This is a genomic window from Citrobacter sp. CK189 (assembly GCF_030333505.1).
Classification (GTDB): Bacteria; Pseudomonadota; Gammaproteobacteria; order Enterobacterales; family Enterobacteriaceae; genus Citrobacter_B; species Citrobacter_B koseri.
Genome location: NZ_JAOWFV010000038.1, coordinates 1,076,751 through 1,134,421, shown reverse-complemented (window position 1 = coordinate 1,134,421; position 57,671 = coordinate 1,076,751). Strand labels below are relative to the sequence as shown.

General features: G+C 55.0%; 51 protein-coding genes and 1 riboswitch (2 of these 52 cut by a window edge). Of the genes, 15 read left to right on the top strand and 36 right to left on the bottom strand.

Going from position 1 to position 57,671, the window contains the following annotated elements:
- Positions 1–1,476, bottom strand: the 5' portion of a protein-coding gene (locus tag OGV83_RS15250) for an ABC transporter substrate-binding protein (protein WP_024130321.1). It extends 123 nt beyond the left edge of the window; 1,476 of the gene's 1,599 nt are visible here — the first part of the coding sequence; its start codon is at positions 1,474–1,476; its stop codon lies off the left edge, out of view.
- Between the two features lie 282 nt (positions 1,477–1,758).
- Between OGV83_RS15250 and OGV83_RS15245 the strand changes: the two genes are divergently transcribed.
- The 3 genes from OGV83_RS15245 to OGV83_RS15235 are packed head-to-tail and all read left to right on the top strand — an operon-like array spanning position 1,759 to position 8,235.
- Positions 1,759–3,090: an SrfA family protein gene (locus OGV83_RS15245; protein ID WP_230032104.1), complete on the top strand. Its 1,332-nt coding sequence runs from the start codon at positions 1,759–1,761 to the stop codon at positions 3,088–3,090.
- A gap of 4 nt (positions 3,091–3,094) precedes the next feature.
- Positions 3,095–6,076: a virulence factor SrfB gene (locus OGV83_RS15240; protein WP_286463945.1), complete on the top strand. Its 2,982-nt coding sequence runs from the start codon at positions 3,095–3,097 to the stop codon at positions 6,074–6,076.
- A complete protein-coding gene (locus OGV83_RS15235; protein ID WP_286463944.1) occupies positions 6,073–8,235 on the top strand; it encodes a virulence factor SrfC family protein in 2,163 nt (720 codons plus the stop codon). Before OGV83_RS15240 ends, OGV83_RS15235 begins: the two co-directional genes overlap by 4 nt.
- A gap of 65 nt (positions 8,236–8,300) precedes the next feature.
- Here OGV83_RS15235 and OGV83_RS15230 read toward each other — a convergent pair whose 3' ends face one another.
- The gene (locus OGV83_RS15230; protein ID WP_047464087.1) at positions 8,301–8,474 is read right to left on the bottom strand and encodes a GhoT/OrtT family toxin; all 174 of its coding nucleotides are present in this window, start codon (positions 8,472–8,474) and stop codon (positions 8,301–8,303) included.
- Positions 8,475–8,665: 191 nt separating this feature from the next.
- On the opposite strand from OGV83_RS15230, the gene yncL reads away from it, so the two are divergent.
- Positions 8,666–8,761: a stress response membrane protein YncL gene (gene yncL / locus OGV83_RS15225; RefSeq protein WP_071818853.1), complete on the top strand. Its 96-nt coding sequence runs from the start codon at positions 8,666–8,668 to the stop codon at positions 8,759–8,761.
- Positions 8,762–8,859: 98 nt separating this feature from the next.
- On the opposite strand, the gene patD is transcribed toward yncL, so the two are convergent.
- The 6 genes from patD to OGV83_RS15195 form a co-directional block, all read right to left on the bottom strand.
- Positions 8,860–10,284, bottom strand: coding sequence for an aminobutyraldehyde dehydrogenase (gene patD, locus OGV83_RS15220; RefSeq protein ID WP_115181620.1), 1,425 nt, complete (start codon positions 10,282–10,284; stop codon positions 8,860–8,862).
- A 319-nt stretch (positions 10,285–10,603) separates the two neighbouring features.
- Entirely contained in the window at positions 10,604–12,013 is a 1,410-nt protein-coding gene (locus OGV83_RS15215) for an aminotransferase-like domain-containing protein (protein WP_110494249.1), read from the bottom strand.
- Positions 12,014–12,063: 50 nt separating this feature from the next.
- A complete protein-coding gene (locus tag OGV83_RS15210) occupies positions 12,064–12,480 on the bottom strand; it encodes a type II toxin-antitoxin system HicB family antitoxin (protein WP_125337124.1) in 417 nt (138 codons plus the stop codon).
- Between the two features lie 46 nt (positions 12,481–12,526).
- Positions 12,527–12,703: a type II toxin-antitoxin system HicA family toxin gene (locus OGV83_RS15205; RefSeq protein WP_071818852.1), complete on the bottom strand. Its 177-nt coding sequence runs from the start codon at positions 12,701–12,703 to the stop codon at positions 12,527–12,529.
- 221 nt (positions 12,704–12,924) lie between these two features.
- Entirely contained in the window at positions 12,925–14,886 is a 1,962-nt protein-coding gene (locus OGV83_RS15200) for a peptidase U32 family protein (RefSeq protein ID WP_286463943.1), read from the bottom strand.
- Positions 14,887–14,964: 78 nt separating this feature from the next.
- Positions 14,965–15,501, bottom strand: a complete 537-nt coding sequence (locus OGV83_RS15195; protein WP_058669186.1) for a helix-turn-helix domain-containing protein — start codon at positions 15,499–15,501, stop codon at positions 14,965–14,967.
- Positions 15,502–15,593: 92 nt separating this feature from the next.
- On the opposite strand from OGV83_RS15195, the gene OGV83_RS15190 reads away from it, so the two are divergent.
- On the top strand, positions 15,594–16,760 hold the full coding sequence (locus tag OGV83_RS15190) for a benzoate/H(+) symporter BenE family transporter (protein WP_071258348.1): 1,167 nt from the start codon (positions 15,594–15,596) through the stop codon (positions 16,758–16,760).
- On the opposite strand, the gene OGV83_RS15185 is transcribed toward OGV83_RS15190, so the two are convergent.
- Positions 16,737–17,612: an AraC family transcriptional regulator gene (locus OGV83_RS15185; RefSeq protein ID WP_012132344.1), complete on the bottom strand. Its 876-nt coding sequence runs from the start codon at positions 17,610–17,612 to the stop codon at positions 16,737–16,739. The genes OGV83_RS15190 and OGV83_RS15185 overlap by 24 nt on opposite strands.
- Before the next feature lie 193 nt (positions 17,613–17,805).
- Here OGV83_RS15185 and OGV83_RS15180 point away from each other — a divergent pair, with 193 nt between their 5' ends.
- On the top strand, positions 17,806–18,714 hold the full coding sequence (locus tag OGV83_RS15180) for a DMT family transporter (protein ID WP_012132343.1): 909 nt from the start codon (positions 17,806–17,808) through the stop codon (positions 18,712–18,714).
- Between the two features lie 32 nt (positions 18,715–18,746).
- On the opposite strand, the gene OGV83_RS15175 is transcribed toward OGV83_RS15180, so the two are convergent.
- The 3 genes from OGV83_RS15175 to tehA all read right to left on the bottom strand — a co-directional run bounded on the left by OGV83_RS15175 (position 18,747) and on the right by tehA (position 21,164).
- Complete coding sequence (locus tag OGV83_RS15175; protein WP_047463635.1) at positions 18,747–19,415, bottom strand: DUF3313 domain-containing protein; 669 nt, start codon at positions 19,413–19,415, stop codon at positions 18,747–18,749.
- Between the two features lie 151 nt (positions 19,416–19,566).
- Positions 19,567–20,163 (bottom strand): tellurite resistance methyltransferase TehB, encoded by a 597-nt coding sequence (gene tehB / locus OGV83_RS15170; RefSeq protein ID WP_012132341.1) that lies wholly within the window; start codon positions 20,161–20,163, stop codon positions 19,567–19,569.
- Positions 20,163–21,164, bottom strand: coding sequence for a dicarboxylate transporter/tellurite-resistance protein TehA (gene tehA, locus OGV83_RS15165; RefSeq protein ID WP_058669188.1), 1,002 nt, complete (start codon positions 21,162–21,164; stop codon positions 20,163–20,165). Before tehA ends, tehB begins: the two co-directional genes overlap by 1 nt.
- A 112-nt stretch (positions 21,165–21,276) precedes the next feature.
- On the opposite strand from tehA, the gene ydcK reads away from it, so the two are divergent.
- Positions 21,277–22,257 (top strand): YdcK family protein, encoded by a 981-nt coding sequence (gene ydcK, locus OGV83_RS15160; protein WP_286463941.1) that lies wholly within the window; start codon positions 21,277–21,279, stop codon positions 22,255–22,257.
- Here the strand turns inward: ydcK and rimL are convergent.
- The 6 genes from rimL to OGV83_RS15130 form a co-directional block, all read right to left on the bottom strand.
- Positions 22,249–22,794 carry a 50S ribosomal protein L7/L12-serine acetyltransferase gene (gene rimL / locus OGV83_RS15155; protein WP_130028583.1) on the bottom strand — a complete coding sequence of 182 codons (546 nt, stop codon included), beginning with the start codon at positions 22,792–22,794 and terminating at the stop codon, positions 22,249–22,251. The genes ydcK and rimL overlap by 9 nt on opposite strands.
- A gap of 141 nt (positions 22,795–22,935) precedes the next feature.
- Positions 22,936–23,160, bottom strand: coding sequence for an HP1242/YdcH family protein (locus OGV83_RS15150; RefSeq protein ID WP_012132337.1), 225 nt, complete (start codon positions 23,158–23,160; stop codon positions 22,936–22,938).
- A gap of 178 nt (positions 23,161–23,338) precedes the next feature.
- Positions 23,339–24,994: a glucan biosynthesis protein D gene (locus OGV83_RS15145; protein ID WP_024130319.1), complete on the bottom strand. Its 1,656-nt coding sequence runs from the start codon at positions 24,992–24,994 to the stop codon at positions 23,339–23,341.
- A gap of 244 nt (positions 24,995–25,238) precedes the next feature.
- Positions 25,239–26,747, bottom strand: a complete 1,509-nt coding sequence (locus tag OGV83_RS15140; RefSeq protein ID WP_286463939.1) for a carboxylesterase/lipase family protein — start codon at positions 26,745–26,747, stop codon at positions 25,239–25,241.
- Positions 26,748–26,788: 41 nt separating this feature from the next.
- Positions 26,789–28,132 carry a 2-oxoadipate dioxygenase/decarboxylase HglS gene (hglS, locus tag OGV83_RS15135; protein ID WP_049011627.1) on the bottom strand — a complete coding sequence of 448 codons (1,344 nt, stop codon included), beginning with the start codon at positions 28,130–28,132 and terminating at the stop codon, positions 26,789–26,791.
- A gap of 81 nt (positions 28,133–28,213) precedes the next feature.
- Entirely contained in the window at positions 28,214–29,116 is a 903-nt protein-coding gene (locus OGV83_RS15130; protein WP_012132332.1) for a DHHA2 domain-containing protein, read from the bottom strand.
- A gap of 75 nt (positions 29,117–29,191) precedes the next feature.
- Positions 29,192–29,264: riboswitch (Fluoride riboswitch) on the bottom strand.
- A 230-nt stretch (positions 29,265–29,494) separates the two neighbouring features.
- Between OGV83_RS15130 and OGV83_RS15125 the strand changes: the two genes are divergently transcribed.
- Positions 29,495–30,418, top strand: coding sequence for a LysR substrate-binding domain-containing protein (locus OGV83_RS15125; protein WP_012132331.1), 924 nt, complete (start codon positions 29,495–29,497; stop codon positions 30,416–30,418).
- A gap of 62 nt (positions 30,419–30,480) precedes the next feature.
- On the opposite strand, the gene OGV83_RS15120 is transcribed toward OGV83_RS15125, so the two are convergent.
- From OGV83_RS15120 to cybB, 4 genes are all read right to left on the bottom strand, one after another.
- Positions 30,481–32,169: a methyl-accepting chemotaxis protein gene (locus OGV83_RS15120; RefSeq protein WP_012132330.1), complete on the bottom strand. Its 1,689-nt coding sequence runs from the start codon at positions 32,167–32,169 to the stop codon at positions 30,481–30,483.
- Between the two features lie 169 nt (positions 32,170–32,338).
- Positions 32,339–33,457 (bottom strand): S-(hydroxymethyl)glutathione dehydrogenase/class III alcohol dehydrogenase, encoded by a 1,119-nt coding sequence (locus OGV83_RS15115; protein WP_012132329.1) that lies wholly within the window; start codon positions 33,455–33,457, stop codon positions 32,339–32,341.
- 32 nt (positions 33,458–33,489) lie between these two features.
- Complete coding sequence (locus tag OGV83_RS15110; protein WP_012132328.1) at positions 33,490–33,765, bottom strand: metal/formaldehyde-sensitive transcriptional repressor; 276 nt, start codon at positions 33,763–33,765, stop codon at positions 33,490–33,492.
- A gap of 203 nt (positions 33,766–33,968) precedes the next feature.
- Positions 33,969–34,499 (bottom strand): cytochrome b561, encoded by a 531-nt coding sequence (gene cybB / locus OGV83_RS15105; RefSeq protein ID WP_012132327.1) that lies wholly within the window; start codon positions 34,497–34,499, stop codon positions 33,969–33,971.
- A 190-nt stretch (positions 34,500–34,689) separates the two neighbouring features.
- Between cybB and gap the strand changes: the two genes are divergently transcribed.
- Positions 34,690–35,691: a type I glyceraldehyde-3-phosphate dehydrogenase gene (gene gap, locus OGV83_RS15100; protein WP_058669192.1), complete on the top strand. Its 1,002-nt coding sequence runs from the start codon at positions 34,690–34,692 to the stop codon at positions 35,689–35,691.
- Positions 35,692–35,823: 132 nt separating this feature from the next.
- Entirely contained in the window at positions 35,824–36,750 is a 927-nt protein-coding gene (locus tag OGV83_RS15095; protein WP_286463938.1) for an alpha/beta hydrolase, read from the top strand.
- A gap of 39 nt (positions 36,751–36,789) precedes the next feature.
- Here the strand turns inward: OGV83_RS15095 and aldA are convergent, their stop codons facing one another.
- Positions 36,790–38,229, bottom strand: coding sequence for an aldehyde dehydrogenase (aldA, locus tag OGV83_RS15090; protein ID WP_286463936.1), 1,440 nt, complete (start codon positions 38,227–38,229; stop codon positions 36,790–36,792).
- 204 nt (positions 38,230–38,433) lie between these two features.
- Positions 38,434–39,234 (bottom strand): YdcF family protein, encoded by an 801-nt coding sequence (locus OGV83_RS15085; RefSeq protein ID WP_115614768.1) that lies wholly within the window; start codon positions 39,232–39,234, stop codon positions 38,434–38,436.
- A 270-nt stretch (positions 39,235–39,504) separates the two neighbouring features.
- Here OGV83_RS15085 and OGV83_RS15080 point away from each other — a divergent pair, with 270 nt between their 5' ends.
- Genes OGV83_RS15080 through OGV83_RS15070 form a run of 3 tightly spaced genes read left to right on the top strand, consistent with a single transcriptional unit; the run spans position 39,505 to position 43,654 of the window.
- Positions 39,505–41,157 carry an MFS transporter gene (locus tag OGV83_RS15080; protein ID WP_049011895.1) on the top strand — a complete coding sequence of 551 codons (1,653 nt, stop codon included), beginning with the start codon at positions 39,505–39,507 and terminating at the stop codon, positions 41,155–41,157.
- A 41-nt stretch (positions 41,158–41,198) separates the two neighbouring features.
- On the top strand, positions 41,199–42,281 hold the full coding sequence (locus OGV83_RS15075; RefSeq protein ID WP_047463610.1) for an HlyD family secretion protein: 1,083 nt from the start codon (positions 41,199–41,201) through the stop codon (positions 42,279–42,281).
- A complete protein-coding gene (locus OGV83_RS15070) occupies positions 42,278–43,654 on the top strand; it encodes an efflux transporter outer membrane subunit (RefSeq protein ID WP_286463935.1) in 1,377 nt (458 codons plus the stop codon). Before OGV83_RS15075 ends, OGV83_RS15070 begins: the two co-directional genes overlap by 4 nt.
- A gap of 2 nt (positions 43,655–43,656) precedes the next feature.
- On the opposite strand, the gene OGV83_RS15065 is transcribed toward OGV83_RS15070, so the two are convergent.
- Positions 43,657–44,292 (bottom strand): LysE family translocator, encoded by a 636-nt coding sequence (locus tag OGV83_RS15065; protein ID WP_286464021.1) that lies wholly within the window; start codon positions 44,290–44,292, stop codon positions 43,657–43,659.
- 128 nt (positions 44,293–44,420) lie between these two features.
- Between OGV83_RS15065 and OGV83_RS15060 the strand changes: the two genes are divergently transcribed.
- Positions 44,421–45,326 (top strand): LysR family transcriptional regulator, encoded by a 906-nt coding sequence (locus OGV83_RS15060; protein ID WP_286463933.1) that lies wholly within the window; start codon positions 44,421–44,423, stop codon positions 45,324–45,326.
- 8 nt (positions 45,327–45,334) lie between these two features.
- Here OGV83_RS15060 and hrpA read toward each other — a convergent pair whose 3' ends face one another.
- Positions 45,335–49,237, bottom strand: a complete 3,903-nt coding sequence (gene hrpA, locus OGV83_RS15055) for an ATP-dependent RNA helicase HrpA (RefSeq protein ID WP_275155300.1) — start codon at positions 49,235–49,237, stop codon at positions 45,335–45,337.
- A gap of 201 nt (positions 49,238–49,438) precedes the next feature.
- Between hrpA and azoR the strand changes: the two genes are divergently transcribed.
- Positions 49,439–50,044: an FMN-dependent NADH-azoreductase gene (gene azoR, locus OGV83_RS15050; protein ID WP_286463930.1), complete on the top strand. Its 606-nt coding sequence runs from the start codon at positions 49,439–49,441 to the stop codon at positions 50,042–50,044.
- A gap of 72 nt (positions 50,045–50,116) precedes the next feature.
- On the opposite strand, the gene OGV83_RS15045 is transcribed toward azoR, so the two are convergent.
- From OGV83_RS15045 to OGV83_RS15000, 10 genes are all read right to left on the bottom strand, one after another.
- Positions 50,117–50,986: an aldo/keto reductase family oxidoreductase gene (locus tag OGV83_RS15045; RefSeq protein ID WP_012132313.1), complete on the bottom strand. Its 870-nt coding sequence runs from the start codon at positions 50,984–50,986 to the stop codon at positions 50,117–50,119.
- Between the two features lie 107 nt (positions 50,987–51,093).
- Complete coding sequence (locus OGV83_RS15040) at positions 51,094–51,444, bottom strand: hypothetical protein (RefSeq protein ID WP_338405121.1); 351 nt, start codon at positions 51,442–51,444, stop codon at positions 51,094–51,096.
- A gap of 32 nt (positions 51,445–51,476) precedes the next feature.
- Positions 51,477–52,763 (bottom strand): phosphatase PAP2/dual specificity phosphatase family protein, encoded by a 1,287-nt coding sequence (locus OGV83_RS15035; RefSeq protein ID WP_047463597.1) that lies wholly within the window; start codon positions 52,761–52,763, stop codon positions 51,477–51,479.
- Positions 52,760–54,520 carry a bifunctional alpha/beta hydrolase/class I SAM-dependent methyltransferase gene (locus tag OGV83_RS15030; RefSeq protein ID WP_275155302.1) on the bottom strand — a complete coding sequence of 587 codons (1,761 nt, stop codon included), beginning with the start codon at positions 54,518–54,520 and terminating at the stop codon, positions 52,760–52,762. The genes OGV83_RS15035 and OGV83_RS15030 overlap by 4 nt, the downstream gene beginning before the upstream one ends.
- Positions 54,513–55,151: a lysophospholipid acyltransferase family protein gene (locus OGV83_RS15025; protein WP_047464081.1), complete on the bottom strand. Its 639-nt coding sequence runs from the start codon at positions 55,149–55,151 to the stop codon at positions 54,513–54,515. The genes OGV83_RS15030 and OGV83_RS15025 overlap by 8 nt, the downstream gene beginning before the upstream one ends.
- 6 nt (positions 55,152–55,157) lie before the next feature.
- Positions 55,158–56,075 carry a phosphatidate cytidylyltransferase gene (locus OGV83_RS15020; protein ID WP_047463593.1) on the bottom strand — a complete coding sequence of 306 codons (918 nt, stop codon included), beginning with the start codon at positions 56,073–56,075 and terminating at the stop codon, positions 55,158–55,160.
- The gene (locus OGV83_RS15015; protein ID WP_047463591.1) at positions 56,072–56,677 is read right to left on the bottom strand and encodes a CDP-alcohol phosphatidyltransferase family protein; all 606 of its coding nucleotides are present in this window, start codon (positions 56,675–56,677) and stop codon (positions 56,072–56,074) included. The genes OGV83_RS15020 and OGV83_RS15015 overlap by 4 nt, the downstream gene beginning before the upstream one ends.
- A 114-nt stretch (positions 56,678–56,791) precedes the next feature.
- On the bottom strand, positions 56,792–57,115 hold the full coding sequence (locus tag OGV83_RS15010; protein ID WP_024130313.1) for a YdbL family probable chaperone protein: 324 nt from the start codon (positions 57,113–57,115) through the stop codon (positions 56,792–56,794).
- Positions 57,116–57,122: 7 nt separating this feature from the next.
- Complete coding sequence (locus tag OGV83_RS15005; protein ID WP_012132311.1) at positions 57,123–57,305, bottom strand: YnbE family lipoprotein; 183 nt, start codon at positions 57,303–57,305, stop codon at positions 57,123–57,125.
- Positions 57,302–57,671: the 3' end of a YdbH family protein gene (locus tag OGV83_RS15000; RefSeq protein ID WP_286463926.1), read on the bottom strand. It continues 2,270 nt past the right edge of the window; only the last 370 of its 2,640 coding nucleotides appear in the window; its start codon lies off the right edge, out of view — the gene reads right to left on this strand; it ends in the stop codon at positions 57,302–57,304. The genes OGV83_RS15005 and OGV83_RS15000 overlap by 4 nt, the downstream gene beginning before the upstream one ends.

The following is a 57,671-nucleotide window of genomic DNA, read 5'->3' as shown; positions in this document are numbered from 1 at the left end:
GAAAATGTCCTGCGCCTGCTGGTAGAGCTGCGCACGTTCTTCCGGCTTGCTCACCCGTTTCGCTTTCTGGACGAGATCATCATACCCTTTATCGCACCAGCGCGCGGCATTTGAGCCGGTTTTTATGCTATTGCAGCCCAGCAGCACATCGGCAAAGTTATCTGGATCGCCATTGTCAGACATCCAGCCGAACAGCGCGGTATCGTGCTCGCCTTTACGCATCCCGGACAGATACTCTCCCCATTCGTAAGAGACGATTTTCGCCGTCACGCCGACTTTTGCCCAGTCGCTCTGGATCATCTCCGCAATGCGCCGGGAATTGGGGTTATAAGGGCGTTGCACCGGCATCGACCAGAGCGTTGCCTCAAACCCCTTCTCCAGCCCCGCCTGCTTCAGCAAATCTTTGGCTTTTTGCGGATCGTAGTCGTAATCCTTCAGGTTGTTATTAAAGCCCATCATATTTGGCGGGATGGGCGATTTCGCCACCGTACCGGAACCGAGGAACACCGCGTTGATAATGGCTTTTTTATCAGTGGCGTAATTTAACGCCTGGCGCACCAGTACGTTATCAAACGGTTTTTTCTCGGTATTAAAGGCCAGATAGCCGACGTTCAGCGCATCGACCGAATGCAGCGTTAACGCGTTATTCTTTTTAATCTCGTCAAACTGTACGGGTGATGGCGCCGGAATAATCTGGCACTCGTTGGTTTGCAGTTTTGCCAGGCGCGTCTGGGCGTTAGGCGTAATCGAGAAAATAAGATGTCTGGTCGGCACTTCGCCATCCCAGTAGTTCGGGTTCGCCAGGTAGCGAATCTGTGAATCCTGCTTGTAGTGTTGCAGTACGTAAGGGCCAGTGCCGACAGGCCAGTTATCGACGTTTTCCGGTGTGCCTTTTTTCAGCATCGCATCGGCATACTCTGCGGAGAGAATGGAGGCGAAATCCATTCCCCAGTCAGCGAGGAATGCCGCATTGGGTTCGTTCAACACAAACTGGACGTGATAATCGTCGACCTTTTTCACCTCTTTAATCAACTTATCGAGGCCGACATCATTGAAGTATTCGTAGCTGCCCTGCGACACATTATGGTACGGATGATCCGCATCCTTCTGGCGCAGCACCGAGAAAATAACGTCATCGGCATTAAAATCGCGCGTCGGTTTAAAGAATTTATTGCTGTTGAATTTCACGCCCTGACGCAGCGTAAACGTGTATGTTTTCCCGTCCGGGGAAATCGTCCAGTCGGTCGCCAGCGACGGCACCGGCGTATTTTTTACCGGATCGAAATTGATCAGTCGGTTGTACAACACCTGCGAACTGGCCACGAATGACGGGCCGGAGCTGGCGATTTGCGGGTTAAACGATTCGGGTGAGGCTTCAGAACAGTAGATGATGGTATCGGTATTGGCCGCAAATGCCGCCCCTGCCGGTAAAAGTGCGCTGAGCGCCAGCGCGAGCAACGTTTTCCCTGTAGACATCGTTATAAGCCTTTTCATTTGATTATAAAGAGAGTCATATGAGCATAGCTTACAAAAGCTGACAAATAACGAATCACTCTCAGGTTATTCCGTTCTGGTATTTTTCGCTAATGAATGCGTCCTGCGGCGTGAAATAATTTCCCTTAAGTCTTTTTGAAAACGTCAAGATTTTTCCCCCGGCGCTATGCCATGAAAATTAGCCCCTTTTTGCCTCTCTTCCGCCGTTTGCTTGTCTTTGTAATCCGTAAAGTAGATGCGTGAAGAAGTCTAAGGGACAACAACGTGGCAAAAACTCTCTTACGTAGCGGCAATCTGGACGACTATCAGGCCGTGGGCGGCGGCGGTCAGGCCGTATTTGATTCCGCATTGCAAATTCGTGAAACGCTTCGTCTGCGTAAACAGCAGGCAATGGTGGATTGTCTGGCGATCCCGCAAATTAATGACAGCGGCGATCGCGTCGACTGGTATTCCCCGGTCGAGGGAAAAGCCATCGCATGGAAGGCCGCAGAGGAAGAAGCGCGATTTCGGGCGCTGCGCTACCTGAGCAGCACGCTGGAAAACGCGGCGGCGCTGAGCCGCCAAAGTCTGCAATCCGGGAAAACTTCGTTGCAGCTGTTCGGTTCCCTGCTGGAAAAAGCGGTTCAGTTCCCTGGGGAAAACCACGTTTTTCTGGTTGATGGCAAACCGGTCATCACCTTCTGGGGGTTTGTGAATCTTAATGAAAACACCCGTGATGACGTACTTGACTGCCTGCGCGCCATTGATGTTCCGCCCGTCCTGCCGCCTGCCGCTGAACCCGAGCAGGAGGTGGAAGATGAGCCGTTGCCAGAGGTGACGTTTGCCCGTTCCGATGAGCCGTTACTGACGCCGGTGATGATTGAACGCCCCCAGGAACCCGAACCTGAACCGGTCGCCCCTGTTGTTGTCAGCGAACCGCAAGCGCCTTCACCATCTCCAACCGCTCCCGTGAAGCCCTCTTCGCGTCTGCCGCTATGGAGCCTGCCGGTTGCCGCCGTGATTGTCGCCGCCGTTGCGGCGCCGCTGTTGTGGAAACCGTCTGCCCCCGTCGCCGAAGCCACGGCGGTCAGTACGCCGGTTGTCGCCGCGAAAGTAGACAGTAAACCGTTGCCGAAGATGATTGCCCAACTGCCGCTGCATCAGGCGGAAGTGATTCCGCCAGTGAAAAAAGCGAAGCCCGCAGATGAACCGGTGGTGATCGCCGCCATCCCCAAAGATGCGCTGGTGATGGATGCCGGTCAGATGAAAGCGGGAGTCACGCGCTTTTTGAATGGAAACTGGCGCGTACTGATTGACGTTAAAGATCCGGTCAGCGGAAAAGCGCCTTCGCTGCGTTACCAGATCCAGAACAACAAAGGCACCGCCCGGGTGGTACACGGCGACAACATCGTCTGCCGGGCGGACATTTTCTCCGGCCTGCATCAGACCGGAGAGCTGATGATCAAGAGTCGTGGTCACGCACGTTGCACCGATGGTTCGCGCTACCCGATGCCGGAAATCACCTGTAAAGCCAGCACGAATGACGTTGCGGCTTGCTCAGCGCGTTATGACGCCCATGCGGAAGTCCCGTTGACGATCAAAAAGATAGGTGCCTGATTTTATGTTGGTGAATCTGTGTGATTACAAACAGAGCGTAACGCTCATCGCAAACAGCGGCGTACAATTCCTCGACTTCGGCCTGACGCCGCAGGAGTCTGCCCATCTTGGTCGTTTCGTGCGTAAAACGGCGAACGGCCCCCTGCTCCGGCTCGACTTTGATCTGACCAACGGGCGCTATACGGTACCGGGGCGCACGGGGGGTCAACCTGAAGTGGTCAAACCGGAAAGCACCCAGATGTTGCACTATTCGCTGGATGTGCTGGATGGCGTCTGGTTGCCGCTCCCTTTCCTGCGCTTTAACCCTCCCCGTACGTTTGTGGAAGGCCCCGACAACTGGGCGCGCGTACAGGTGCGTAAGCTGCCTGAACCCGACAGCGCGGGTCATACGCACCGCATTACCGTGGCGCTGGACAGCCAGTTAAGCGAGAACGCGCCGGCGGCGCTGGCGCCTAACGAAAACGACCTGCTCAATGGCACGCGGTTCGCGCTGGCCTGGCGCGATGATGAAATTGCCGATTTTCTTGACCAGACGTGGATTGACGGCTGGCTGCGCGAATCCTTCCTTCACCACGTCGCCCAGGAGGAAAACCGCTCTGAGCAGGAGATTCAGCAGGCGCTGCGTAACTTTGAGTACCAGGCGCACTGGTTGAATCTGATGACGTTACTGGGGGAACAGCTTTCCGTGCCGGAAGTGAAGCTGGTCACCCACACGCTCAGCACGCCTGCGATTCCGGTGGATCTGATTCTGGACGTCGGCAATACCCATACCTGCGGCGTATTGATTGAAGATCACGGCGACGCCAATGACGGTTTGCGCCAGACGGCGGAATTACAGGTACGCTCCTTAAGTGAGCCGCAATGTCTTAACGATCCGCTGTTCACCAGCCGACTGGAGTTCTCCGAAGCGCGTTTCGGCAAACAGCATTTCTCGGTTGAAAGCGGCCGCGACGACGCCTTTATCTGGCCATCGATTGTGCGCGTGGGCGACGAAGCCCGCAAACTGGCTATGCAGCGTCTGGGAACGGAAGGCAGCAGCGGGATCTCCAGCCCGCGTCGTTATTTGTGGGACGAAACCCCGGTTTTACAGGACTGGCGCTTCAGCCAGATGAACAGCAAAACGCAGCGAGAACCGCTCGCCACCGCCTTCCCGCTGATGAATCTGATGAATGACGACGGACAACCGTTATTCAGCCTGCCGCCCGATGACCGGTTGCCGGTCTTTTCGCCGCAGTACAGCCGCAGCACGCTGATGACGCACATGCTGTGCGAAATTCTGTCGCAGGCGCTGGGGCAAATGAACAGCGTGGCGACGCGGTTACGCCTCGGTTTTCCGGCGTCGCCGCGTCAGTTGCGCACGCTGATTCTGACCCTGCCATCGGCAATGCCGAAACAGGAACGCGAAATTTTCCGCCAGCGTATGTTCGAAGCCATCGCACTGGTATGGAAAGCGATGGGCTGGCATCCGCAGGATGAGGATTTTTCCTCCCGTAAACAGCAGGAAAAGAGCGTTGTTCCGGTGCCGGACATTCAGATGGAATGGGACGAAGCCAGCTGCGGACAGCTGGTATGGCTGTATAACGAAGCGATTTCCCATTACGCCGGGCGCACGGAGACGTTCTTCAACGCCCTGGCTCGCCCGGACCGTTTGCCGGAACCGGGCGAAACCAAAGGTCGGGCGCTACGCGTGGCATCTATCGACATTGGCGGCGGCACGACGGATATGGCGGTCGTCCACTACCAGCTTGATGACGGCGTCGGCGCGAACGTCAAGATCACCCCGCACTTACTGTTCCGTGAAGGGTTTAAAGTCGCGGGCGATGACATGCTGCTGGACGTCATCCAGAAATGCATATTGCCTGCGCTGCAAACCCGCTTACAGCAGGCCGGCGTGACGGATGCCGCCGCCCTGCTGGCAACGCTGTTTGGAGATTCAGGCCGCATTGATACGCAGGCGATTTTGCGTCAACAAACGGCGCTACAGCTGTTTATGCCGCTGGGGCACGCCGTACTGGCCGCCTGGGAACAGAGTGACGTTAGCGATCCGCTCGCGGGTCTACACGCGACCTTCGGCGAACTGCTGACTCAACGCCCTACGCGCAACGTGATGAATTACATCCAGCAGGCGATCGACCATGCGCTGCCTTCAGGCTCACCGGCGTTCGATCTGCTGAGCGTACCGTTGCAGGTGCAGTTCAGCCACTTACAGGAAGCACTACTGGCCGGTCAGTTTACCCTGACCTCGCCGCTGCATGCCGTTTGCGAAGCGATTTCTCATTACCGCTGCGACATTCTGCTGGTGACGGGCAGACCAACCTGCCTGCCCGGCGTGCAGGCGCTGATCCGCCATTTACAGCCGGTTCCCGTTAACCGCATCGTCTGGATGGACAAGTATCGCGTCCATGAATGGTATCCCTTCAGCCAGCAGGGGCGGATTGGCAACCCGAAATCAACCGCCGCCGTGGGGGCGATGCTGTGCAGCCTGGCGCTGGATTTACGGCTACCGCGCTTTAACTTTAAAGCCGCCGATATCGGCGCCTATTCCACCGTACGCTATCTCGGCGTTCTGGATAACACGGTCAATACCTTGCGCGATGAAAACGTCTGGTATCAGGAGATCGATCTCGATAAACCCGGCGCGAAGCTGGATACCCGTCTGCACTTCCCGCTTCGCGGCAACGTGACGCTCGGTTTCCGCCAACTGGCGAACAGCCGCTGGCCTGCGACCCCACTCTATACCCTGAGCATTAACTCAGCAGAGCTGGCGAAAACCATCGCCGGTGATGGCGTTCTCAATGTCCGACTGCAACTGCGCGGCGGGAACAAAGAGACGGGGCCGGAATCGTTTGTGCTGGGTGACGCCTGGCTACAGGATGGAACGCCCGTCGCCGCGAATGCCCTGACCTTAAAACTGAATACCCTGGCCGACCGTCGTCATAGCGGCAGCCACTACTGGATCGACAGCGGGAGTGTGTACCTGAAATGAGCAAGACGTTAAACACCACACAGGCCGCCATTGCGTGGGTTAACCATACACGTCAGCACGCAGTACGCCTGGATGATGAAGCGGACGCCCTGCTGGCGCAGCTCACACTCGCCGCCGCCGGTGAATCGGCGCTGAATGCCGCGCAACAGGCAAGAGGCAGCATCGGTCTGTATGGCCATTCACAATCCTCAAAAGCGCATCTGCTTGGCGCGCTGTGCGGTAACGGCGAGGGAAAACTGAACATCGCCACGCCGGATCGCTGCTTTGACTATTTTACCCATATCAACCCAGGCCATGCGCCAGCCAATATGGCGATCCGTTTTACGCAGGATGAAAGCGCGGCGGTTGATAGCGAATGGCCGCTGCGTCTGCGGCTCATCAGTGAAGCTGAACTGGTACAACTGTTTATCGCCTGGGCCAGCGCCTCACCCGATAACCGGCAGGTCGAAAAATCCATTATTGAGACGCGGTTAGAAAAGTGGCAGGCGCTGCGTCAGCGTCAGCCGGTTCAGGGCGTGACCGCAGAGGACGTCGCCGCCATTGCCCGTTTCTGGCGCGCCTGCGTTCCTGTCGGGCAACAGCAAATCGACGATGCGCTCTGGCATCAGTTCGTCTCCCTGCTGCCCTCAGTGGATCTGACGACCCGCGCCAGCGCCTGGGCATTACTCTGGGGCGAACAGCCTGAGTTAACGCAACAGTGGCTAACGCTGGCGCGTACGCTGCAACAGACCGGCCATGCGCAAGAGTTAGCGGCGCCGTTGAGTCTGCTGGTCGATCATTTTGGCCTTCCGGCAGAAAGTTTTCTGACCCAGGGCGCGTTATCCGGCAACGACGCGCAGAGCGACGTCGTTGTACATCCTGTCGAGCACCATCAGTTACTCAATGCGGTGAGCCTCTCTCTGGATTCACTGGCTTTGCTGACGCGTGAACTGGTGCTTAGCGTTGAAAACACGGCGCTGGATAATGTCGATCTGCTGGATATTCCGCTGGCGCCGGATGCGCACCCGCATCCACTCTGGCGGGCAAAACTCGGCTGGATGCTGGAACATTATCGCCAACATTTGCAGCCCGATGTGCTGGTCATTTGCAATGCCACCTCCGCCCGGTCGCAAACGCCCGCTGCCGCCCGCACGCTGCTGGGCTGGGTGAACGATACACAACCGCTGCGCGACGCCGCGCTACCGGGCGTGGTCTGGGCCATTACGCCGCAGGATGCGCGTTTCACAACGCAGCAGAATCTTGATGAAGCCGTGCAGCAGTTAATGGGGAAACCCGGCCTTCACTGGGGCACCCTTCAGGCGCTGGATAAACACAGCTTGCAGCGTCTGGTGGAATGGCTGTCACAGGCGACATCGCCGTTACAGCGCCAGGCGCGGCTGGCCTCCCTGTGTGAGCAGCATCAACAACGGCTTCATGACCTGCTGTTGAGCCATATCACCCCAAAAGACAGCGGCAGTAAGGCGACGGAATCCGTTATTCGCCAGCTTCAGGGGCAAGCCGCCCGGCATGGCGAGTTGCTCGACGGGCTTCTGCCGCCGATACACCACTTTGAGTCGCTTTTGCGTATTCAGCAGCCGCGCGAGGAGCAGGTCAGCGGCCTGTTTAATGAAGAGATCGATCTGTTTGCGGATGAGCCAGGCGCTCCCCGCCCGGCAGAAAACAAAGAGACAGGGTATCTGGCCCATAAAATGTGGATTAACCATGTGCGCCAGTGGAGCCGAAATGAGAACAACGCCCGTCGTTTAGGTCTGGAGTCGCATACGCTCAGGCTGGTCGTGGATATTCTGATTACCGCCAGCTATCGGCTTAGTGTGCCTCAGCAGTTACAGCAGATTATGCAGCGTGAAGAGGTTTGCGGCGCGCAGCTGCATGCCGGGATCGGTAACTTTATCGCCTGGCTTGGCTACGAAAATGTGGCGGAGGACGCCCGACCCGCCAGCCGGTTCCAGAAAGGATCGGCGATCTTCAGCGCGCCTCGCCTGCAACCGATGGCCCGGCTCACCCAACTGGATGAACAGCCGGTACATGCCGCCAGTCGCTATGTGTATGACTGGCTGGTCGCGCTCTATACCCGGGCAAATGAAAATAAGGGGTATCAACATCCGCAGGATGTGTCCGACGCCGACAAAAAACGGCTGATGGCGCTGCTCAATGCCTGATGGCGCTACGCAACATCGTAAGCCGGATAAGGCGCTCGCGCCGCCATCCGGCCATCTTCATCTCATCAAAACAACGAAAATAACAATGCGACGGGCAGACTCATCGGCCAGGTTGCGCCCACGAGAACGGCGCTCAGAAAGCGGATACGTTTTTTATCGTGGGAAAGAAACCAGGTAATCAGGCAGGCAATCGCCGCCATCACTGCGTAAAAAACCAACATTTTTTGGTAGAGCGACATTTCGGGCATCCGAACCAGAGGGGAAAAACGCGCGCAATATGCTCTTTTTTTTGACGTACATCAAGTTTTATCCGTACTATTCAGCAAAACGCTGAAATAGCGGCACCATTCACCATGTTCATATTTTGTCTTATTGCGGATTGCCTGAACCCGTACTATACACAAAGGGGTCATAACGAAAGGTGGCAAAAATGAATGTTTCCAGTAAAACCGTGGTGCTGATAAATGTCTTTGCTGCTATTGGACTTTTTGGCCTTATCTCATTGAGATTCGGCTGGTTTGCCTGATGTACTGAGTGCTTGCTGCGCATACTGGCAGAGAGCGTTCCTCCTCTCTGCCATCGATTTACGATCTTCCCATGCCGCGCCGGAACGGTAAATTATCCTTAATGTTTAACCATTATGTGGCGGATAACCGTATAGTCTTCCAGCCCATAAAGTGACATATCCTTGCCGTAGCCCGAGCGTTTTTGCCCACCGTGCGGCATCTCGCTCACCAACATGAAATGCGTATTAACCCAGGTGCAGCCATACTGCAATCGCGCGCTCAGGCGATGCGCCCGACCCACATCTTTCGTCCAGACGGATGATGCCAGCCCGTACTGAGTATCATTTGCCCACGCCAGCACCTGCTCTTCATCATCAAACACCGTCATGCTGACAACCGGGCCGAACACTTCTCGCTGCACGATGGCGTCCTCCTGTTTTGCGCCGGCCAGCAGCGTTGGCGCAAAATAGTATCCTGCGCCGTCCAGTTTCTGGCCGCCGGTCACCACGTTGATATGTCCGAGCGCTTTCGCCTCTTCCACCGCTTTTGTCACTCGCTCAAGGTGCGCTTGCGAGCTGAGCGGCCCAAGCTCAGTCGATTCGTCGTTTGGCGAACCGGTTTTCAGGCTGGCGACCGCCGCGCCGAGTTTCTCAACCAGCGCGTCATAGATCCCTTTTTGCGCATAGATACGACAGGCCGCCGTACAATCCTGCCCGGCATTGTAGAAACCGAACGTTCGCACACCTTCGACAACGGCATCCAGATCGGCATCATCAAAGACAATCACCGGAGCCTTACCGCCTAATTCCATGTGCGTGCGCTTAATGGAGGGCGCGGTATGTTGAATAATGTGCTCGCCCGTCGCAATCGAGCCGGTCAGGGAGACCATCCGTACTTTTTCATGCCCGGTGAGCGGATCGCCAACCGTCTTGCCCCGCCCGAACAGCACGTTAAGCACGCCTGGCGGGAAAATATCCTTCGCAAACTCCGCCAGCTTCAATGCCGTCAGCGGCGTGATTTCAGACGGTTTTATCACCACGCAGTTACCCGCCGCCAGCGCTGGCGCCAGTTTCCAGGCCGCCATCATCAGCGGATAGTTCCACGGCGCGATCGAGGCGACGACCCCAACCGGATCGCGGCGGATCATCGAGGTATGCCCTTCCAGATACTCCCCCGCCGCCAGGCCGTTCAGACAGCGTGCGGCGCCGGCAAAGAAGCGAAATACATCGACAATCGCCGGGATCTCATCATTGAGCGCGCAATGCAGCGGCTTCCCGCAGTTTTGCGACTCCAGTTCGGCGAATGTCTGCGCATTTTCCTCAATCACGTCCGCCAGCGTTAGCAGTAGCTCCGCTCTGACTTTTGGCGTGGTTTGCCCCCATTCCGCGAACGCCCGGTCTGCGGCGCGAACGGCGGCATCTACCTGTGCGGGCGACGCCTCTGCAATCTCCAGAATCACCTCGCCCGTCGCCGGGTTGTAGACGGGCTGTTTTTCACCTTCACCGCTGACCAGCTCGCCGTTAATCAGTAATTGATGTGGCATACATCTTACTCCTGTCGCAAAATATTGAGCGGCAGCCTTGCCGTAAATATATGTCCTTTCCTAAAAATAGTCGGCGCGTCTGCCGCGCACCTGTTGGGATAAGGAATTTTAATCAGGTTGTGAGCTGACGCGCATTACGCCGCTCCACGCGGCGCACATGTTCCATCTTTCGGAGTATAGACAAGGAGTTAGGCTGAGGATGGAAAAGACGGGGGGTATTGATATTTCCTATGGCGAGTCAGCGATAAATAACGTTCTGCCCTGATAATCGATACGTTTTCTCTATTTTGGCTAAAACAAAAAGATGGCAACGCGTATTTTATTTCAGCATATCGCGAATAAGTTTCCCCAGTTGAGATACCGCCTGCTCCTCTCTTTCTCCCCACCCCCATGCGGTATTAAACCGGAAAAAATGTGACCAGGTATCAGAGGTCGAAAACATTTTACCGGGGGCGATACTGATCTGATGCGCCAGAGCCTGCGCACTGAGTTCCCCGGCATCAAGAGATTCGGGCAGTTCCAGCCAGAGAAAATAGCCGCTGTCATTGTGGTGAATCTTCACCTCAGCGGGCAGATGACGCAGCAGCGTTTGCCAGGCCTGCTGTTTTCGCTCCGCCAACTGGCGGCGCAGACGACGCAAATGCGCGTCATAGCGGCGTGTCGAAAGGTAATCGACCAGAGCAAGCTGCATTGGTGAACTGGTGGATAGCGTACTCATCAGCTGTAGCCGCTGAATTTGTCTGGCGTACTTTCCCGCTGCAACCCAACCGATACGAAAACCGGGAACCAGACATTTCGAGAATGACGAGCAATGCAATATTTTGTCGTGGCGATCCCAGGCTTTGGCAGGCAGCGGTTTGTCGCGGCCAAAATAGAGCTCGCTGTACACGTCATCTTCAATCAGCACGACGTTGTACTGATCCAGTAATGCGACCAGCCGCGCTTTTTTCTCCGGGCTAAGGGTGAAGCCGAGCGGGTTTTGGCTATTGGTCATCAGCCAGCACGCCTTCACCGGATACTCCTGTAATGCCTGTTCCAGCGCCGCTAAATCGATCCCCTCTTTTACATCCGTGGCGACCGAAAGCGCTTTCAGGCGGAGTCGCTCCAGCGCCTGTAACGCGCCATAAAAGCAGGGATTCTCCACAATAACCCAGTCGCCCGGTTCGGTAACCGCCTGAAGGCTGAGGTTCAGGGCTTCCAGCGCCCCGGCGGTAATGACGATTTCATCAGGAGAGACGGTAATTCCCTGCTGCGCATAGCGTCGGGCGATGGCATGGCGTAGCTCGCTGTTCCCCGGCGGCAGGTTCTCAATCACGCTCATGGCCGTGGCGGTTTTACTGACCTGCGCCAGGGAACGGTTAAGCTGCTGCAACGGAAACAGACGCGGGTCTGGAAAGGCAGAGGCGAACGGCATCACCGACGCATCCCGGCTGGCCTGCAACATTTCGAAAATATAGGTATTAATATCAACGGATTCATCGCGCATTACCTGCACGGGCGGCATCGCAGGCTGGCGCACCGGGCGCGCCGCCACGTAATAACCCGACTGCGGACGCGCAATAATGCGCCCCTGGCTTTCCAGCAACTGATACGCGTGTCCTACGGTCATAAAACTCATGCCGCTGCTGACCACCTGCTCACGCAAGGAGGGTAATCGATCGCCAGGCTGCCACACACCGGAGGCGATTTGATCGCAAATTTGTTCCGCCAGTCGCTGATATTTCTTCATCGTTTTTTTATTTCACACAATATGTAAGCCTGCTGGAACAACCGGAAAAGCTAAAGCATAGTCAGCGATAACTCTTTACCCAATGCTCTGGCCGCAATCTGCACGGCATCGATTTTCGTTGCGTGTTTTAAGTCGAATAGTCGGGTAATTTCCTGCTTGGGTCTGCCAATGCGCCTCGCCAGCTCCTGCTGCGTGATTTTTGATTCAAGGAACGCATTCAACAAAAGGACTTTAGACGCAATGCTAAGAGGAATCTCCACATAATCATCAGCTTCATCAACCATTGAAGGTAAAGGAATTGGCTGGTTATCTTCAAAATAAAATTCAAAGGCGGTGACTAATGCGCCCTGCGCGGCTTCGAGAGACTCATGGCGGGTGTCACCTTGTGTTAACGCCTCTGGAATGTCCGGGAACGACACAACATAACCCCCTTCTTCTGCGGGAATGAGATTGACGGGATAACGCATAGTTTCTGGTAACGCTCTCATGTGATCAACCTTATATATCTGATGATTAATTCAAACCAAGCTGCTTTAGTATTGCTTTACGCAGGGTGTCTTTAATTTCATCACCAGGATGTCTGGGCATGACGCTTCGTTTGTCGTGATATCTCAACTTCAAATGATTCGTTCCATTTGTTACATCGACTCCCTGAGATTCAAGCCAGCGTCTGAACTCGCTCTGCTTCACCGCGCCTCCCTGCCATGTATTATAACCATAAGGTAAACATTTTTGTTTACCTTTTCTCTTTTTTTGAATGTTATACACCCCGAAATGGCTTTTGGCTGATTAACACTCAAGAACCGGAAAGCCGGTTCCAGTTTTGCGGGAAGGTTAACTATGGTGAGAGGGGGTTTAAGGTACATCAGGCGTGGCCGGGTGACGCTCAGCGTTCCCGGCCAGCCGCTGACTTAGTTTTTACGTTTTGGCAGCGTTTTCATCAGTTCTTCCGGGCTTACGGAGGCGACAACGCTGCCGGGCAAGGGCATTTTCAGAATATGAGTTTTGATCTTGCCGATAACGTGCATTTCGCACGGACGGCAATCAAACTTCAGCGTCAATACTTCGTCGCCGTGTACCAGTTGCATCGGCGTTGCTTTCCAGCTTTTGATATTCCCTTTCGCCTGTTTCGGGCACAGGTTAAAGGCAAAGCGCAAACAATGTTTGGTGATCATCACCGGCACATCGCCCTTCTCCTGGTGCGCCTCATACGCCGCGTCGATCAACTGGACGCCGTAGCGATGATAAAACGCGCGCGCTTTGTGATTGTAGACGTTAGCCAGGAAGCTCAAATGCGTTTCCGGGTAGACCGGGGCTGGTTGCGCCACCGGCTTACGGCTGCCGCGTTGATAGTTCGCCAGACGCGCCGCATCCAGCATCTCTGCCGCTTCGCGACGGAACTGGTTGAGTAAACTGTTCGGCACGAACAGTGCGCCGGGGAGATTCACCTCGACATTACGCGCGTAGTACATCGTCTGTCCCAGCTTCGCCACGCCTTCTTTCAGGTTGTTCAACGCTTTTTCGGCGTTGTTAGCCTCGTCAAACTGTCCCTCCAGCGTATGGGTGACGCTCACGCCCTCTTCGCTGGTCAGCGTCAGAATTAGCTGTTCCTGCCAGCCGCCTAACGCGATATCCACCGCCACCCGGCGTTCGCTGGAGGTTTTGGTTAACGCCTGCTGCCAGTTGTGGTCGAGATTACGGTTCAGCGGATGATGCGGGCGCACTTTATGCAGGTCGGGCGGCATTTCATTTGGCCAGACGCGATAACGGTTCTGCCCCGTCTTTTCCACCGTATTGGCGCGAAACCCCACCACTTCACGTTTGATCAGCACATTCAGGCCATCGCCGTTGGATAACGGTTCCGTCACCTCAACGTCCAGGTGATCTTTTGCCACTTTGACGACTTCGCCTACCGGTAAACCGATAAATTTTGGCGAATCGAACGCGCCGATATCCCCTTTACGGGCGTTAACAAAATAGTCGGTACTGCCGCGATGGAAGGTTTTATCCGTAGAAGGAATAAAAAAGTGCTCAGTACGACCGGCGGAAGCCCGCGCCAGGTCGCCACGCTCCTCGATAATCGCATCCAGCATCTGGCGATAGTGCGCCGTGATGTTCTTCACATAGCTCATGTCTTTGTAGCGTCCTTCAATTTTGAAGGAACGCACGCCGGCATCGATCAACGCGCCCAGATTGGCCGTCTGGTCATTATCTTTCATCGACAACAGGTGTTTTTCGTACGAGACCACCCGCCCCTGATCGTCTTTTAAGGTGTACGGCAGGCGACAGGCCTGGGAACAGTCGCCACGGTTAGCGCTGCGACCGGTCTGCGCATGAGAGATATAGCACTGCCCGGAATAAGCCACGCACAGCGCGCCGTGGATGAAAAACTCAATAGTGGCGTCGGTGGCCTGATGAATCGCCTGGATCTGGCTCAGACTCAGTTCGCGCGCCAGCACAATCTGGGTGAAACCGACGTCGGCAAGGAACTTCGCCTTCTCAACGCTACGGATATCACACTGCGTACTGGCATGCAGTTCAATGGGAGGAATGTCCAGTTCCAGGATGCCCATATCCTGCACAATCAGCGCATCGACGCCGGTCTGGTACAGATCGGTAATCAGCCGTTGCGCGGGCTCAAGCTCATCATCATGCAGAATGGTGTTTAACGTCACAAAGATCTTCGCGCCATAGCGATGCGCAAAAGGCACCAGTTCCGCGATCTCTTTCAGGCTGTTACTGGCATTATGCCGCGCGCCGAAGCCCGGCCCGCCGATGTAAACAGCATCGGCGCCATGTAAGATCGCTTCACGAGCAATGGCGGTATCGCGTGCCGGACTTAACAGTTCAAGGTGATGAGGTTGCTGGCGCATACGGTTAATATCATCCAATAACAGCAAAATGGCGGCTATTGTAGTCAGAAGCGCGACGTTTCGGAATACTTTTCCCGTCTAACTATGTGGGTAATGGATCAAGGAGTGAAAGTGAACCGTCTGGTCGCTGCTATTGCGATACGCATGGGCGGCATCGCCCGCAAAACGCACGCCTTCGCCGGATTTGAGCGTGCGCCACTCCCCGGCAATACACATATCCAGCGTTCCCTGAATCACCACCACATGTTCGATGACGCCTGCCTCATGCGGCGTCGATTCGCTAAGCGCGCCCGGGGCCATCAATATTGAAAAATGGTCAAAACGGAGCTGCGGGTCCCACGGAAACAGCGGCGTGATCACCATTGCCTGTTGCTGCGGGTCGAAGGTCGGGAGATCCTCCGCTTCCGGCGGGGAGATAAACGTTGAAAACGGGACATTCAAACCGGTGGCAATCTTCCATAATGTGGATACCGTCGGGCTGGATTCGTTGCGCTCTATCTGGCCGAGCATTGCTTTTGAAACCCCTGTCGCTTCCGCCAGACGCGACAGACTCCATTCTCGCTGTTGGCGTAGCGCCTTCAGCGTCGTCGCCAGATAATGGGTCAGGTTGTCCATTTTTCTCCTCCGGTAAAGCCGCAGTCTATCACTTGTGCGCTATAGCGCACAATGCTACAGTTTGTGACCGTTATAACGTACAAGGGGCAATCATGCGGTCATTTTCACTTCCTCTGCCAACCGTGTTGTCTGGTTTTGTTGCGGTCCTGGTCGGCTATGCAAGCTCAGCGGCAATCATCTGGCAAGCCGCGATTGCCGCCGGCGCATCAACCGGACAAATTGCCGGATGGATGACGGCGCTTGGCATCGCGATGGGCGTCAGTACGCTGGCGTTAACCCTATGGTATCGTGCTCCGGTGCTGACGGCATGGTCAACGCCCGGCGCCGCGTTACTGGTTACCGGCTTGCAGGGTCTCACGCTTGCGGAGGCCATCGGCGTATTTATTGTCGCGAATGCGTTAATCGTTCTGTGCGGCGTAACCGGGTTGTTTGCCCGCTTAATGCAGGTGATTCCGCATTCTCTTGCCGCCGCGATGCTGGCCGGTATTTTATTGCGTTTTGGTTTGCAGGCGTTCGGTCATCTGGATGGCGAGCTGTTTCTGTGCGGCAGTATGCTGCTGGCGTGGTTAGCGCTGAAAGTGCTGGCGCCGCGCTATGCGGTTATCGCCGCAATGGTTGTCGGTATTCTGGTTACGGGCATGAAAGGTGACATTGTCACGCATGGCATAACCCTCTCCCCGGTGCTACCGGCGTTTATCGCGCCCCATTTTTCGCTTGCTCATAGCCTCGGCGTCGCCATTCCACTGTTTCTGGTGACAATGGCGTCACAAAACGCGCCCGGTATCGCCACGATGAAAGCCTCCGGTTACTCCCTTCCGGTTTCGCCGCTGATCGTATTTACAGGGCTGCTGGCGCTGGTTTTATCTCCCTTTGGCGTCTACTCCATATGCATTGCCGCTATTACCGCCGCCATTTGCCAGAGTCCCGAAGCGCACCCGGACGCCAGGCGTCGCTGGCTGGCTGCGGCTGTCGCAGGCGGATTCTATCTGCTGGCGGGATTGTTCGGCGGTTCCGTTACCGCTCTGATGGCCGCCCTGCCCGTAAGCTGGATTCAGATGCTGGCCGGGCTGGCGCTGCTGGGAACAATCAGCGGTAGTCTGTACCAGGCATTGCTTAATGAAACGGAGCGTGATGCCGCTATCGTGACCTTTCTCGTCACTGCAAGCGGGTTGACGCTGCTGGGCATTGGCTCTGCGTTTTGGGGACTGGTAGTCGGAGGCGTCTGCTACGGGGTGCTATCGTTTGCTCGCCGCGCGTAACTGCGACGGCGTCTTACCGGTCACCTGCTTAAAGCGATTGCTGAAATGGCTCGCCGAACTGAATCCGCAGGCCATCGCGATCTCTGACAGCGAACGGGTTGAATGACAGACCCATTGCTGCGCCAGCGCCATACGCCGCTGCATTACGTACTGGTGTGGCGCCATGTTCATCGACTGGCGAAACATTCTGGCGAAATGAAATTCGCTCAATGCCGCCTCGCGCGCCAGGTCGCTTAGCGTCAGCGGCTCAGCAAGATGCGCTTCAATGTACGCCAGCACATTGCGCAGCGTGGCGGGCGCCAATCCGCCAGTAACCGTCGGGAGACGCCACTGCACGTTACTGTAATGCTGCACCAGATGCGTCAACAGCAGTGACGAGGCGGCGCTGAGCGTCATATGATTCGCCGGTTGCTGCCAGTCATTTCCCAGCAGGAACTGGCGATAAACCGCCGTTATTCCCGGATCGTTACCAAAGGTGCGCTCATCCAGGGTAAAGCTGTACGGGCTTTTATCCCAGACCTTTTCCCCAACATCCCGCAGATGGGCATCTGTACAGTAGAGATGGACAAACGACAGGTCGTCGCGAATATCCCAGACGGACTCACTCTCTTTTGGCATCAGACAGAAGCGATCCGGCCCCCCGCCATTCTTCCAGCCGCCCGGCGTTTTGTGGTAGCTCTCGTAGCCGTCAGCGACATACAGGCTGAGAGTATGGTGATCGCAATATTGCGTAATGTTGTCACGTTTATTTGACCATGCCGCCAGCTGGACACCCGAATGCAACGCAACCGAGTCATGCAGCACGGCATTATGTTTGCGTAAATTTTCAAAGGCATCATAAGACTGAGACATACCATCACATCACAAAGCAGTAATAAGTAGAATCTCAGTCTATAACAGCCACGACCCGTTTCCAGCCCTCACCGGTCAGACAGCGGCAAAAAAGCGCAAGATTTTGCAAGTCATCCGCAAACCGGTGCAAGCGCGCGCATTTTTTACATGTCACATTCCTTCTTCGGATAATAAAGATAAAGAAGAGAGTGTTATGAACGCATTATTATACTGTCTGGTGGTTGTCATTTGGGGGACCACCTGGATTGCGATTTATCTGCAACAAGGCCCGGTATCGGCGCCCGTGTCCATTTTCTGGCGGTTTGCCGTCGCCAGCGCGTTAATGATGCTCATCCTGCTGGCGAGCGGGAAATTACGAAAATTATCCGGGCGCGACCACCTGTTTTGCCTGTTACAGGGCGGATGCGTCTTCTGCTTTAATTTCTGGTGTTTTTATAGCGCCGCCGCCTGGATCAATACGGGGCTGGAGTCCGTCATTTTCTCAATGGCCGTACTGTTCAATGCGGTTAACAGCTTTGTGTTCTTCGGGCATAAACCGCCGCTACGCTTTTATTACGCTGCTGGTCTGGGATTAACGGGCATTATCACGCTGTTCTGGCAGGATCTGGCCAACAGCGGCTGGAACCACTCGCTGTTACTGGGGATTGGTCTGAGCGCGCTGGGAACGTTTGGCTTCTCTTTGGGAAATATGATCAGCATGCGCCATCAGAGAAAAGGTCTGGAAGTCATGACCACCAACAGTTGGGCGATGCTGTACGGCACGCTGCTGATCGCCGCCATTGCCTGTATACGCGGCGATAACTTCACGCCGCAATGGACGTTGAGCTACCTCGGCGCCCTGCTGTATCTGGCAATATTCGGTTCCGTTATCGCGTTTGGCGCGTATTTTACTCTGGTGGGACGCATCGGCCCTGGCAACGCGGCCTACAGTACGCTGCTGTTTCCTCTGGTGGCGCTGACAATATCCACACTCTACGAAGGTTACGTCTGGCAAATGAATGCCGTTGTTGGATTAGTGCTGATTCTGGTTGGCAATCTGGTGATGTTCACCCGTCCAGAGGCGTTAATGAGTAAATTAATTTACCGTCGTCGGGCTGCATAAAAAAACGCGCCATCCAAAGATGGCGCGTGAACTTATTTTTTACCGACATCAAACATGGTGGCATCAGTCGCCATGTCATCAATCACTTCTTTCAACGTTTCAAACGCCATCGGCGTATTTTCGTTGCTCAGGTCTTTACCCTCGCCCTGACGAACCACTTTCACCACTGGTTTATTGGTGGCGGCATCAATCAGCTCGCCTTCAAAGTAAAGATGCGTATCCATTGTGCGATGGCCTGTCGCCATCTGCGTACCCGCAACCACCAGGGCGACCGGCACCACCTCATAGAATTGCAGCCCCTCTTTGCTGGTATCAACGCCGGTTATCGCGCCGCGGAAAATCAGGCTACGCGGCCCTGGGGTCGTTACCAGAGGTTTACGTTTCTCAATGGCCGTTTTCAGTTGGGTATCGGTATAGCTTCGTAATTTATCCAGAACCTGCTGCCCGACCTGCGTCGTGGGTTTCGGCACCGGATAGTAGGTTATCGGGTTCCAGACGATGCTGTCATATTTAGACTCATCAAAGCTGGAGTCAACCCAACGGAGCACCGGTTTTCCCGTTGCGGAGGTTGTTTCTTTCAGCCCTGAATAATCTTTTAAGAACCCAGAATATTTATCCGGCTGAGTGATTTTTGACGCACAGCCAGATAAAGCCAATAAGCCAGAAAGCACTGCAACTTTAAATAAAGTATGAGTACGCATGGAAACTATCCCTTTTGTTTTTGCAGATATGCAATTGGAATAGTAGCAAAAGGAAACTAATCTGGATGGACTATAAATGGTATCGCCAGCACAAATTCAACACGGCGAGTTGCAGGCCGTATCAGGCCTGCAACGCTATCGTAAAATTGCGTTATGCGCTTTTACGCGCCAGCAGCGTCGCAAAACGCAGTTTGATGCGGTTGCCGTTGGCGTCCGTGCGGTGAAGTTCACCCACATCCTCGTTGTATTTCAGCAATTCCCAGCCTTCGTAGTAACGGCGCAGTTCCCCTTCTTTAAACGCAAACGGGAAACCCACGGTGCAGGGGAAATCTTCCGTATCCATTGCCGCCACAATCAGGTTATGCCCGCCCGGTTTGGTGCAGCGCTGCATATTGGCAATCAGCCCCGGAATGGTTTTCGCTTCCAGAAACATCATCACTACCGTCGAGAGAATAAAATCGTAGTCGCCTTCGAAGCTTAACGCGTTAAGGTCAACCACCTTTGCTTGCAGGTTTTCCAGCCCTTCCGCCGCTTTGATGCGCTCAACGTTGGCGATGCTCATCGGATTCTTATCCCAGGCGGTAACGTCATAGCCGTTCGCCGCCAGATAGAGGCTATTACGGCCATTTCCGCAGCCCAGATCCAACGTTTTACCCGGCGCGACCACCTTTGCCGCCTCAACGACGTCGGAGTGCGTGCGGGTTAAATCGTATTTTTCAGTAAAGTAATTTTCGTCACGAAGGGTCATTAGTTATCCTCAGATTTCAGTAATGCGGCGCGTTCTGTGCGCACGAGAAGTTTCCCCTGCATCAGCAGCGCAAACGTGCGTACGAGCAATAACGCTATGATAAAATTGGTAAAAATAAACAACGGAATCGCCAGCGTATGAAAAAATCCCGACGCGCTGGCGTGCCCTAAATGCAGCCCTGTCGTCGCCAGCGCTGAAACGCCGAACGAGAAGCTCCAGAAAGAGGCATTAAACGGCTGCGACAGGTACCACGGCATCAGGCGCAGCATGAAAAGCAGTTGCAGCAAGCCATAGCCAAACAGCATTTTCGCCAGCGTATCGCCTTCTCCGCCGTTGACGCTCAGCCAGGCGCTACAGGCTACTAACGCCGGAGCCAACTGAATGCCCAGCGATGTCCGCAGCACCGCCGGTAATTCACCGGAACTGCGCAAACGTTGCAAAATAACGGGTTCCAGACTCAGCCACGAGAATACGCCAGCTCCTAAAAAGACCAGCCCGGCGTCGTTGTAACCCAACGCGCCGCAGGCCATCGCGCTAATAAAGTTATTCGCTACCGTCGGCAGATACAGCCCCGGCGTTGTCGCCTCTTCAGGATGCGAACCGCGCCAGAGTCCCGCCGTTTGCCATGCGGCATAAGCCAGTTGCACCACGACGCCAATGCTGAACAATCCCACGGCTAACCCACGACACCAGGGGACAAAACCAATCGCCACCAGCATCGTGGTCGCAGGAAAAAGGCTGACAAAACTGCTCTTTACCGGATGCCGTACCTCCGCCAGTACGCTCTGTGGAAAACGCAGCAGACGGTTAAGAAAGGCAAGCGTCAGCAAGCTCCAGATGATCATTGCCAGGATCACCAGGCCATCGCCAATCCAGTGACTGACGGGCCAGATATGGCTGGCATAGCGCCACGCGAAGCCCATGCCAATGGTGCCCAGTACCATCCCAAAATAGCCAGCCGGAAGATTAAGCACCCGGTCGCTCTGCTTGTTCTTACTCATTTTGTTTAATTTATAAAGTATATTTTAAATGCATTTTATGGAATTTCGCCCTGTTTAGCCAGTGCTGAAAAATTTGCTACGGTTATCTTAAGCGAGCAAAGGGAAATTCCCCATGAGCAAATATCACCTGAGTGAAGAATCGCGCGCCTTTAGTTATCAGGATAACGGCCACAAGAAAAGCGTCCTGCTGCGCCAGATCATTGCCCTTACCGACTTTAACGACGTCAAAGCCGGAACCGCTGGCGGCTGGGTAGACGATGAAAGCGTGCTGGCGCAAGAAGGACACTGCTGGATTTACGACGAGAATGCCCTCGCATTCGCCGGGACGATGATTTCAGGCAACGCCCGCATCACCCAGGCCTGCATCATCAGAGATCGCGCGCAAATCGGTGATAACGTCTGGATTGATCTGGCCGAGATCAGTCACGGCGCCCGGATAAGCAACAACGTCACCGTGCAGAATTCGCTCGTTCGCGGTGAATGTCATCTGTCTGGCGACGCTCGTATTCTGCACCATTCGGAGATTATCGCCGCAAAAGGCCTAACCCAGGAAAGCGACCTGACGCTGCAAATCTACGATCGCGCCACCGTCAGCAACTCGCGCATTGTGCATCAAGCGCAAATCTACGGTGATGCGATAGTCACCCAGGCGTTTATTGAACACCGCGCGGAAGTGTTTGATTTCGCGATCGTCGAAGGTAATGAAGAGAATAACGTCTGGCTTTGCGACTGTGCCAAAGTGTACGGTCACGCCCGCGTTATTGCGGGAACGGAGGAAGATGCCATTCCTACGCTGCGTTACAGTGCTCAGGTGGCGGAGCACGCGACGGTTGAAGGTAACTGCGTATTGAAACATCACGTTCTGGTCGGTGGTCATGCCGAACTACGCGGCGGCCCTGTCCTGCTTGACGATCATATCCTGATCGAAGGCCATGCCCGCATTCTGGGGGACGTGCTGATTGAACATCATGTGGAAATCACCGATCGGGCGACGATCGAAACCTTTGATGGCGACAGCATCCACTTGCGTGGCCCAAAAGTGGTTAACGGTGAACAGCATATTACACGAACACCGTTGGCAGGGTTACTCTGAGGCGCTCTCGATAATGCGGGCGTACAGGTTGACGTCGTGATACTCCCCGTTGAGAAACTCCGCTTGTTTCAGGCATCCTTCCAGTTCAAAACCATTGCGGCGCGCCACCTGGTTGCTCGCCTGGTTCGCAACCCGACATTTAATCACAAAGCGTCGAAGCTCGCCGCGCCCGGCATAATGGCCGATAAACGCCTGAAGCGCGCGCGACATAATACCCTGCCGCTGGTGAGATTCATCCAGCCAGTAACCGATATAGGCGGTTTTATTCAACGGTTCTATCAGATTAAACGAGATGACGCCCACCACCTCCTCTTCCTGAAAGATAAGGAACATTTTGGCGTAGCCGCGCTGGTGCAACATCATATTACCCTGCACATTTTTGCGCGTATCGTCTTCGCTGGCGACAAACTGCGGCCAGTTTAGCGATGCCTGTAGCCAGTCTTTGTTTTTAAGCACCAGTTGATGTAACGGCGTAACATGGCACTCTTCCACCGCTCGCAGTTCCAGTGTTTCGCTGATCGTGATGACTTCAGCCATTTCTCCATCCTTTACGGTGACAACAGCAGGATTTATTAGCTTATCACAGACTTGCCCGCATACCTGAAAACAGGAAGGGCTTCCTTGTCTGTCAGGAAGCCCTTTTAAGCAGGACAAAGACTGCGCAGTGCCTACAACGAATCAGCTCTCATTCAAACTTTCTTTCTGCAATATTCTGAGCAGATCCTCCTTCAGATGGAGTTTCTCTTTCTTCAGACGAACAATATCCAAACTGTATCCCCTGCCGTCAGAACCTTCCAGCCGGGCAATCTCATGATCAAGGGTGTTGTGTTTTTCGAACAAGGAAAGAAAGCGAGGATTCTCGGTTTTCAGTCGTGAAATCAGATCTCTGTATTCTGGAAACATACGCACTCCCTGTTAGTGGCTGTAAAACGTGTACTGAAGTACACACCGTCAGCTTACGCATTTGACATAAGGAATAATGCGAACGGGATCGAGTTTAAATAATGAGCAGAAAATGCGCCGGGAATCGTCGGGAGAAAAGAGCCGCCAGCAGTGTGGCGGCTCGGGGCAGCAGAGCGGATTACCGCATCACGCGGTCATCAACGTAGCGACGCTTATCCGGCGCCGGCGGGAAATACTGATACAGCCAGGTTTCGCTAATGGCGTCCCCCTGGCAGCGCAGGAACATACGCATATCCACCGGGTCGGTCGAATCTGACGTCGGATACCAGTCAAACTGGATGCGATAACCATCGAACGGTTCGACGTAGAGGATCTCAATCTGTTTCGCTTCGCCGTTAGACAGCGTAATGACAGGTTCGATCCCCTTCGGCGCAGCGGCTTTCAGATCGCCGCCGACAAAATCAATGGCAAAGCGGCGCGCCCATTTTTCCGGGTAGTGTTCACCCGGCGCCCACCCTTCGGGGAAACCGCCCATACCGGTACGGGTCGCCATCACGCGCGCCAACGGCGAGCGAACCGGCGGTTGCGCGCTCCAGTAAAGACGGTATTTGAATGCCAGATCATCACCCGCTTTGATCGCTTTTTCCGGCTGCCAGAAGCACACCACGTTATCGAGCGTTTCACCGGTCGTCGGGATTTCCATCAGGCCGATAGACCCTTTCCCCCATTTGTTACGCGGCTCCACCCACAGGCTTGGGCGTTTGTTATACCAGCCCATGATGTCCTGATAGTGGGAAAAGTCACGGTCAAGTTGCAGCAGGCCGAATCCTTTCGGGTTATTGTCGAGATAGGCGTTGAACTGCAATTTCTGCGGGTTATTCAGCGGACGGCAGATCCATTCGCCATTGCCCAGCCACATGGCCAGGCGGTCAGAGTCGTGAATTTGCGGATGAATAGTGTCGCACATCCGGCGTTCATTGTTGCCGCAGCTGAACATGCTGGTCATTGGCGCGATACCCAGCTGCTTGATGTCTTTACGCGCATAAATGTGATTTTCCACATCCATGATCACCTGACTCTCTTCACAGTGGATCACAAATTTATAGGCGCCAGTGACGCTTGGGCTATCCAGCAGCGCATACACGGTAAACGTGGTGTCGCCCGGTTTCGCCGTCTCAAACCAGAATGCGGTGAAGTCCGGGAACTCTTCTTTGCTGTCGGTATAGGTGTCTATCGCCAGGCCTCGCGCGGACAGCCCGTACTGATAAGTGTCATCCACCGCGCGGAAGTAGCTTGCCCCCAGGAAGGAGACGATGTCGCGACGCGCCAGTTCAGGCGCTTTAAAGGCGCGAAAGCCCGCGAAGCCAAGGTCGGTTTGCCCTTCCAGTTGACGGGTATCGACACCGGCATCGTTGTATTTGAACAGTTCCGGGCGGAAATGAATTTCGCGCGCTTGATGCGTGCTGGCGTCAAGCGAGAACATACGCACGCGACGACGAAAGCCCATTCCTACGTGGAAAAATTGCACATCCAGCTTGCGGCCTTCGATGTTGTTCCACAGAGAGTGCGCCGCATCGTACTGAATGCTGTTGTAGGCCTGCGGCGTCAGATTCGCCAGCGTATTAGGTAACGCCCGGGGTTCGCCGCCCCACGGCTTTTGCGCTAAATCGTTCGCCATTGATTGCAGAACGGAAAAGTCAAAACGGACGGTTTGACCATCTGCAATATCAGACTCTGCCGCGAAAGCGGCGCGGGAAAAGAGTGAAGCAATACCGCTCGTACCGCACACGGCGGCCATTGCCATTGAACCTTTAATAAATCGTCTACGATCCATACCTGAAAGTGAGTCCTTCTGGTCGTGTGAATGGTCCCGCGCTGGTCTCTATCAGCGGCAAGAAGTGCAACGTTTCTGACCGCTCACTCTAGACAAAATTCATTAATAATCCAATTGTTGGCTGTCGATAATCTGTACAAAAGCCAAAATATTTTATGTCGATAAGAACAGACTGAATACCGTGTAAATACAGATGGGCGCGCTTTCAGGTTATGAAAAGCGCAACCTGCCAGACATCTCGCCATTATTCCAGACTGACGTGATGTTTCATCACCCGTTTGAACAGCGCCATCCGCGCGCCCATAAAGCGGTTCTCTACTTTAAAACCGGCAAATTTATTCAGTCCGATGCGTAACAAGCGATCCCGCCCCTGAACGCTGGCGGGCCAGCGCACCGGACCATGCAGAACATCGCAGGTCCGGCTGGCGTGACGGGCGAAATTAACCCAGTAATCGGCGATATGCCGGGCAAACGCCAGATCGTTGTCATTCACGTAATTGCGCGCGGGTTCCGCCAGCGTCAGCGTATCAAAGACATACGGCACTTCATTTCCATGCCAGGCGCCGTTGGCGTAGGTTGTGTGTTCAGTTTCCGCGACATAGTCAAACCAGTATCGCCAGCACGGTTCACCTACCCGCTGCTGCGCCTGCATCACCACATAACCCAACGTGGTGAACGCCATATCGCGGCAGACCTGACGCCCCAGTTCTTCATCGCCTTTCACGCCGGGATAGAGCAGCCTGATCAGCCCTAACCCCAGTCGGCGTTCGCGCCGCAATTTCGCGATCTGCCCGGCGAGATCAACGCCAAACACTGCCATCACGCTCGCTTCGTCGCTGTTGGAGCCAACCAGAACCGGCATTGGGTGCTGCTTTCCGGCAAAGAAGGTCTCCATCATCGGCTGTGGCAATACCGCATCGCCGGAAATCGGCGTCGGCGCGATTTTCAACGGTGCGCCCAGCGGCCAGAATGCCTCCGCCGGTAGCGCCCGCAACTGTTCAGCAGTAGCGTTCGGCAAATTAAAATGCGCCGCCAGTTCGATGCCCTTTTGCAGCGCGACCTCGCGCGGCGTATCCGGTAACGTATAACCACTCTGAATAATAGCTTTATGGAACAGGCCCTTTGCCCGCGGGGACGCCATCAACGACAGGACGCTACGCGCGCCAGCGGACTCGCCGAACAGCGTCACATTCTGCGCATCGCCGCCGAAAGCGGTAATATTGTCCTGCACCCAGCGTAGCGCCGCGATCTGATCGAGCAAGGCGAAGTTATGCACGCATTCGCCGTCCTCGCCATCAAGGGCCGGATGAGCAAAAAATCCCAGGTGACCAAGACGATAATTGAGCGTGACTACCACGACATCGCGCTTCGCCAGCGCACAACCGTCGTAAGGCGGTAATCCTCCCGCGCCGATGGTGTAGCCGCCGCCATGCAGCCAGACCATCACCGGCAACGGCTGCGGGCGCACCGCGGGCGCCCAGATGTTCAGATACAGGCAATCCTCGGAAAAACGCCCCGGATCGCCCCCGCCAAGCTCGCGACAATATTCAATATCCTGCCAGCTGGCGCATGAAAATGTATTCGCAGGACGTTCGCCCTGCCAGGGGGTGGCAGGCTGTGGCACCCGCCAGCGGAGCTGACCCGTAGGCGGCGCGGCATACGGTATACCGCGCCAGATGTGGATGTCGTTTTGCACGACACCCATGACATTTCCCTGTTGCGTTTCGACAAGCGGGATGGAGGGATTCAACATGACGCATTCCTTTTCCTTCACATCCCGACAGCATACCGCGATCAGAGCAGTCCGCAACGCCGTTTACTGCGTTCTTCCGCCGCCTGATAAAGCGCAAACTCATCATATACCGGGCACCCTAACGCCTGCTCAAAGGCGTCGCGGCTGGCATTGCCGTGGCTGCGCGCCTGGGTTTCGTTACCCAGGTTAGACTGGAATATTCCGGCCGCGCTTACCGGCAGAAAATCTTCATAGGTAATGGGTTGTGCCACCACCCAACCGCGTTCAATCAGCGGCTGTGGGTCGTCGCCCGGATGAATAGACTGGCGGTGCGATTCACCAGCAGGCGTTAACCGGTAGCGAAACCAGGCGAGCCCCTGCTGGCGCAGTAAAAATTCGCTGTCCGGGAAAGCGTTAAAGACCGCCTGCAAATGCAGCTGATGCGTAAGATTATCTTTGCCCGTCCCCGCCTTATGCAGTAACGCATCGTACAACCGCCGTCCTTCAGGCGTCAGCGCCACGCCGCGCTGTTCAATCTCACCAAAACGTGCCGTATGGCTGCCCTCCGTTTCACCGGCAAACAGCACCGACTCTTCCAGCGCCTTGAAACTGGTCTGGCGTAACAGAATCGGCACCTCACGGCGCGGCGGCCCTTCAATCAGGATCTTGGGTTCGATACCGCATTCCGGCATCATCAACTGTACTTTGTCGATATCCAGCGTGCGCGGCGTCAGGTGGTTAATGTGGCACCCTGGAAAACACACTACGTCAGCAATCAGACGGTGTTCATTATGTAATGCCTGATACGTTTCCCTGTCCACCGTGGCGTGCCGGTGCCAGCGGAAAGTCTCCAGCGCCTCCTGTACAAACTCCCGCGCCTGCGCCCCGGTAAAATTGCCCTGCGCATCGAAGACGTCCAGAAGTTCGCGACAGCGCGGCGTAAAGATATCGCGCTTCGCCAGAATATCCGCCGCGCGTTGGCGCAGCGCCGCGTTCTCAATCAACTCCAGCCGTAATAGCGAGGTGAAGACGCGAAACGGGTTGCGGGAAAGCGACGCATCGTCAATGGGGCGAAAGGCGGTGGAATGAACGGGAACGCCCGCCTGAGAAAGGTCGTAATAACTGACGGGATACATCCCCATAATCGCAAACATTCGGCGCAAGGTGGAAAGCTCCTGCGCCGTACCCACCCGAATCGCACCATGCCGTTCAACGTTCAGCCGCGCCAGCTCATCCGCGTTGGCCAGCTTTTCATGCAGCGTGGGATTATTTTCCAGTACCGTCAGATTCACATCAGCGACAAGTTCCAGCAATGTACCGTACTGTGGAACTTCCTGCTGGTACATTGCTGACATTGCCTGCGAAAAGTGTTCCCGAATCTCATCAGCCGCGATGGTGTTCGCCATAATGTCATGCCTCCAGTGAATATTACCTGGAGTGTAGAAAACGCCGTTCACTCTGGTGGGAAGAATTTACAAAGTGTGATCTCACCTGTGCGGATTCAGGTGATGTTCCAGCCAGGGGAGCATCTGTTTCTTACGGCTCAGCATCCCTTCCACCTCGCAGGGGTGCGGGACATCCGGCTGGGCATCTCCGGCAAACCAGAGGCGGGAATAACCGAGATTGATATCCGTGAGCATCAGAACAACCAGCGCCGCATCTGCCCCGGCGGCATAGCGCGCCATTTCCTCACGCAGGTCGTCCATCATCGCATCAACCTGTTCCAGCGCATACAGCTCAAGCTGCGCCACGCAAACCCGCTGCCCGTGGACAGTAAAGGTTTTCATGTCCTTCTGAAGAAGCTGGCTGGCGTTCATCCCTTCCACGCTGGTTTTCGCGTACAGAAGATCGCGGCTAAAGCGTTCAAGAGACAAACCGGCGAGCTGGCTGAGCGATTCCACCGCAAGGCGGTCATCCGGGGTCGTTGTCGGCGAACGAAGCGTGACAGTGTCACTCAGGACGGCGCCCAGTAATAACGTCGCTTCTGCGGGTGAAAGCTGTTTTCGAATGGCATCCGTCATCAGTTGCCACAGTAATGTTGCGCTACTGCCAACAGGTTTTACCCACACTTCCGGCGGCAGTCGGGTGATCAACCCGCCTAAGCGGTGATGGTCAATAATGCCAACAACGTTACTCTGCGCTAAAGAATCCGGCCCCTGGGCTGGTTCGGTAAAATCAACCAGCCAGACGTCCCGATCGGTGAGCGGAACGCTTAATCGTTCAGGAATGGGCAACCCCGCCTGCGCAAAAATAAACTGCGTCTCACGGTTGGCTTCCCCCGTGCGGAACGCCACTGCCTCCTGCCCGCGTAACGTCAGCCAGCGCGCCGTCATCATGGCCGTACAGATAGCATCGCTATCAGGATTGAGGTGACCAATTACATATATCATTGTTGTTTCCTGTTGGAAAAAGCATGAGGAACCGGAAGAGTATTGACCAGCCCGACACGCTCCTGGTGATAAAGAGTCATATCAGGCGTCATCAGCCTACTGAAACGAGGCGGTTGGAATAAGGTGGAACGCCATCACCCTGCACAGGATTGTGAACCCGCTTGATGTCTCTTTCAAGTATGAACTCACGTTATGACCTGTCGCTTTCTGCGCCACGCATTGTCATTATTCTCACATCACTGTGAATCGTACAAAACATAAGCAAAACAAACTTCTTGTAAAAGAAATGAGTTAGATGTTAATAATATTTTGCTATCAGGTTATCAAAAACCAATAACTTTACTTGTCACCGGCACCGCTCTGTTTTTAACATCGCTTATGGAAAAAAATAGCTTGTTTAGTCAGCGCATCCGTTTGCGCCATCTTCATACTTTTGTAGCTGTCGCCCAACAAGGAACACTGGGGCGCGCGGCTGAAACCCTTAACCTGAGTCAACCTGCACTCTCTAAAACGCTTAACGAGCTGGAGCAACTGACCGGAACCCGCCTTTTTGAGCGCGGTCGCCTCGGCGCGCAGTTAACGCTGCCCGGCGAACAGTTCCTCACCCATGCGGTAAAAGTGCTTGATGCGCTTAATACCGCTGGCCAGGCGTTGAATCGCAAAGAAAGCCTCAATAATGATGTGGTGCGCATTGGCGCATTGCCCACCGCCGCATTGGGTATCCTTCCGGCCGTTATTGGTCAGTTCCATAAGCAGCAAAAAGAGACGACGTTACAGGTCGCCACCATGAATAACCCGATGCTGCTCGCTGGCTTAAAAACGGGGGAAATCGACCTCGGTATTGGCCGGATGTCCGACCCGGAATTGATGAGCGGTCTGAATTACGAGCTGCTGTTTCTGGAGTCGCTGAAGCTGGTTGTGCGCCCTAATCACCCGCTGTTACAGGAAACCGTCACCTTAAGCCGTGTGATGGAATGGCCGGTGGTTGTGTCGCCCAAAGGCACCGCTCCCCGGCAGAATGCGGAAGGTCTGCTACAAAGTCAGGGCTGCAAAATGCCCGTTGGCTGCATCGAAACGCTGTCGGCCTCGTTGTCTCGCCAGCTTACCGTTGATTATGACTACGTCTGGTTTGTTCCTTCAGGCGCGGTGAAAGAAGATCTGCGCCAGGCTACGCTGGTATCACTGCCGATTCCCACTCTGGGCGCTGGCGAACCGATTGGCATCCTCACCCGCGTGGACACGCCGCTTTCTCCCGGCGCGCAGGCGCTGATCGCCGCTATCCGCAAATCCATGCCACACTGAATGCGCCCTCAAATAAATGCCGGATAAGACGCGTTAGCGTCGTTACCCGGCAATATTAAGGCTTAAAACGTTTCCCAGTTATCACCGCTGGTTGTTACCGGCTGCGGTGATGAACTGGCGACGACGTCCACAGACGGCGCGCGTTTAATCGCACTTCCCCCCTGCAAACGAAATGCCCCGACCGCTTCGGTTAAGCGAGCGGCCTGCTCTTCCAGAGACGCGGCGGCGGCAGAGGCCTCTTCGACCAGCGAGGCGTTTTGCTGCGTGACCTTATCCATCTCGGAAATCGCCTGGCTCACCTGCACAATCCCACGGCTCTGCTCATCAGAGGCTGCGGCGATCTCCAGCATAATGTCCGTTACGCGTCGCACGGCATCGACAATATCATTCATGGTGTTGCCTGCTGCGACGACTTCCCCGGAGCCCTGGTCAATCAGTCTGACCGATTCGCTGATCAGCCCTTCAATTTCCTTCGCCGCCTGCGCACTGCGGCTTGCCAGCGTGCGCACTTCACTGGCGACTACGGCGAAGCCACGCCCTTGTTCACCCGCTCGCGCCGCTTCGACCGCCGCGTTAAGCGCCAGGATATTGGTCTGGAAAGCGATGCTGTTGATGACGGCGGTGATCTCGGAAATTTTCTTCGAGCTATTGGAGATATTGCCCATTGTTTTCACGACGCCAGACACCATCTGACCGCCGTGACTGGCTTTGCCGGAGGCGTCTTCCGCCAGTTTACTGGCATGGTGCGCGTTGTCCGCATTTTGTTTCACCGTGGCCGTGAGTTCTTCCATGCTGGCTGCGGTCTGTTCAATTGCTGCGGCCTGCTCTTCCGTACGCGATGACAAATCGGTATTGCCGGCGGAAATCTCACTGGTGCCGCGATAAATCTCTTCCGCCCCCTGACGTACCGTTCCCACCGTTTGCCCCAGAGAGGACTGCATCTTCTGGAGATGGCGGCTTAAGCGACCGATTTCGCTGCGTCCGGTTGGATCATCCGGCATGGTGAGATCGCCTGCGGCAATCTGTTCAATACGCTGCGCAGCACGTTGCAGAGGGTTGATTACCGTCCGGCGGAGCGCGATAAACGTCAGTAGCGTAAGCACCAGCGCCAGCGCGAACGCTCCAATCATGAACATCAATCCCAGTTGGCTGCGCTGATGCGCCTGGTCGCTAAGCTGATTCGCGCGCGCCGTGCGTAGCTCAATCGCCTTGAGCAATACGGTGTTATACGCGGTATCGAGCGGTCTGGCCTGTTCGTTTTCATGGTTGATAATCGCCTCGAACATACCGTTTCTGGCGTATTTCAACATAGGTTGCAGGCCATCAATATAGGCTTTGAAGCGGGTATTCAGCTCCGCATCCAGCGCTTCGTCCGCCGGTGTTTTTACCGCCCGCGCCATAAAGACGTTAAAGCCTTCCTGCGACTGCTTAATCCGCTTCTCCGCCTCAGCGATATTGGCTTTCATGTCGTCCATTTCAGCAATGCGGCTCGCCGCGCCTGCATGGATCATATTGATACGCGCGGTACGCAGATGGTTAGAACTGTTGGATAAGCCCATCCGCACCTGAATTTCGTCCGTCACATCCCGCTGGTCACGATCTGCCTGTAGCAGGAAGTACCCCGCCAGCCCGGAACTGAGTGCGAACAGAAGAAGGATGCCACCGAGAATGGAGGAAAACAGCGGAACCAGCCGAATATGATGCAGAAAACCCAGCTTATGCGGTGCTTGCATCGTTGATGTGTTGTCCATGACCGTCGACTCTCTTGTAGGTTATTGCGTATAAAACACGCCCGTTAGATAGTCATCGGCATTCCAGGAAGTTTGCTTACGGTGAAAATCGGAATGTTTGTCACATTTTCACAACATTTATTCCTGAAAATTCAGGAAAGTGCCAGCGGCAGACCCGCTGGCATGTGAATCAGTTATCACCGAAATGGATAACGGTACGAATGGACTTGCCCTGATGCATTAAATCAAAGGCATCGTTGATTTGATCAAGCGGCAAGCGATGGGTAATGAACGGGTCCAGACGAATTTTCCCCGCCATCGCCTCTTCCACCATGCCTGGCAGCTGGCTACGCCCTTTCACACCGCCAAAAGCGGAACCGCGCCAGACGCGCCCGGTAACAAGCTGGAACGGACGGGTTTTAATTTCCTGGCCTGCGCCAGCCACGCCGATGATGATGCTCTCACCCCAGCCTTTGTGGCAGCATTCCAGCGCTGCGCGCATCACATTGACGTTACCGATACATTCAAAACTGAAATCGACGCCGCCATCGGTCAGCTCAACAATCACATCCTGGATGGGTTTGTCATAGTCATTCGGATTAATGAAATCGGTCGCGCCCATTTCTTCCGCCAGTTTGAATTTCTCCGGGTTGGTGTCAACCGCCAGAATACGCCCGGCTTTCGCCTGCACCGCTCCCTGAATAACCGCCAGGCCGATACCGCCCAGGCCAAAGACCGCAACGCTATCCCCTTCTTTTACTTTTGCCGTGTTGTGTACCGCGCCAATCCCTGTGGTTACGCCGCACCCCAGCAGACAGACTTTATCCAGCGGCGCCTGCGGATTGACTTTCGCCAGGGAAATTTCAGCACAAACGGTATATTCACTGAATGTGCTGGTGCCCATATAGTGATAGACAGGTTCGCCGTTGTAAGAAAAACGGGTGGTGCCATCCGGCATCAGCCCTTTACCCTGCGTGGCGCGCACCGCCTGACACAGGTTGGTTTTGCCGGATTTACAGAACTTACACTCGCCGCATTCTGCGGTGTACAGCGGAATAACATGATCGCCAGGCTTCAGACTGGTGACGCCTTCGCCAACGTCAACCACCACGCCACCGCCCTCGTGACCCAGCACCGCCGGGAACACGCCTTCCGGGTCGTCGCCGGAGAGCGTAAACGCATCCGTATGGCAAACGCCGGTATGGGTAATTTTGACCAGCACTTCGCCTTTTTGCGGCGGCGCGACGTCAATTTCAACAATCTTTAACGGCTGGCCGGGGCCAAATGCAACTGCTGCACGTGATTTCATTTGTCTCTTCCCATTATTGTGAGGTGATCTGTTTATTTTAGATAAGCGCGCAGAAGGTGGCCGATTTCAGCCATGCGCACGGCGCGTTGATCCGGCGTGGTGTCGCCGCTGACCAGTTCATCTTTCAGGTGAATCTCAACCATCTCTCCCATCAGCCCGTTAGATGCGCCGCGAACGGCGGCAATCTGTTGCAGGATCGCCAGACAAGGTTCCCCTGACTCCAGCGCCCGTTCCAGCGCGTCAACCTGCCCGCGGATACGGCGAACCCGAGTGAGAATACGTTTTTTATCTTCAGGTGAATGCGGCATACGCCCTCCATACTATAGGGGGGTATACTATCAGATTTGTTATGTGGCTGTAAAACCAACAGCAGCATCTCGCTATTTGTATGACAAATGGCTATACTGCCCGCTTCCGATGTAGACCCGTTTTCTTCACCTGCGTCACGGGTCTGGTTACACGCAGGTGTTTTCTAAAAGAAACCCCGCATTACGCGGGGTGGTGAGAAGAGTCAGGAACGTTTGCGCGGCATCATGCGCAATAGCGTATTGTCTTTCCAGACGTAGTGATGCATCAGCGCCGCTGCGGCATGCAAACCAATGACAAAATACCCCAGTTTCGCCAGCGTGATATGCCAGGTTTTCAGCATATCCACCACCTCAAAATTAGCGTCTGACGCATGCGGCATCACCAGGCCGAACGCAACCCAGGGATTGCCCCGGTTATACATCATCACCAGGCCAATAATCGGCAAGACAATAAACAGCAGATAGATCACCAGATGCCCAAGATGCGCCATTCCGGTCACCATCGGCTTTGGTTTTGGCACAATGGGCGGCGCCGGGTATTTCAGTCTGACCAGCAGGCGCGTCACCATCAACACCAGGATGGTCATCCCGCACGAGACATGAACCATATTGATCCACGGACGATAGCTGCGGGGCGCAAATCCCCTCAACTCCATCGCACAGTAGGTCACAATAACCAGTAAAAAGACCAGCCAGTGGATGCCAATTTGCAGGCTTGTGTACTTATTGCTCATAACACGTCCTGAGTAAAAAAATAAAGCGTCAACATAGCGAGCTTTTGTTAAAAATTCATTAACTTTTGTTCACCCAATTTCAACCAGTTACGCTTAGCCGCAAAATCTGTTATTGCCCTGGACGCCTGACTGGACTATGCCTGGTAGGGAAAAAATGTGTCGTACCGTTGCATCCTGACAGGAGAAAACCATGAGTAAAATTGGCATTAACGGCTTTGGTCGTATCGGTCGTCTGGTGTTACGTCGTCTGCTGGAAGTGAAAAGCGACATTGATGTTGTCGCCATCAATGACCTGACCTCCCCTAAAATCCTCGCGTATCTGTTGAAATATGACTCAAACTACGGCGTATTCCCCTGGAGTGTGGATTTCACCGAAGACGCGCTGATTGTGGACGGCAAAAAAATTGCGGTTTACGCAGAAAAAGAGGCTAAAAATATTCCGTGGAAAACCACCGGCGCCGGGATCATTGTCGAGTGCACCGGCTTCTATACCTCAGCCGAGAAGTCCAAAGCGCACCTCGACGCTGGCGCTAAAAAAGTGCTGATTTCCGCCCCGGCTGGCGATATGAAAACCATTGTCTTCAACGTGAATGACGACACGCTGGATGCCAGCGACCAGATTGTTTCTGTCGCATCCTGCACCACTAACTGCCTGGCGCCGATGGCGAAAGCGCTGAATGACAACTTTGGCATTCAGGTTGGCACCATGACCACAATTCACGCCTACACCGGAACCCAGTCGCTGGTTGACGGGCCGCGCGGGAAGGATCTGCGCGCTTCGCGGGCGGCGGTGGAAAACATCATCCCCCACACCACCGGCGCGGCGAAGGCTATTGGTCTGGTGATTCCTGAACTGAGCGGAAAACTTAAAGGCCATGCTCAGCGCGTCCCGGTGAAAACCGGCTCTGTAACCGAACTGGTCTCGATTCTGGAGAAAAAAGTCACTGCGGAAGAGATCAACGCGGCGCTGAAGAAAGCGACAACCCATAATCCGTCGTTTGGCTATACCGATGAAGAGATCGTCTCTTCCGATATCATCGGCTCACATTTCGGTTCGGTGTTCGATGCCACGCAAACTGAAATCAGCACAGTGGGCGATCTGCAACTGGTGAAAACCGTCGCCTGGTACGATAACGAGTACGGTTTTGTAACCCAACTTATTCGCACGCTGGATAAATTCGCCAAACTCTGACCCTCTGGCGGAGGCATTGTTCCTCCGCCGTTTTCACTATTTATCTGGTCATTCAAGACGATGTGAATCCCTTCCGATTTTCAATGGATTAACTGTGTTATAGATAACATTTATCACTGAGTGAGCACAGTCATGGACGTATTCAGCCGCGAAACCTTAGAAGAAATGATGGCGCAAGCCGTCTCCCGCTCAGCCACATTTACCCTCTGGCCTGATGGCGAAGCCCCCGGAGCGAAAAACAGCGATGCTGTTTTTACGCCAGAACCGCGGCATACCGGTACATCCATCTTCGATCGCGCCGTCACGGGCGTCCGATCTCCTGAAATCACCGTTTACGCGCCAGATAAACCCAACGGCGTGGGGCTTCTCGTGACGCCTGGCGGTTCCTACCGGCGCGTCGTACTGGACAAAGAAGGCAGCGCGCTGGCGCCCTTTTTTAATGCGCGTGGTTATACCCTGTTCGTGATGACCTACCGGATGCCCGGAGATGGCCATGCTGAGGGGGCAAACGCGCCGCTGGCGGATGTGCAGCGCGCGATGCGCTATCTTCGCGCCAATGCGCAAGCGTGGAAGATCGACCCGGAACGCATCGGGGTGCTGGGTTTTTCTGCCGGTGCGCATGTCGCCGCCAGTCTGGGAACGCGCTTTGCTGAACCCGCCAGTCCCCCCATCGACAGCCTGGATGAAATCAACGCCCGCCCTGCTTTTATGGCGCTGGTCTATCCGGTCATCACCATGCGTGACGACATTCATCATCCCGGCTCACGCCTTGAACTGATGGGCGTGGAACCTGACGATGAACAGATTCGCCACTACTCGCTTGAGGAACGCGTGGATGCCGATACGCCGCCCACATTTCTGCTGCATGCCATCGACGATCCGGCGGTAAAGGTGGAAAACAGCCTGGTATTTTTTAACGCGCTGCGCCGTTCTGGCGTAGCGGTGGAAATGCATTTGTTTGAGCGAGGAAAACACGGGTTTGGCATTCGTGATACGCAGGGATTGCCGGTCGCGGTCTGGCCGGAACTGATGATGAACTGGATTGCGACCAAAGTGTGACCGCCATTAGCAGGCCGGGGAAAACCCCGGCCTGTTACATCAGGACTGCAAATAAACCACCTGCGTTTGCAGATACTCGTTCAGACCGTGTTTGCCATCTGCCCCGCCAATACCTGACTTGCGCCAGCCAGCATGGAATCCCTGCATCGCCTCAAAGTTTTCGCGATTGATGTAGGTCTCGCCGAATTTCAGCCCGCCGATCGCCTTCATCGCAACATTCAGGTTTTGCGTATATACAGACGATGTCAGACCGTAATCGCTGTCGTTCGCCATCTCCAGCGCCTCTTCCAGCGTATCAAACGCCACAACCGGTAGCACGGGGCCAAATGTCTCCTCATGCATGATGGTCATCTCCTGGCGAACGTCCAGCAGCAACGTCGGTGGATAATAATAACCTTTGCCCTCCACGGCCTTGCCGCCCAACTCCACGCGAGCGCCCTCCTGTACGGCGCGCGCCACTTTCTGCTCTACCCGCTCCAGCGCGGCAGCGTTAATCAGCGGCCCCATAGCGATGTCATCACGCTGTGCCGGATCGCCAAACTGAACCGCTTTCATCGCCTCGCCCAGACGGTTCACAAAGCGATCGTAAATCCCTTTTTGCACATAAACGCGCTCAGCACAGTTACAGACCTGCCCGGTGTTGATCACTCTGGAATCCACAATCGCTTTCACGGCCAGTTCAAGATCCGCATCGTCCATCACGATTGCCGGGGCTTTCCCGCCCAGTTCCAGGCAAACTTTAGTGATGTTTTTCGCTGCCGCCGCCATAATTTTCTCGCCGGCAACCACGCTGCCGGTCATGCTTACCATCGCGACTTTCGGGTTCCCCGCCAGCTCCTGCCCAACCGTTTCACCGCGTCCCAGCACCAGGTTGAATACGCCTTTCGGTAAGCCGATGTCATGCACGATCTGCGCGAAAGCAATGGCATTGTTTGGCGTAAATTCGCTGGGTTTAATGACGATGGTATTCCCGGTCAACAACGCCGGAGCGAGCTTCCGGGCAATCAAAAAGAACGGAAAGTTCCACGGCAGAATCCCGGTGGTGACGCCCAGCGCGCGTTTAAAGACCAGAATATTTTCTCCGGGGCGGTCGCTTTGCAGGATCTCGCCTTCATAACGGCGCGCCCACTCGGCCATATATTCGATGTAGTCGGCGGTGAACGCGACTTCCACCTGCGCCAGCTGCTGGATTTTTCCGCCTTCCGCGACAATCAGCGCACTGATCTCTTCTGCCCGCTCACGAATCCCTGCCGCGATCTTTCTCAGCCACCCCGCGCGTTCAATCGCAGGCAGCGCCTCCCATTCCGGCTGAGCGCGCGCAGCGGCGTCAATGGCCTGACGCGCCTCTTGCGCGCCGCCATCAGGAATACGGGAGAGCAGTTCTTCGGTGGCGGGATTCACCACATCAATCCATGCGTCTCCCTGCCAGCTAACAAATTGACCATTGATATACATCGGGTGTTGTACGGGTGCGGACATTCGCTGCTCCTGTAATTAAATTGTTTTTAACAAGTAAAATCATTGTTAAGTAATAACAATCACATGTTCTCAGGGTCGTCTGCGGTGCTGGTTTTGTGATGTGCTTCATAAAAGCAGCCAGGAAGGTTCTGTCAGAGAGGCGATATCGGGGAGAGAGTTTGCCCGTTTGAGCGTAAATTTCCGCAAACGGGCAAGAAAGTAACATTAACGCAACGAACGACTGTTCATGGTCTCAATCAGGTCAGCGTCATTTTGCAGCGTCTGCCACGCCGCCTCAACGTCAGCGGGAATATCAACGTGCACAATAAAGTCGCGGCCACGCGGCCCGTAGCCGGTTTCATCATCCCGTAAGCGCGGAAGCTCTCCCGCAATCAGGGAGAGATAGCGATCCACGGACCACAACCCCTTCTGTTCTCCGGCAAAATCCACGCCGTCATCGTGCTGGCACAGCGTCGGGACAATACCAGGATAGCTCAACCAGCGGGGCGAATCGGGATCGTCGCAGGTGACGCGGCGGAACGTCGCCATCGTCCGGCGTTGCATTGTCGGGTCCTGTACGATAATAGCGGTGTTAATGGGCGCCGATACCTGACCAATCAGGGCGCAGCTAAACTGCGCGTTCTCACCGCAGTTTGTTGATTTGTCTTCTGGCCAAATGTTCTCCGTCGGGATCTGCCAGAACTGATGAGCGATATCCGCAAGAATTTTGGCTTCCGTACGCCCGGTGGTGCGTATGGTGTTGTAGCGCGGGTGCCCGGCGATGGCGGCATAGAGAAACGTGGTGGAATGGCCGATACCGCCGCTGATCAACAGCGGGATCTGCTGCGCTTTCGCTATGTTACAGGCGGCGTCTATCACCGGGATGACGGCATTCCCCGCCAGCACAACGCAGTCAGCCTGATACGGCGCGTCACCAGAGAAGTCATTTTGGGCCAGCCAATGCCCCAGCGTGTTCGCTGCTTCCAGCGTTGCACTGGATAATGCCGGAAACGGTCTCATTCTCATGGTTCTTCCTCCTGTGTTCCTTGCAGAGTACCGGAGTGGCTTCTGGTGAGTACCAGATCACTCCGAAAGACGATCCGCTGATTATCCTGTGGTGCGAGGGTGAGATAAAGCGTTGATGTCAAACAACGTTCAATGAGCGAAAATCCCGGCTTAACGGCAATGAATATTTGATTTACCGGGCGTTTTCATATTCACTTGAATTATGGTTTACGTCAGACGTAGAATCATTAGCCCGCTAATCATTAAAATAATACAAAGGTATACGACGTTATGCGCCTGCCCCAACGCGATCCTTATGCTCCTCGCGAGTGGCAGCCTCACGAAAAGCCCGCGCTGTTAGGCTCACCTTCGACTCCCATTCACAGCACGCCGAAACGCATCGCCTACGGCGTGGTCGGCCTGCTGGTGTGTCTGACCGGCGCACTCGGGAACGCGGTCGTGACCGCGAATCTGCAAAATTTACAGGGCACCTTTGCCGCCTGGTCGACGGAGATCGCCTGGCTGCCAGCCGTTTATGTCATGACCAATGTCTCAATTAACCTGCTGCTGGTGAAATTTCGCCAGCAGTTTGGTCTGCGGGCATTTACCGAAGGTTTTCTGGTGCTGTATGTGCTGGTCACCTTTTTTCACCTCTTCGTCAACGATCTGAGTTCCGCGCTAATGGTACGCGCGGCGCACGGTATGGTCGCCGCCGCGCTCAGTTCGCTGGGTATTTATTATCAGATACAGGCCTGGCCTGCGAAACACCGTCTGAAAGCGTTAACGATCGGTATTACCGGGTCGTCGCTGGCTATTCCCCTCGCCCGGTTGTTCTCTACCGAACTGCTGCAACTGGATGAGTGGCGCGGCCTGTACTTCTTTGAGCTGGGACTGGCGCTGGTTTCGCTGGGCTGCGTCATCGCCTTAAAACTGCCTCCCGGCGACAGACGTAAGGTTTTTGAAAAGAAAGACTTTATTACTTTTATTCTGCTCGCGCCCGGCATGGCGCTGGTCTGCGCCGTGCTGTCGCTGGGGCGACTGGACTGGTGGTTCGAAGCCCCCTGGATTGGCTGGTCTCTGGCGCTGGCGACGGTACTCATCATCAGCGCAATTGTGTTCGAGCATAACCGCAGCAATCCGCTGTTGAATACGCGCTGGCTCTCCAGCGGCAGTATTCTCCGCCTGGGGCTGATTATGTTGCTGATCCGCATTGTGCTGGCGGAGCAAAACACCGGCGTAATTGGCTGGCTGCAATACGCTGGCTTACAGAATGAGCAAATGACGCATCTGGCCTGGTCAATTTTCGCTGGCATTGTGTGCGGCATCATCACCAGTTGCCTGACGATTAAACCGACGCGGCTGGCCTGGCCCGTGATTACGTCGCTGGCATTGATGATCGTCGCCTCGCTGCTCGACAGCCACTCCACAAACCTGACGCGCCCCGACCAGTTAATGGTCAGCCAATTCTTACTCGGCTTTGGCAGCGCGTTCTTCCTTGCCCCGGCAATGCTGGCGGGTATCGGCGGCGTCATCGCCGATCCGCGCAACCTGGTCAGTTTTTCCGTCTTATTTGGGATGAGTCAGAACATCGGCGGTCTGCTGGGCTCCGCCATTCTCGGCACGTTCCAGACCTGGCGTGAAAAATATCACTCCAGCCTGCTGGCCGATCAGCTCACCACGCTAAATCCGCTGGTGAATGAGCGTCTACAGATGTACAGCCAGATGTACAAAAGCCTGATTGGCGACAGCGCATTGCTGAACACCCAGGCGATCGCCCAGCTACAAACCGTTACGTCGCTTGAGGCAAATATCCTCGCCTATAACGATACTTATTTACTGACGGCCAGCATTGCCGCCGCTACGCTAATCTGGATTTTATGGCGCTTGCTGCGACTGCGTATTACCGCCCGGATGGCGCTGAAAAAAGCCACCGGAACCAAGTAACAAATGAAAATTATGTTTATCGCTTTACCTCAGGAGCCGCTATGAGTCAGCAGGATGCCGCCAAAGAGCAGGCAAATACCCGAAACAATCTCCGTGTGGTGTCAATTTTTGCCGCTGCCGCCATTGGCCTCGTCGGGGTTCTGGTGATCCTCTACGCCTGGCAATTACCGCCGTTTACCCGCCATACGCAATTTACGGATAACGCCTATGTGCGTGGACAAACCACCTTTATTAGCCCGCAGGTGAATGGATATATCACGCAGGTGAATGTGCAGGACTTTGTGCAGGTGAAAAAAGGCGAACTGCTGATGCAGATCGACGACCGTATTTATCGCCAGCGTGTCCATCAGGCCGAAGCACAGCTGGCCATGAAAATCGCCGCGTTAAATAACAACCTGCAACAGCGTAAAAGCGCCGAAGCCGTGATTGCGCGCAATGAAGCGGTACTGAAGAACGCCAAAGCGCAAAGTTTGAAAACCCAGGCAGATTTGAAACGCGTGAAAGATCTCACCGCCGACGGTTCACTGTCGATTCGTGAACGCGATGCGGCGCTGGCCAGCGCCGCGCAAGGCAGCGCGGATATCGACCAGGCGAAAGCCACGCTGGAGATGTCACGACAGGATTTACAAACGGTGATCGTCAACCGGGGAGCGCTGGAAGCCGACGTTGAAAATGCCCGCGCAGCGTTAGAGCTGGCGCAGATCGATCTGCAAAATACCCGCATTGTCGCGCCGCGCGATGGCCAGCTTGGGCAGATTGCCGTCCGCCTCGGCGCGTATGTCACCGCCGGAACGCACCTCACCACGCTGGTGCCGCCGCAGCACTGGGTTATCGCCAATATTAAAGAGACGCAACTGGCGGAGCTGCGCGTGGGTCAGCCGGTACGGTTTACCGTCGATGCGCTGAATGATCGGGCTTATGAAGGCCGGGTGGAGAGCATTTCTCCGGCAACCGGCGTGGAGTTCAGCGCCATTACGCCGGATAACGCGACCGGCAACTTTGTCAAAATCGCCCAGCGCATTCCGGTTCGGGTGGAGGTGCTGGGTAAACCGGAGGAGATTGCGCGATTGCGTCCGGGCATGTCGGTGCAGGTACATATCGATACCCGGGAGGCGAAACAATGACGCGCCGTCCCGTTGCCGCTTTGCTGTTCGCCCTGCTGCTCAGTGGCTGTCAGTCGGTTGATGTGGCACCCGCAAAACCGTCTTTGCAAATCCCCGCCGCCTGGCGAACCGCCACCGGCCCCGCCAGCGCAACAGAACAGGTATGGTGGAGAAATTTTCACGACAGTCATCTGAATCGTTATGTCGATCAGGCGCTGCAAAATAACAGTGACGTGCTGATTGCCCGCGAACGGGTAAATGAATACCAGGCCAGGGTCTATGCCGCCGAAGGCAGCCTGTTCCCCTCGCTGGATGCGGGCGTTAGCGGGGCGCGGGCGCGAACGCAGTCTGCGGCAACCGGACTTCCGATCTACAGCACGTTGTATAAGGGCAGCCTGACGGCAAGCTACGATGTCGATATCTGGGGCGTTAATCGCAGCACCGCCAGTGCGGCGCAGGCCTCGCTGGCGGTGCAAAAAGCGGCGGCGGCCGCCGCCGATCTGACCGTTGCCTCGTCCGTTGCGTCCGGTTATGTCACGCTGCTGGCGCTGGATGAGCAGTTCAACGTGACAAAATCGACGCTGAAATCGCGTGAAGAAGCCTGGAACCTGGCAAAACGGCAATATGAAACAGGCTACAGCTCGCGCCTGGAATTGATGCAGTCGGATTCTGAGCTTCGCTCGACGCGCGCGCAAATTCCCCTGCTTGAGCACCAGATCGCACAACAGGAAAACGCGCTGAGTCTTCTGCTGGGCAGCAACCCGACGCGGCTGGCCCGTAGCGACCGTTTTGATGCGCTGACGCCCTTAACGTTGCCGTCACAGTTGCCCTCTTCGTTGCTCAACCGCCGTCCTGATGTTGTGCAGGCCGAGAGACAGCTTATTGCGACCGATGCGACGCTTGCCGCCTCTCGCGCCAGCCTGCTGCCGTCGATCAACCTGACGGCGACCGGATCGGTGCAGGATCGCACGCTCCCCGGTCTTCTTGACGACCCGCTCCGCTTATGGAGTATCGGCGGCAGCATTCTCGCCCCTCTGCTTAACCGTCAGGCATTGAATGCGCAGGTCGATATTTCCCAGTCCCAGCGTAATCAGGCGCTGTACAGTTATGAAAAAACCGTGCGTAACGCTTTCAGAGAGGTAAACGATAGCCTCGACGCCATCACTCGCTATCAGGAACAGCTCAGTGAATTACAGGCGCAGCAGGATGTGGCGCAGGAAACATTGCGCATCGCCCAGAATCGCTATCGCAATGGCTATTCGTCTTATCTGGATGTACTGGACGCCCAGCGCACGCTGTTCTCAGTGCAAACCAATGTGGTGCAGGTGAAAAACAATCTGCTGCTGGCACAGATTGATCTCTACAAAGCGCTGGGCGGCGGCTGGTCAGTCTGACGTCATCCGTACGGCAAGTGGTGAATGATTTCGCGGACGTTATAGACCAGGCCAGACAGCGATATCACCAGCAAAAACAGCGATGACGCCAGCCCAATACGCCGGCTGTGATGCGGTGACAACCAGTTATTGATGAGCAGGATGTACAGCGATAAAACAGCAAAATCAAAAATTATCCACACCACCGTCAGCGTCATAATGCTGGCGGCGAAGTTCTGCGTCACCGCAATAAACTGAGGGAAGAAAGCGACAAAGAAAAGGATGTCTTTCGGATTTGAAATGCCGGTAATAAATCCCCGGATCACCCCGCCGTCGCCCGCAGCGACCGTGTTTTCTTGCGCATTTGCCTGCGGTTTCCCCGCCCGCAGGCTGATTAACGCGCCGTAGCCGATATACAACGACCCTGCGATCCCCAGCAAAGACAGAAACAAACCGGAGATCGACACCACCCCGGCCAGCATCAGCGCCGCCAGGATAATCAGCACCAGAGAGGCGCTGTTCGTTCCGATCACCGTCACAAAGGCTTTACGCGCACCGTGCCGGGCCGCCGTTCCGGTTACCAGCGCAACCACCGGGCCGGGCGTGACCAGCAACAGTAAAACCGATAAACTATACGCACTCAGCAATGTCAGATTAATCAACGCCTTTTCTCCTTCATAACGCACACAGGCCCGGAAACTCCCGGCATTATTCAGCGAGCGATGACGTTTGAAAAACGAATAAAACTGCTATTTAATGTGAGTAAAACTCACAATAGCGTATCGCCATGACTCTGCCGCCACTGTATGCCCTGCGCGCTTTTGAAGCCGCCGCCCGCCTCGGATCATTCAGCAAAGCCGCTGACGCGCTGAACGTCACTCCGGGCGCGATCAGCAGACACATCCGTACCCTGGAGACAACGTTTGACTGCTCGATGTTTCACCGCAACGGCCCGCAGGTTGAGGTAACGGAAGCGGGACGCACGCTGGCGGAGCAACTGGCCGCAGGCTTTCGGACGCTGGAAAACGCCTGCTCCGCGTTTCGCAACCAGCAGCACGGTCTGCGCTTAAAGGCGCCCTCAACCCTGACAATGGGCTGGTTGCTGGACGTGCTGAACAGCGTACATCAGCAGGAACCCTCGCTTAACGTGGAGCTTTCCAGCGTCTGGATGGACACCGATACGGTGGATTTCAATCGCGAACCCTTTCACTGCGCCATCCTGTTAGGCAATGGTCATTTTGGTTCCGGCACGCAAAACAGGCTGCTTTTTAAAGAGTGGCTGATCCCGATATGCGCCCCCGCGCTGCTTGAACAGGTACGAGAAAACATTGCCGACTGCGAGCTTATTCACCCTTCGCCAGACCGGCGCGACTGGACGCGATGGCTGGCACGCAGCGGTAAATTTAACGGGCTGAATACCCGCCGGGGAAAAGTGTTCGACACGCTGGAACAGGGAAATCAGGCGGCGATAAGGGGGCATGGCGTCTCCGTGGGCGATCTGCTGCTCAGCCTGGAGGCGGTAAAAAGCGGTCTGCTCGCCCTTCCGTTCAATGAAGCGGTGGCAACCGGAGAAGGCTACTATCTGGTCTGGCCGCAAGATACGGCATTCGAAAAAGACATTGCGCTGCTTTATGACAGGCTAAAGCGCGCCGCGCCGCAGGAGATACCTTCGGGTATCTCCTGCCTGAGCTGAGCATGGAGCTACAGGCTGATTTGCTCCATCGCCTGTAAAATGCGCTTATCGGAGATCGGGTACGGCGTGCCGAGCTGTTGTGCAAAGTAGCTGACGCGCAGCTCCTCAATCATCCAGCGGATTTCTTTGACGTCGTCGTCATCACGGCGGGCTGGCGGCAGCTTGTTAATCCACTGCTGCCAGGCCTGCTGCACGCTTTCGATTTTCAGCATCTGCGCCCTGTCACGGTGCGGATCAACCGCCAGTTTCTCCAGCCGTTTTTCAATCGCCTGCAAATAGCGCAGCGTATCGCCGAGGCGCTTAAAGCCGTTGCCGGTGACAAAACCGCGATACACCAGCCCACCCATTTGCGCTTTGATATCAGACAGCCCCAGCGCCATCGTCATATCCACGCGTCCTTTCAGACGTTTGTTGATCGTGAACACGGCGGTCAGGATCTGCTCGACCTGCTTCGCGATATCGACAACGGTGTCGTTCAGCTCAGCACGCACCTTCTCATGCAGCGCGGCAAAAGCCTCTTCCGTCCATACCGGGCCGCCATTGGCGTCGATCAGCTTGTCCACGCCGCAGGAGATACAGTCGTCAATCAACTCCAGCACTTTGCCATACGGGTTAAAGTACAGACCGAGCTTGGCTTTGTTCGGCAGTTTTTCGTGCAGATACTTAATCGGCGACGGAATATTCAGCAGCAGCAAGCGGCGTAAACCGCACCACATTGCCTGTTGCTGCTCCAGCGGATTGTCGAACAGCCTGATGGCGACGCTATCACGCTCATCGACCAGCGCAGGCCACGCCTTCACTTTGTAATTGCCGCGTTTCTGCTCATAGCTTTCCGGCAGCTGACCGAAACTCCAGATGTGCAGCCCACTCTGCTCGATGCCGTCATCTGCCACCGCCGAGAGCGTCTCCTGGACTTTCCCTTTCAGCGCCTCTTTCAGCCCCTGCAAAGCGCGCCCTTCCTGCAACTTCTTGTTTTTGTCATCCACCACGCGGAAGGTGATCTTCAGATGATCGGGCACCTGATCCCAGTGCCAGTCTTCGCGATCTACCGTCACGCCGGTCATCCGCCGCAATTCACGCTCCAGCGCATCCATCAACGGTAGCTCCAGCGGCGTTACGCGACCTAAAAACGCTTCGGCATAGTTCGGCGCCGGAACAAAGTTCCGTCGTACCGGTTTCGGCAGCGATTTAATCAGCGCAATCACCAGCTCACGGCGCAGACCTGGAATTTGCCATTCAAACCCGGACTCTTCCACCTGGTTTAACAACGGAAGCGGGATATGGACGGTGACGCCGTCGGCGTCGGCACCCGGTTCAAACTGATAGCTCAGCCGCAGCTTAAGATTTCCCTGGTGCCAGAAGTTCGGGTAATCCAGCTTGCTGATTTTTTCCGCGCCCTCTTTGATGAGCATACTCTTTTCAAAGTTGAGCAGATCCGGCGTTTCACGGCTGACTTTTTTCCACCAGTTGTCGAAGTGGCGCGCGGAGATCACGTCATGACTGATGCGCTGGTCGTAGAACTCAAACAGCGTCTCATCATCGACCAGAATGTCGCGACGGCGCGATTTGTGCTCCAGTTCTTCCACTTCCGCACGCAGCTTCAGGTTGTCGCGGAAGAAGGCGTGGCGCGTCTGCCAGTCGCCCTCTACCAGCGCATGACGAATAAACAACTCGCGACACAGCGCCGGGTCGATCTGGCTGTAATTCACCTTACGCGCGGCCACTATCGGCAGACCGTACACGGTCACTTTCTCCGTCGCCATCACCGCGCCCTGCGCCCGCTCCCAGTGCGGTTCGCTGTAAGAACGCTTAATCAGATGCTGGGCAACCGGTTCCACCCACTCTGGATCGATGCGCGCCGCAATGCGCCCCCACAGGCGGCTGGTTTCCACCAGTTCTGCGACCATCGCCCACTTCGGCGGCTTCTTGAACAAACCGGAACCCGGGAAGATGGAGAAACGGGCGTTACGCGCGCCGGTATACTCCTGCTTGTCGGCATCTTTCATCCCGATATGCGACAGCAGCCCGGTCAGCAACGCGATATGCACTTCACGGTATTGCGCCGGTTCGCTGTTTACCGGAATACCCAGCTCTTTCACCACCTGGCGCAATTGGGTATAGATATCCTGCCATTCGCGCACACGCAGATAGTTCAGGTAATCGGTGCGGCACAGGCGGCGGAACTGGTTCGACGACAGCGCTTTCTGCTGCTCGCCGAGGTAATTCCACAGATTCACAAAGGCGAGGAAGTCAGACTCTTTATCGTGGAAACGACGGTGCTTCTCATCGGACGCCTGCTGTTTATCCATCGGGCGCTCACGCGGGTCCTGAATAGACAGCGCGGAGGTGATGATCATCGCCTCACGCACGCAGCCGTGTTTCTGCGCTTCCAGCACCATCCGCGCCAGACGTGGGTCTACCGGCAGCTGCGACAACTGGCGTCCTGAAGGCGTCAGTTTATAAGCCGTTTGCTGCTCATCGGTCGTAATCGCCCCAAGCTCTTCCAGCAGACGCACGCCGTCCTGAATGTTGCGTTTATCCGGCGCTTCAACAAACGGGAATGCGGCGATATCGCCCAGCCCCAGCGCCGTCATTTGCAAAATAACCGAAGCCAGGTTGGTACGCAGAATCTCCGGGTCGGTAAATTCCGGGCGCGACAGGAAGTCATCTTCCGAATACAGACGGATGCAGATCCCTTCCGACACACGGCCGCAGCGGCCTTTACGCTGGTTAGCGGAAGCCTGTGAAACCGGTTCAATCGGCAGCCGCTGCACTTTGGTGCGGTAGCTGTAGCGACTGATGCGCGCGGTGCCGGGATCGATAACGTACTTAATGCCCGGTACGGTCAGCGAGGTTTCCGCCACGTTAGTCGCCAGCACGATGCGACGTCCGTTGTGCGACTGGAACACGCGGTTCTGCTCGCTGTTAGAGAGACGTGCATACAGCGGCAATACTTCGGTATGGCGCAAATTGAGTTTATTGAGCGCATCGGCGGTATCGCGGATTTCACGCTCGCCGCTCATAAAGATCAGGATATCGCCGGGACTTTCACGCCCCAGTTCATCCACCGCGTCAAAAATCGCCTGAAGCTGATCGCGCTCGGTATCGTCCGCTTCTTCGACAATCGGGCGATAGCGCACCTCAACCGGGTACGTTCTGCCGGAAACTTCAATGATCGGCGCATTGTTAAAATGACGCGAGAAGCGCTCCGGGTCGATGGTCGCGGAGGTGATGATGATTTTCAGATCCGGGCGACGCGGCAACAGCTCTTTCAGGTAGCCAAGCAGAAAATCGATATTCAGGCTGCGCTCGTGCGCTTCATCAATGATGATGGTGTCGTACTGCATCAGCAGCCTGTCCTGCTGGATTTCCGCCAGCAGGATACCGTCCGTCATCAGCTTGACCATCGTGTTGTCGCTGACGTGATCGCTGAAACGGACTTTATAACCGATGCAGCCGCCCGGTTCCGTTTGCAACTCTTCGGCAATACGGTTGGCAACGGTACGCGCCGCCAAACGACGCGGCTGCGTATGGCCGATCAGCCCTTTAATACCGCGCCCCAGCTCCATACAAATTTTCGGCAACTGCGTGGTTTTACCCGAGCCGGTCTCCCCCGCCACAATCACCACCTGGTGGTCGCGAACGGCCTCCAGGATGGCCTGTTTTTTCTGGCTGACAGGCAGGTTTTCTGGATACGTTATTTCCGGTCTGGCGGCTTCGCGCAGCACAATTTTACCTGCTGCCTGTTCAATCTCTTTCGCCATCTCCAGGAGAATGGCCTGTTGTGCATCAGGTTTTTTAACCTTCTTCACGCCATGCAGGCGGCGGGCAAAGCGCTGCCTGTCACGCAGCATCAGCGTATCCAGCTGTTGCTGAAGTGCGGCGAAGGTGATTTTCTGTTGTTCTGTCATAGCATTAGAGGGCAGTGCTCTGCCGGGTAAAATCTCTTTTTAATGATTGGTATAGAGTACCACATCGGCGCTTTTCGTGTGTTGTTCAATAATTTCGAACATAGGATTCGATATATTGCGCTATCTCTGCGACAGGATTGTGAATAGAGTGTCAACAAGCAACGGGGCTCACCCCATTCAAACACATAAAAGGAAACACCCATGAGCAAAGTATTAGTTCTTAAATCCAGTATTCTGGCAGGGTACTCTCAGTCTGGTCAGTTGTCTGATTATTTTGTTGAACAGTGGCGCGAAAAGCATCCTGCGGATGCAATCACCGTGCGCGACCTGGCCACGAATCCTGTTCCGGTACTGGATGGCGAACTGGTGGGTGCCCTGCGCCCGAGCGACGCTCCGCTGACTCCTCGTCAACAGGATGCGCTGTCGCTATCCGACGAGCTGATCGCGGAACTGCAAGCGCACGATGTGATCGTCATTGCGGCGCCGATGTACAACTTCAACATCCCGACTCAGTTGAAAAACTATTTTGACCTGGTTGCCCGCGCGGGCGTCACCTTCCGTTACACCGAGAAAGGGCCGGAAGGTCTGGTGACCGGTAAACGTGCGGTGATTCTCTCCAGCCGTGGCGGTATCCACAAAGATACGCCGACAGACCTGATCGCGCCGTACCTGAAAGTCTTCCTGGGCTTTATTGGTATCACCGACATGAACTTCGTGTTTGCTGAAGGGATTGCTTACGGCCCGGAAGTTGCGGCCAAAGCGCAGTCTGATGCCAAAGCGGCGATTGACAGCGTTGTTGCTGCATAAGATTCTTCATCGCTAATTTGCCTCATCCGGCCTGCAAGGGGTGTCATCCTCCCGCAGGCCGGATAACCTCCATCAGGCATTCATGCCATTCAGCACCGCAAGAACCTCATCCGAAAGTTGCAAATCCCCTGCCGCCATATTTTCACGCAAATGCGTCACTGATGACGTTCCCGGAATTAACAGGATATTGGCTGAACGTTGTAGCAACCATGCCAGCGCAACCTGCATTGGCGTCGCATTCAGGCTGGCGGCAACGTCGGAGAGCGTTGATGACTGCAACGGCGTAAACCCGCCCAGCGGGAAGAACGGCACATAAGCGATACCCTCGCCCGCCAGCGCGTCAATGAGTGCGTCATCCTGGCGATGGGCGATATTGTACTCATTCTGCACGCAAACAATTTCGGCAATCTTCCTTGCCTCAGCCACCTGTTTCGCGGTGACATTGCTCAGACCGATATGCTTCACCAGCCCCTGCTGCTGAAGTTCAGCCAGCACGCTAAAACTCTCTTCGATAGATCCTTCATGCGGGCCATGACCGTCGCCGAACATAACGCGCAGGTTGACCACATCCAGCACATCAAGTCCGAGATTACGCAGATTATCGTGAACCGCCTGCTTCAATTCCGCAGGCGAGAAAGCGGGCAACCACGACGCATCCTCCCCGCGACGGGCGCCAATTTTGGTGACGATCGCCAGATCGTCAGGATACGGATGCAGCGCTTCTCGAATGATTTGGTTCGTAACATGCGGGCCGTAAAAATCGCTGGTATCAATGTGATTCACACCCAGCGAAATCGCCTCCCGAAGCACCGTCAGCGCGACGTGACGGTCTCTCGGCGGGCCAAATACACCAGGTCCTGCCAGTTGCATTGCCCCATAGCCCAGCCGTTTTACCTGCCGGGAACCGAGAGAAAACGTCGCTGAATTACCGTGACTTGCCATAACTGCCCCTCTTGCTGAATATCGCTTCGGAGCAGACAGTATAGAAACTTACCCTGCAAATTATCGCGCTTTATCATACAAAACAGAAAATACGTAGAATCAATATCTCAATAGAACAACAACAGCATCAACCATCCCAGCCACAGAATGGCAACCCAGTACAACGTACGCTGACACTGCTTTAACGCCCCCTGCCACCGCCCGGCAAGCGTCAACGTCAGTAGCTTTTCTCGCTGCCAGATAAAGCAAAGCACTTCACCAGCTTGCTCGTTATTTTCTTCGTTGATAAGAGAAAAATACTGAGCATCAAGCCACAGTCGCCAGCAACCAAACCAGACAATGCCGCTCATCATAGCGATCATTGTGCGGAGTATCCCCGGTGGTGAGAGCAGGAGAGCCCAGGCCAGCGGTGGGAAAGTGAAGAGCAAAAAGAAACGCCAGCTATTAAGCGTTTGCATCAACAAGCGAGCCTGTAGAAGATGCTTATTAGTTATGTTGTCACTTCTGTTTTCCATTGTTTTAACAGCTCCAGATGTTCAGATGTAAAAACAACCTGCGGTCGCGTCTTTCGTAGTCGATCAACTGCGTCATCAACACCTAACCCCGGATAGCGATACAATAACCATGCCGCCCCCACCAATGCACTGCGTGACAGTCCCAGCGCGCAGTGAATAAGGACGCTGCCATGAGTGATGCGCAATTGCTCCAGCGAACCCACTGCCTGATAAAGCGTGTCGTAGTCCGGTTTAACCAGATCCAGCATCGGTACGCAACAATAGACAACGTCTTGCGAAGCGTGGGAGCGGGGAAACTCACCGGTCAGATCCAGTACCGCCTGTTGCTCCACAGGTCTGCACGGATACGCACCTAAAAACAGCCCATCGACCAGAGGGCTGACCGCCGGTAAGCGGCGGGTATAGCAGTGCATAGAGAGCATCATCCCCAGTCGCCAGGGAAACAGCAGCCACCAGGCGGCGGGCGTTAACCGCCCCGTCCTGTCTTTTTGTAATGCCTCGACGCCGAGCGCACCATAAGCCAGCGCCACAATCAGCAACGCCAATGTCGGCCACCACAACCAGGGCGTCACAAACGTGCCAGCCAGACACGCCAGTACACCAAACAGATAGCGAGTAGCCAGAATCTTACGCTTACCAGAGGCGATGCGCCAACGCCATTGCCCCTGTCCCGGAATCAACCAGTCGATAACCATACCCACTGCCAGCCCGGTGATAACATCAATAAAATGGTGCTGCCAGGTAGTCAGAACCGATACGGCAATCAGCAAAAACCAACCACCGTTCAATGCTTGCCATTTGCCCTTCAGATGACGATGGAAGTGCCGCCACAGCAACCAGCACAAAATAATATGCAACGACGGCGACTGATTGTACGGTAAATCAAACCGTTCAAGCTGACCAAAGAGCCAACCGGCCGGACCGGTTATCTCCGGTCTGGTGAAGGTAAATTGCAGCGGAAATAACAAGAAGCCAATGCAGGCAATCAGTGAAGCCAACACTAATTTGCAGACCAGTCGCCGCTGTTCATTCAGCGTTGTACAGACGAATAGCGACAGGCCGTACAGCAGATCCAGACTCCAGTAAGGAATAATAGTCAGGGGCACAAAAGGAATATGCCGCTCCCACTCAAAAACCAGACTACTAATGTTATCTCGCCCGGCGGTAAACTGGTTAACCTGCCCGTAGGTTAAAAAGAAAAACGGAGCAAGCAGCAGTAACCAGCCTATACCTTGCCGGTAAACAGAACGTCGGGTTGTCATGATGCGCGACGCACCGCCATAGAAACGGTGAAAATTCCCCACCCATCTATCAGTTGAGCGCATTTATCGAACCCGGCCTCCCACACCAGCGCATCCATTTCGCCTTGCGTACGCACACGCATCACCCATGCTTTTCCATCCTTATGACTGGTCAACGACCAGGCGATGGTTTTTAACTGTGGATGCCAGGGCTGACCGGTGTAGATCAGAATACCTCCCGGCTCAATGGCATCTGCCAGCCCGGCAAGAGAATTACGTACCAGCGTATTTTCCGGGAACAATTCATACAGTCCTGAGACAATTCCCAGCGTCGGTCGAGGTAGCAGCGCAGCCAGTTCTTCACGGTTAAAAGCATCCCCCCTTTCAAAACGCGCACGTGCCGCCATTGCGCGAGACGCTATCATTTCCTGGCCTCTCGCCACATTTAATTCGCTGTAGTCTCGTAGCAAAATTTCATCCACTGCCGTTTCACTTTCCAGCGCATCAAGTACATAACGCCCGTGACCAGCAGCAACATCAACCACCCGCACCGTCGTTCCCTGCTCAGCAAGTTTGGCAACCGCATGCTGAATCAACATCTGCATATGGATTTTACGCTGACGGATCCCTTTCCAGCCCACGCTATTGAGGTAGTTTTTGTCAATCAGACGCCCCAGTGCGCTGCTACCCTGCGGTTGATTGCGATAGACATAATCGAGCGTACTGCCAGAATCAAACCCCGTTTCAAATCCCAGACGGACTCCAGTGGATTGCGTCCCCAGCATCTTCATGCCATAGCGCAAGGTACGATAAGCGATGTCATTTAGCGAATAAGGTTCCGGCCCACCGCTTAACATTCGCCAGGTATCCGCCCCCGGACTCCAGCGGTCTTCGTCGCTATAGTCAAAACGTTGAGGAGGCAGAGCATAGAGCGTATCAATAAACACGCGCATTTTATCAAACGCCAGATGCCTCTCTTTTTCACCCAGCGTATCGTGATAAAACCCCGGCAGAATATGAATTTCTTTTAGCGGGTTGCGCAGTCTCTGGTAGAAATCGATCTGCGGCTGGCGGTGAACAACGTAATCCTCCCCGGAGACCAACATCTGCACTGGCAAGGTGATCGCGCTGGCATCGCTGACAATTCTCTCTGCCGTTTTGTAGAGATCGAGCAGGATATTAACCGCGATAGGACGGGTGACCAGCGGATCCTGATTGAAACTTGCCACCCTCGCCGGGTCGTGGGTCAGATACTTGCCCTTCACGTAGGAGTTAACAAAAAAGAGCCCGCGCAGTCGGTGCATCAACGCCAGCCCTGAGCGGGCAAACGGCACATACAGTTTGACCTTAAACGCCGGTGATGCCAGCACCAGACCGCGGATGGTCGGGGCGTAGTCATGTACCCAGGTTGCCGCCAACACCGCACCAACGCTTTGTGCCACGACCACCACATCCTCTATTGAGGCCTGACTGTCAGTTGCAACAAAACGAACAAACTCATCCACATCCAGAACCGAACGAGCCAGCGATGGACTGTAACCGCGCGGGCCCGGCGAGCGCCCGTGCCCACGGGCATCCCAGGCGTAGAACGCCGTATCCGGCATCGCCAGTTCATCGATAATATGTTGCAGACGACCAGAATGCTCATGTCCGCGATGGAACAGGACAATCACTTTCGGCGTTGCCCCTGCCGACGTTGCGGGCCAGTAGCGATAAAACAGCTCAACGTTGTCATTGGTTAAAAATTGCCGTTCTTCAGGCGCCCGTGTATTAATCATGGGAATGACTTCCTGTTGTTTGTTGCGAAAGCGCTACCAACTGGCACTTCAGATCGTCCATAAACGTGTTTTTATCGGAATTAAAACTCAGTGCGTTACCTACCGTGACGCCGATAAACAGCGGAAGCGGAATACGGTTTCCCTTGGCCATCACTCGCTCTGTTCCCCGCAGCCAGACAGGAATAATCGGGACTTCCGGCATGCTTTGGCTCAAATGCCATAACCCTGATTTCAGCGGCGACAGCTTACCTGCCTCGCCGCGCGTGCCTTCTGGAAAAAGGATTAATGTTTTTCCCTCACGCAATGCCTGCTCGCACAGTGCCAGAGGGTTAGCCTCTCCGCCTTTACGTGAAATGGGGATAATGTTGAGAATATTGAGCGCAAACCACGCCATGATTTTATTACGCAAGAAATAATCAGCCGCCGCGACGGGATGCACTTCAGCCTGACGGCAGAGTGGAAAAAGAGAAAGTAGCGCGAAGACATCCATGTGACTGTTGTGATTGGCCACCACAATCGCCGGGCCGCTTTTCGGCAATCTTTCTTGATATTTAACACGCAGACCAAGCCACAACCACATGATCGGCCAGACGATGCACAGCGCAAACAACGGACGAAGGATACGCGTCATCATAGGTTAGTAGCAGAAGTAACGAATGAAATGAAAGAAGACGGGCGCGGTAAAGATCAGCGAATCGAGCCGATCAAGGATGCCTCCATGTCCGGGTAACAGCGTGCCGCTGTCTTTAACACCGATATCGCGTTTGATCGCGGACATCACCACATCACCGCAAAATCCAGTTATGCCAATAATCACACCTGCCAACAGCGCCATCGGCCAGTTTAACGGCGTAAGCAGCGGCCCCAGAATCATTGCCGCCACCGCCGTCGTTACCACGCCCCCCAGCAATCCTGCCAGGGTCTTATTCGGACTGACCTTCGGAATGACTCTGATACGGCCGAGCGATTTCCCCCACAGGTATTGAGCAATGTCGTTGAATTCGGTCAGCCCCACCAGAAACAGCACCAACAGTGCGCCGGTCTGTAGACCATCCGCAGGCAGTACCAGTAAAAAGGCGACATGGCTGAAGGCAAATACTGTCGTCATCAAACTCCAGTGCAGTTGAGACGCGGTACGTAAAAAGCCCTGCGTATCGCCTGTAAGGACCATCCGCGCAGGTAAGAACAGAAAAACATAAACGGGAATAAACACCACAAACATGCCGTACCAGCCAATGCCAATCAGCCAGTAATTGATGGGGATGGCAATAAACATCCACAGCAGTGGCATACGGTCTGATTGTCGCGACGGTGCCAGCGTCAGAAACTCTTTTAGCGCTATAAAGCTCACCAGTGCGAAAAATGTCAGCGCCAGCCATTGCGGACTGAGCATCGCCAGCGAAAACAGCACGATAATCACCCACCATGTGCGAATGCGCAGCGTCAGTTCCTGCCAGTCTTTCCCTGGACGCAGCAGCACCAGTAATCCATTGACTACCGTTGCCACCAGCAAAAGCGCAAAAATGACCGCGAGCGATTTCTCCAGCAACATCATTTCGCCTCCTCGTCATGTAATGCACTACGGCAGCGGTTGATGACCGTCCACAGCAGCAACACGATTGCAACGCCCCACACGGCGTTATTCCAATGCAAAAGCTCTGGCCAGATCGCCAACCCCAGTCCCCAGGCACCAAACACCAGCGCCCTGTCGCTTTTCCCCAACGGCCCGGCATAGCTGCGCACGCCATTGATGGTTTGTGCCAGCACACCACAAAACTCGGTCATTGCCGCACAGAACAACATGAGCAGCACCAGCAACGTATTACTGTATGGCAGCAGCATAAAAGGCAGGTAGAGAGCGACATCAGAGAGAACATCCCCAGTCTCATTGAGAATGGCGCCAGGACGTGATTTTTGATTGCACTCTCGCGCCAGCATGCCGTCCAACGCATTAAGCGCCATACGCACAAACAGCACGACAGGAAGCAGAAAAAATAAATCAGGATGAGGAAAGAAAACTAACACCGCACCGGTGATCAGGGAAAGCGCCATCGCTGCAAGGGTGACGTGATTAGCGGTGGCATGGTGTTTGTACAACCAGAACATCAATGGGCGCAGAAGCGCCTGAAAAGCGGGCTTTATCTGATAAAGCGTCATCATCATTCCCTGATAATCTATGAACTTTTGTCATAGTGCACTAATTAATCACATCATGACGAATGCTTTCCATCAACTGAAGGTAAAATCAGATATTACCAACGTGTGGCAACGTTACTTTTTCAGCCACTTACCGTTAATGCCCTGCACATACTCACCCGGCTTTGCACGGTCGACCAGCTTTTGTCCGGCCATTTTCGCCACCTCATCCACCGGAATCTGATGGCTTTTCGCCAGCTGTTGATAACTGGCGCTACGCTCTTTATTAATCTCGCTGACGAGCGAGCGCGTTTCTGGATCGGTTGCCAGCGCCACCAGATAACCATTAAGCGTTTCCCCCACTCGCCCTTGCGTTCTTGCTTCACTCAGGGTCAACGCGATGGCGTTGCAGCTCAATAAACTCAGGATAAGAACGGTCGCTCTAAGCTGTTTTTTCATCATGACCTCAGAACAAATCACTGCGTGACTTCAATAAACTTTCCACGTCCTTATCAACCTTGATATGAATTTCATGCTCAATTTTGACGTTCATATTGATGGTGATCGGTTCCTTCGGCGCTGCAACTTCAATACGCGGCGTACAGCCCGCCAGTAAGAAGAGCGCCAGCATGGCAATCATCGTTTTCATTGTTGTTCCTCACATTCCTTGCCTTCCGGGCAACGGGTTTCCGGCAACGCGGTGTTTTGTTCAAGCCATGCCTGTAAGTTGTCGCCAAAACGCAAACTGCGCCAGAGCGTAAAGACATTTTCTTCATGGGTATAGTTCAGGTTAACCGTGCCGACTTTACCGTCCACATGGCTTTTACCCGTGACCGTCGCCTGCATGGTCAGCACGCCCAGATTGTCCAGATTAATCTTCGTCCACGAACGGGCAATCTCCATATAGCGTAACCAGTTGATTGCCGCGCCTGCCGCCATATTGTCTTTGACGACCGCATCGGCGGTATCTTTATCGATACGCAGCGTCATCGGGCCTGGATTGGTTAACCAGCCG

Bases quoted from the DNA above. Each gene is read 5' to 3' on its own strand.
- OGV83_RS15195 (WP_058669186.1), bottom strand. From the start codon at position 15,501: ATGGACAACCTGACCCATTATCTGGCGACGACGCTGAAGGCGCTACGC.
- OGV83_RS15200 (WP_286463943.1), bottom strand. From the start codon at position 14,886: ATGCGCCAGCAACCTCATCACCTTGAACTGTTAAGTCCGGCACGCGAT.
- ydcK (WP_286463941.1), top strand. From the start codon at position 21,277: ATGAGCAAATATCACCTGAGTGAAGAATCGCGCGCCTTTAGTTATCAG.
- OGV83_RS15110 (WP_012132328.1), bottom strand. From the start codon at position 33,765: ATGCCGCATTCACCTGAAGATAAAAAACGTATTCTCACTCGGGTTCGC.
- tehA (WP_058669188.1), bottom strand. From the start codon at position 21,164: ATGAGTAAGAACAAGCAGAGCGACCGGGTGCTTAATCTTCCGGCTGGC.
- OGV83_RS15240 (WP_286463945.1), top strand. From the start codon at position 3,095: ATGTTGGTGAATCTGTGTGATTACAAACAGAGCGTAACGCTCATCGCA.
- azoR (WP_286463930.1), top strand. From the start codon at position 49,439: ATGAGCAAAGTATTAGTTCTTAAATCCAGTATTCTGGCAGGGTACTCT.
- OGV83_RS15005 (WP_012132311.1), bottom strand. From the start codon at position 57,305: ATGAAAACGATGATTGCCATGCTGGCGCTCTTCTTACTGGCGGGCTGT.
- gap (WP_058669192.1), top strand. From the start codon at position 34,690: ATGAGTAAAATTGGCATTAACGGCTTTGGTCGTATCGGTCGTCTGGTG.
- OGV83_RS15070 (WP_286463935.1), top strand. From the start codon at position 42,278: ATGACGCGCCGTCCCGTTGCCGCTTTGCTGTTCGCCCTGCTGCTCAGT.
- OGV83_RS15095 (WP_286463938.1), top strand. From the start codon at position 35,824: ATGGACGTATTCAGCCGCGAAACCTTAGAAGAAATGATGGCGCAAGCC.
- OGV83_RS15150 (WP_012132337.1), bottom strand. From the start codon at position 23,160: ATGTTTCCAGAATACAGAGATCTGATTTCACGACTGAAAACCGAGAAT.
- tehB (WP_012132341.1), bottom strand. From the start codon at position 20,163: ATGACCCTTCGTGACGAAAATTACTTTACTGAAAAATACGATTTAACC.
- OGV83_RS15040 (WP_338405121.1), bottom strand. From the start codon at position 51,444: ATGCAAACGCTTAATAGCTGGCGTTTCTTTTTGCTCTTCACTTTCCCA.
- OGV83_RS15215 (WP_110494249.1), bottom strand. From the start codon at position 12,013: ATGAAGAAATATCAGCGACTGGCGGAACAAATTTGCGATCAAATCGCC.
- OGV83_RS15230 (WP_047464087.1), bottom strand. From the start codon at position 8,474: ATGTCGCTCTACCAAAAAATGTTGGTTTTTTACGCAGTGATGGCGGCG.
- OGV83_RS15130 (WP_012132332.1), bottom strand. From the start codon at position 29,116: ATGATATATGTAATTGGTCACCTCAATCCTGATAGCGATGCTATCTGT.
- hglS (WP_049011627.1), bottom strand. From the start codon at position 28,132: ATGGCGAACACCATCGCGGCTGATGAGATTCGGGAACACTTTTCGCAG.
- aldA (WP_286463936.1), bottom strand. From the start codon at position 38,229: ATGTCCGCACCCGTACAACACCCGATGTATATCAATGGTCAATTTGTT.
- OGV83_RS15020 (WP_047463593.1), bottom strand. From the start codon at position 56,075: ATGATGTTGCTGGAGAAATCGCTCGCGGTCATTTTTGCGCTTTTGCTG.
- OGV83_RS15035 (WP_047463597.1), bottom strand. From the start codon at position 52,763: ATGACAACCCGACGTTCTGTTTACCGGCAAGGTATAGGCTGGTTACTG.
- OGV83_RS15190 (WP_071258348.1), top strand. From the start codon at position 15,594: ATGCGGTCATTTTCACTTCCTCTGCCAACCGTGTTGTCTGGTTTTGTT.
- rimL (WP_130028583.1), bottom strand. From the start codon at position 22,794: ATGGCTGAAGTCATCACGATCAGCGAAACACTGGAACTGCGAGCGGTG.
- OGV83_RS15010 (WP_024130313.1), bottom strand. From the start codon at position 57,115: ATGAAAAAACAGCTTAGAGCGACCGTTCTTATCCTGAGTTTATTGAGC.
- OGV83_RS15115 (WP_012132329.1), bottom strand. From the start codon at position 33,457: ATGAAATCACGTGCAGCAGTTGCATTTGGCCCCGGCCAGCCGTTAAAG.
- OGV83_RS15125 (WP_012132331.1), top strand. From the start codon at position 29,495: ATGGAAAAAAATAGCTTGTTTAGTCAGCGCATCCGTTTGCGCCATCTT.
- OGV83_RS15075 (WP_047463610.1), top strand. From the start codon at position 41,199: ATGAGTCAGCAGGATGCCGCCAAAGAGCAGGCAAATACCCGAAACAAT.
- OGV83_RS15140 (WP_286463939.1), bottom strand. From the start codon at position 26,747: ATGTTGAATCCCTCCATCCCGCTTGTCGAAACGCAACAGGGAAATGTC.
- OGV83_RS15060 (WP_286463933.1), top strand. From the start codon at position 44,421: ATGACTCTGCCGCCACTGTATGCCCTGCGCGCTTTTGAAGCCGCCGCC.
- OGV83_RS15185 (WP_012132344.1), bottom strand. From the start codon at position 17,612: ATGTCTCAGTCTTATGATGCCTTTGAAAATTTACGCAAACATAATGCC.
- OGV83_RS15175 (WP_047463635.1), bottom strand. From the start codon at position 19,415: ATGCGTACTCATACTTTATTTAAAGTTGCAGTGCTTTCTGGCTTATTG.
- OGV83_RS15145 (WP_024130319.1), bottom strand. From the start codon at position 24,994: ATGGATCGTAGACGATTTATTAAAGGTTCAATGGCAATGGCCGCCGTG.
- OGV83_RS15080 (WP_049011895.1), top strand. From the start codon at position 39,505: ATGCGCCTGCCCCAACGCGATCCTTATGCTCCTCGCGAGTGGCAGCCT.
- yncL (WP_071818853.1), top strand. From the start codon at position 8,666: ATGAATGTTTCCAGTAAAACCGTGGTGCTGATAAATGTCTTTGCTGCT.
- patD (WP_115181620.1), bottom strand. From the start codon at position 10,284: ATGCCACATCAATTACTGATTAACGGCGAGCTGGTCAGCGGTGAAGGT.
- OGV83_RS15210 (WP_125337124.1), bottom strand. From the start codon at position 12,480: ATGCGTTATCCCGTCAATCTCATTCCCGCAGAAGAAGGGGGTTATGTT.
- hrpA (WP_275155300.1), bottom strand. From the start codon at position 49,237: ATGACAGAACAACAGAAAATCACCTTCGCCGCACTTCAGCAACAGCTG.
- OGV83_RS15025 (WP_047464081.1), bottom strand. From the start codon at position 55,151: ATGACGCGTATCCTTCGTCCGTTGTTTGCGCTGTGCATCGTCTGGCCG.
- OGV83_RS15045 (WP_012132313.1), bottom strand. From the start codon at position 50,986: ATGGCAAGTCACGGTAATTCAGCGACGTTTTCTCTCGGTTCCCGGCAG.
- OGV83_RS15030 (WP_275155302.1), bottom strand. From the start codon at position 54,520: ATGATTAATACACGGGCGCCTGAAGAACGGCAATTTTTAACCAATGAC.
- cybB (WP_012132327.1), bottom strand. From the start codon at position 34,499: ATGAGCAATAAGTACACAAGCCTGCAAATTGGCATCCACTGGCTGGTC.
- OGV83_RS15085 (WP_115614768.1), bottom strand. From the start codon at position 39,234: ATGAGAATGAGACCGTTTCCGGCATTATCCAGTGCAACGCTGGAAGCA.
- OGV83_RS15015 (WP_047463591.1), bottom strand. From the start codon at position 56,677: ATGACGCTTTATCAGATAAAGCCCGCTTTTCAGGCGCTTCTGCGCCCA.
- OGV83_RS15120 (WP_012132330.1), bottom strand. From the start codon at position 32,169: ATGGACAACACATCAACGATGCAAGCACCGCATAAGCTGGGTTTTCTG.
- OGV83_RS15235 (WP_286463944.1), top strand. From the start codon at position 6,073: ATGAGCAAGACGTTAAACACCACACAGGCCGCCATTGCGTGGGTTAAC.
- OGV83_RS15180 (WP_012132343.1), top strand. From the start codon at position 17,806: ATGAACGCATTATTATACTGTCTGGTGGTTGTCATTTGGGGGACCACC.